Source organism: Arthrobacter livingstonensis (genome assembly GCF_003219815.1).
GTDB lineage: Bacteria > Actinomycetota > Actinomycetes > Actinomycetales > Micrococcaceae > Specibacter > Specibacter livingstonensis.
In genome coordinates, this window is the sequence record NZ_QJVD01000009.1 from 1 (window position 1) to 57,671 (window position 57,671).

46 protein-coding genes (1 of these 46 running past the window's edge) are annotated in these 57,671 nt (G+C 66.2%); 11 read left to right on the forward strand and 35 right to left on the reverse strand.

The window, feature by feature from the left end; translation table 11 throughout:
• Nucleotides 1–26 precede the first annotated feature (26 nt).
• The 4 genes from CVV68_RS09745 to leuA all read right to left on the reverse strand — a co-directional run bounded on the left by CVV68_RS09745 (nucleotide 27) and on the right by leuA (nucleotide 6,308).
• Nucleotides 27–2,120, reverse strand: a complete 2,094-nt coding sequence (locus CVV68_RS09745; protein ID WP_211320783.1) for a DUF222 domain-containing protein — start codon at nucleotides 2,118–2,120, stop codon at nucleotides 27–29.
• 769 nt (nucleotides 2,121–2,889) lie between these two features.
• Nucleotides 2,890–3,705, reverse strand: coding sequence for an isoprenyl transferase (locus CVV68_RS09750; protein WP_110500825.1), 816 nt, complete (start codon nucleotides 3,703–3,705; stop codon nucleotides 2,890–2,892).
• 4 nt (nucleotides 3,706–3,709) lie between these two features.
• Nucleotides 3,710–4,462: a DNA repair protein RecO gene (gene recO, locus CVV68_RS09755; RefSeq protein ID WP_110500826.1), complete on the reverse strand. Its 753-nt coding sequence runs from the start codon at nucleotides 4,460–4,462 to the stop codon at nucleotides 3,710–3,712.
• Nucleotides 4,463–4,568: 106 nt separating this feature from the next.
• Nucleotides 4,569–6,308 carry a 2-isopropylmalate synthase gene (gene leuA, locus CVV68_RS09760; RefSeq protein WP_110500951.1) on the reverse strand — a complete coding sequence of 580 codons (1,740 nt, stop codon included), beginning with the start codon at nucleotides 6,306–6,308 and terminating at the stop codon, nucleotides 4,569–4,571.
• A 281-nt stretch (nucleotides 6,309–6,589) separates the two neighbouring features.
• Here leuA and CVV68_RS09765 point away from each other — a divergent pair, with 281 nt between their 5' ends.
• A complete protein-coding gene (locus tag CVV68_RS09765; protein ID WP_110500827.1) occupies nucleotides 6,590–8,554 on the forward strand; it encodes a M13 family metallopeptidase in 1,965 nt (654 codons plus the stop codon).
• Nucleotides 8,555–8,814: 260 nt separating this feature from the next.
• Here the strand turns inward: CVV68_RS09765 and CVV68_RS09770 are convergent, their stop codons facing one another.
• The 5 genes from CVV68_RS09770 to CVV68_RS09790 form a co-directional block, all read right to left on the reverse strand.
• Nucleotides 8,815–10,413 (reverse strand): LCP family protein, encoded by a 1,599-nt coding sequence (locus CVV68_RS09770; RefSeq protein ID WP_170133145.1) that lies wholly within the window; start codon nucleotides 10,411–10,413, stop codon nucleotides 8,815–8,817.
• A gap of 119 nt (nucleotides 10,414–10,532) precedes the next feature.
• Complete coding sequence (era, locus tag CVV68_RS09775; RefSeq protein WP_211320784.1) at nucleotides 10,533–11,498, reverse strand: GTPase Era; 966 nt, start codon at nucleotides 11,496–11,498, stop codon at nucleotides 10,533–10,535.
• The gene (locus CVV68_RS09780; protein WP_110500829.1) at nucleotides 11,491–12,852 is read right to left on the reverse strand and encodes a hemolysin family protein; all 1,362 of its coding nucleotides are present in this window, start codon (nucleotides 12,850–12,852) and stop codon (nucleotides 11,491–11,493) included. Before CVV68_RS09780 ends, era begins: the two co-directional genes overlap by 8 nt.
• Nucleotides 12,849–13,322 (reverse strand): rRNA maturation RNase YbeY, encoded by a 474-nt coding sequence (gene ybeY / locus CVV68_RS09785; protein ID WP_110500830.1) that lies wholly within the window; start codon nucleotides 13,320–13,322, stop codon nucleotides 12,849–12,851. The genes CVV68_RS09780 and ybeY overlap by 4 nt, the downstream gene beginning before the upstream one ends.
• Entirely contained in the window at nucleotides 13,319–14,467 is a 1,149-nt protein-coding gene (locus tag CVV68_RS09790; protein WP_211320785.1) for a PhoH family protein, read from the reverse strand. The genes ybeY and CVV68_RS09790 overlap by 4 nt, the downstream gene beginning before the upstream one ends.
• A 462-nt stretch (nucleotides 14,468–14,929) precedes the next feature.
• Here CVV68_RS09790 and CVV68_RS09795 point away from each other — a divergent pair, with 462 nt between their 5' ends.
• On the forward strand, nucleotides 14,930–15,823 hold the full coding sequence (locus CVV68_RS09795) for a GerMN domain-containing protein (RefSeq protein ID WP_170133146.1): 894 nt from the start codon (nucleotides 14,930–14,932) through the stop codon (nucleotides 15,821–15,823).
• Nucleotides 15,824–15,832: 9 nt separating this feature from the next.
• Here CVV68_RS09795 and CVV68_RS09800 read toward each other — a convergent pair whose 3' ends face one another.
• Genes CVV68_RS09800 through hrcA form a run of 3 tightly spaced genes read right to left on the reverse strand, consistent with a single transcriptional unit; the run spans nucleotide 15,833 to nucleotide 18,807 of the window.
• Nucleotides 15,833–16,603 carry a 16S rRNA (uracil(1498)-N(3))-methyltransferase gene (locus CVV68_RS09800; protein ID WP_110500832.1) on the reverse strand — a complete coding sequence of 257 codons (771 nt, stop codon included), beginning with the start codon at nucleotides 16,601–16,603 and terminating at the stop codon, nucleotides 15,833–15,835.
• A 6-nt stretch (nucleotides 16,604–16,609) separates the two neighbouring features.
• The gene (dnaJ, locus tag CVV68_RS09805; protein ID WP_110500833.1) at nucleotides 16,610–17,743 is read right to left on the reverse strand and encodes a molecular chaperone DnaJ; all 1,134 of its coding nucleotides are present in this window, start codon (nucleotides 17,741–17,743) and stop codon (nucleotides 16,610–16,612) included.
• 50 nt (nucleotides 17,744–17,793) lie between these two features.
• Complete coding sequence (gene hrcA, locus CVV68_RS09810; protein ID WP_110500834.1) at nucleotides 17,794–18,807, reverse strand: heat-inducible transcriptional repressor HrcA; 1,014 nt, start codon at nucleotides 18,805–18,807, stop codon at nucleotides 17,794–17,796.
• Nucleotides 18,808–19,006: 199 nt separating this feature from the next.
• Between hrcA and CVV68_RS09815 the strand changes: the two genes are divergently transcribed.
• Nucleotides 19,007–19,858, forward strand: a complete 852-nt coding sequence (locus tag CVV68_RS09815; protein WP_110500954.1) for a DUF3097 family protein — start codon at nucleotides 19,007–19,009, stop codon at nucleotides 19,856–19,858.
• 83 nt (nucleotides 19,859–19,941) lie between these two features.
• Entirely contained in the window at nucleotides 19,942–20,322 is a 381-nt protein-coding gene (locus tag CVV68_RS09820) for a DUF4870 domain-containing protein (RefSeq protein WP_245933452.1), read from the forward strand.
• Between the two features lie 33 nt (nucleotides 20,323–20,355).
• Here CVV68_RS09820 and hemW read toward each other — a convergent pair whose 3' ends face one another.
• A complete protein-coding gene (gene hemW / locus CVV68_RS09825; protein WP_110500836.1) occupies nucleotides 20,356–21,585 on the reverse strand; it encodes a radical SAM family heme chaperone HemW in 1,230 nt (409 codons plus the stop codon).
• Nucleotides 21,582–23,438 carry a translation elongation factor 4 gene (gene lepA / locus CVV68_RS09830; RefSeq protein WP_110500837.1) on the reverse strand — a complete coding sequence of 619 codons (1,857 nt, stop codon included), beginning with the start codon at nucleotides 23,436–23,438 and terminating at the stop codon, nucleotides 21,582–21,584. The genes hemW and lepA overlap by 4 nt, the downstream gene beginning before the upstream one ends.
• Nucleotides 23,439–23,635: 197 nt before the next feature.
• Between lepA and CVV68_RS09835 the strand changes: the two genes are divergently transcribed.
• Both CVV68_RS09835 and rpsT read left to right on the forward strand, forming a co-directional pair.
• Nucleotides 23,636–24,202, forward strand: coding sequence for a type II toxin-antitoxin system PemK/MazF family toxin (locus CVV68_RS09835; RefSeq protein WP_110500838.1), 567 nt, complete (start codon nucleotides 23,636–23,638; stop codon nucleotides 24,200–24,202).
• 171 nt (nucleotides 24,203–24,373) lie between these two features.
• Nucleotides 24,374–24,634 carry a 30S ribosomal protein S20 gene (gene rpsT / locus CVV68_RS09840; protein ID WP_110500839.1) on the forward strand — a complete coding sequence of 87 codons (261 nt, stop codon included), beginning with the start codon at nucleotides 24,374–24,376 and terminating at the stop codon, nucleotides 24,632–24,634.
• Nucleotides 24,635–24,738: 104 nt separating this feature from the next.
• On the opposite strand, the gene holA is transcribed toward rpsT, so the two are convergent.
• The 8 genes from holA to CVV68_RS09880 form a co-directional block, all read right to left on the reverse strand.
• A complete protein-coding gene (gene holA, locus CVV68_RS09845) occupies nucleotides 24,739–25,734 on the reverse strand; it encodes a DNA polymerase III subunit delta (protein ID WP_245933453.1) in 996 nt (331 codons plus the stop codon).
• A 70-nt stretch (nucleotides 25,735–25,804) separates the two neighbouring features.
• Nucleotides 25,805–27,574: a ComEC/Rec2 family competence protein gene (locus CVV68_RS09850; RefSeq protein WP_110500841.1), complete on the reverse strand. Its 1,770-nt coding sequence runs from the start codon at nucleotides 27,572–27,574 to the stop codon at nucleotides 25,805–25,807.
• Nucleotides 27,575–27,672: 98 nt separating this feature from the next.
• On the reverse strand, nucleotides 27,673–28,572 hold the full coding sequence (locus CVV68_RS24210; protein ID WP_245933454.1) for a ComEA family DNA-binding protein: 900 nt from the start codon (nucleotides 28,570–28,572) through the stop codon (nucleotides 27,673–27,675).
• A 60-nt stretch (nucleotides 28,573–28,632) separates the two neighbouring features.
• Nucleotides 28,633–29,616, reverse strand: coding sequence for a DegV family protein (locus CVV68_RS09860; protein ID WP_110500842.1), 984 nt, complete (start codon nucleotides 29,614–29,616; stop codon nucleotides 28,633–28,635).
• A 20-nt stretch (nucleotides 29,617–29,636) separates the two neighbouring features.
• Nucleotides 29,637–32,141, reverse strand: coding sequence for a leucine--tRNA ligase (gene leuS, locus CVV68_RS09865; RefSeq protein ID WP_438502630.1), 2,505 nt, complete (start codon nucleotides 32,139–32,141; stop codon nucleotides 29,637–29,639).
• Between the two features lie 230 nt (nucleotides 32,142–32,371).
• Nucleotides 32,372–33,886, reverse strand: coding sequence for a glycerol kinase GlpK (glpK, locus tag CVV68_RS09870; protein WP_110500844.1), 1,515 nt, complete (start codon nucleotides 33,884–33,886; stop codon nucleotides 32,372–32,374).
• A gap of 102 nt (nucleotides 33,887–33,988) precedes the next feature.
• Nucleotides 33,989–34,729 (reverse strand): MIP/aquaporin family protein, encoded by a 741-nt coding sequence (locus CVV68_RS09875; protein ID WP_110500845.1) that lies wholly within the window; start codon nucleotides 34,727–34,729, stop codon nucleotides 33,989–33,991.
• 88 nt (nucleotides 34,730–34,817) lie between these two features.
• Complete coding sequence (locus tag CVV68_RS09880; RefSeq protein ID WP_110500956.1) at nucleotides 34,818–36,653, reverse strand: glycerol-3-phosphate dehydrogenase/oxidase; 1,836 nt, start codon at nucleotides 36,651–36,653, stop codon at nucleotides 34,818–34,820.
• Nucleotides 36,654–36,820: 167 nt separating this feature from the next.
• On the opposite strand from CVV68_RS09880, the gene CVV68_RS09885 reads away from it, so the two are divergent.
• The 5 genes from CVV68_RS09885 to CVV68_RS09905 all read left to right on the forward strand — a co-directional run bounded on the left by CVV68_RS09885 (nucleotide 36,821) and on the right by CVV68_RS09905 (nucleotide 42,544).
• Nucleotides 36,821–37,783, forward strand: a complete 963-nt coding sequence (locus CVV68_RS09885; protein WP_438502628.1) for a sugar-binding transcriptional regulator — start codon at nucleotides 36,821–36,823, stop codon at nucleotides 37,781–37,783.
• Between the two features lie 63 nt (nucleotides 37,784–37,846).
• Nucleotides 37,847–38,680, forward strand: a complete 834-nt coding sequence (locus tag CVV68_RS09890) for an aldo/keto reductase (protein ID WP_110500847.1) — start codon at nucleotides 37,847–37,849, stop codon at nucleotides 38,678–38,680.
• Nucleotides 38,681–38,699: 19 nt separating this feature from the next.
• Nucleotides 38,700–39,623 (forward strand): alpha/beta fold hydrolase, encoded by a 924-nt coding sequence (locus tag CVV68_RS09895; protein WP_110500957.1) that lies wholly within the window; start codon nucleotides 38,700–38,702, stop codon nucleotides 39,621–39,623.
• Entirely contained in the window at nucleotides 39,620–40,729 is a 1,110-nt protein-coding gene (locus CVV68_RS09900) for a glycosyltransferase family 4 protein (RefSeq protein ID WP_110500848.1), read from the forward strand. Before CVV68_RS09895 ends, CVV68_RS09900 begins: the two co-directional genes overlap by 4 nt.
• A gap of 102 nt (nucleotides 40,730–40,831) precedes the next feature.
• Nucleotides 40,832–42,544, forward strand: a complete 1,713-nt coding sequence (locus tag CVV68_RS09905; protein WP_110500849.1) for an HNH endonuclease signature motif containing protein — start codon at nucleotides 40,832–40,834, stop codon at nucleotides 42,542–42,544.
• Nucleotides 42,545–42,643: 99 nt separating this feature from the next.
• Here the strand turns inward: CVV68_RS09905 and CVV68_RS09910 are convergent, their stop codons facing one another.
• From CVV68_RS09910 to CVV68_RS09970, 13 genes are all read right to left on the reverse strand, one after another.
• Entirely contained in the window at nucleotides 42,644–44,551 is a 1,908-nt protein-coding gene (locus tag CVV68_RS09910; RefSeq protein ID WP_110500850.1) for a M64 family metallopeptidase, read from the reverse strand.
• On the reverse strand, nucleotides 44,548–44,976 hold the full coding sequence (locus CVV68_RS09915; protein WP_110500851.1) for a hypothetical protein: 429 nt from the start codon (nucleotides 44,974–44,976) through the stop codon (nucleotides 44,548–44,550). Before CVV68_RS09915 ends, CVV68_RS09910 begins: the two co-directional genes overlap by 4 nt.
• A 208-nt stretch (nucleotides 44,977–45,184) precedes the next feature.
• Nucleotides 45,185–47,353, reverse strand: a complete 2,169-nt coding sequence (locus CVV68_RS09920) for a primosomal protein N' (protein WP_110500852.1) — start codon at nucleotides 47,351–47,353, stop codon at nucleotides 45,185–45,187.
• Between the two features lie 155 nt (nucleotides 47,354–47,508).
• Complete coding sequence (gene metK, locus CVV68_RS09925) at nucleotides 47,509–48,711, reverse strand: methionine adenosyltransferase (protein ID WP_110500853.1); 1,203 nt, start codon at nucleotides 48,709–48,711, stop codon at nucleotides 47,509–47,511.
• A 78-nt stretch (nucleotides 48,712–48,789) separates the two neighbouring features.
• Complete coding sequence (locus CVV68_RS09930) at nucleotides 48,790–50,238, reverse strand: bifunctional phosphopantothenoylcysteine decarboxylase/phosphopantothenate synthase (protein ID WP_110500958.1); 1,449 nt, start codon at nucleotides 50,236–50,238, stop codon at nucleotides 48,790–48,792.
• 25 nt (nucleotides 50,239–50,263) lie between these two features.
• Complete coding sequence (gene rpoZ, locus CVV68_RS09935; protein ID WP_062006696.1) at nucleotides 50,264–50,521, reverse strand: DNA-directed RNA polymerase subunit omega; 258 nt, start codon at nucleotides 50,519–50,521, stop codon at nucleotides 50,264–50,266.
• Entirely contained in the window at nucleotides 50,522–51,157 is a 636-nt protein-coding gene (gene gmk / locus CVV68_RS09940; protein WP_110500959.1) for a guanylate kinase, read from the reverse strand.
• A gap of 23 nt (nucleotides 51,158–51,180) precedes the next feature.
• Entirely contained in the window at nucleotides 51,181–51,501 is a 321-nt protein-coding gene (gene mihF / locus CVV68_RS09945; protein ID WP_110500854.1) for an integration host factor, actinobacterial type, read from the reverse strand.
• 99 nt (nucleotides 51,502–51,600) lie between these two features.
• On the reverse strand, nucleotides 51,601–52,431 hold the full coding sequence (gene pyrF, locus CVV68_RS09950; RefSeq protein ID WP_110500855.1) for an orotidine-5'-phosphate decarboxylase: 831 nt from the start codon (nucleotides 52,429–52,431) through the stop codon (nucleotides 51,601–51,603).
• Nucleotides 52,424–55,750, reverse strand: coding sequence for a carbamoyl-phosphate synthase large subunit (gene carB / locus CVV68_RS09955; protein WP_110500856.1), 3,327 nt, complete (start codon nucleotides 55,748–55,750; stop codon nucleotides 52,424–52,426). Before carB ends, pyrF begins: the two co-directional genes overlap by 8 nt.
• Complete coding sequence (carA, locus tag CVV68_RS09960; RefSeq protein ID WP_110500857.1) at nucleotides 55,750–56,949, reverse strand: glutamine-hydrolyzing carbamoyl-phosphate synthase small subunit; 1,200 nt, start codon at nucleotides 56,947–56,949, stop codon at nucleotides 55,750–55,752. Before carA ends, carB begins: the two co-directional genes overlap by 1 nt.
• A complete protein-coding gene (locus CVV68_RS09965) occupies nucleotides 56,942–57,541 on the reverse strand; it encodes a PH-like domain-containing protein (protein ID WP_245933455.1) in 600 nt (199 codons plus the stop codon). The genes carA and CVV68_RS09965 overlap by 8 nt, the downstream gene beginning before the upstream one ends.
• On the reverse strand, nucleotides 57,541–57,671 hold the end of the coding sequence (locus tag CVV68_RS09970) for a dihydroorotase (protein WP_110500858.1). 1,192 nt of this gene lie beyond the right edge of the window; the window shows 131 of its 1,323 coding nt (coding positions 1,193–1,323); its start codon lies off the right edge, out of view — the gene reads right to left on this strand; the stop codon is at nucleotides 57,541–57,543. The genes CVV68_RS09965 and CVV68_RS09970 overlap by 1 nt, the downstream gene beginning before the upstream one ends.

The following is a 57,671-nucleotide window of genomic DNA, read 5'->3' on the forward strand; positions in this document are numbered from 1 at the left end:
CCTGGCGCTTCGGGGTGTGGTGCGTTTTAGAAGGGGGCGGGTTCGTCTTGGGTGTCGAGGTAGGTGCGGCCGGTGGGGGTGGTGGTTTTGGTGGTGCCGGGGTGTTGGGGTTCCACGGTCCAGCCGGTGGTGGGGTCGTCTTTGAGGCGGTGGCAGTAGAGGGAGCGGGGGCGGAGGTTTTCGGTGCTGGTCTCGCCGTGGGGCAGGAGGGTGCCGTCGGGGGTGTAGCGGTTTTGGTGGAAGGGGATGGTGTGGTCGAGTTGGCAGTGGTCGGCGCTGCGTTCGCAGCCGATGCCGGTGCAGGTGGGTGATTTGAGTCTGACGAGGCGGGCCATGTCGGCCGGTGGGGCGTAGGCGTGGCGGCCGACGCTGAGTATGGTCTCTTTTTCGGGGTCGGTGAGGATCCTGATCCAGGACGTGGCTTCGCCGGCGAGTTCGCGGGCCTGTTCTGCCGGGATGGGCCCGTAGCCGTTCAGGTGGCCGGGTTCCTCGGAGTGGTTCATCGCTGTCAGGAACGGGATGGTGAGGTTGATCTTGGCCGGGATTCGTGGTTTGAAGCGGGGCTCGGGCACCGGCGGCGGGGATCCCCTGCCCCCGGCCCTGTCGTTGTCGGGGCCGGCGGTATCCTGGCCGGTGTCCTGTCCTCCGGTGTTGTGGCCGTTGTCTTGGTTGCTGGTGTTGGTGCCGTTGGTGTGGTTGTAGTTTTCGTGGTTGCAGGTGCAGTTTTCGCAGCTGCCGGTGGGGTGGAGGAAGGCTTGGTGGATCAGGTCGGTGTAGCAGTCGGCGAGGTAGTTCGTGTAGCTGCGTGATGGCCTGCCGGTGGGGGTCAGTGCGGTGCTGGGTTCCCCGTCGCGGGCCGCGGCGGTGGCCCAGGCCTGCAGGGACTCGAAGAGGGGCGCGGCGGTGACGGCGGGCAGGATTGCCCCGAGCAGGGCCATTCCGTCGGGCAGTGGGGTGAGCCAGACCGTGCGGTCCCGGCGGGCCCGTTCGTGGCGGATGCCCAGGGGCTCGGGGTGGTGTTTTTCGGCGAGGCGGCGGATCTTGCGGGTCAGCGCGGCCGGGTTCATCCGGGAGGCTCCGGGCAGGAACAGGGGTTCCAGGGCCGGGAGGATGTCCACGGGGATGTTTTCAATGCCGCGGTGGATGGCCCTGATCCGCACCTCGTCCAGAAGTCCCTGCCGGTATTGGGCGGTGGTGGCGGGCAGGTGGCGGATGAGGGTTTGGGCGTCGTCGAGGCGGTGTTGGGCGGTGCCCTTGCCCACGCAGTACAGGGCCATGATCTCCCCGGCGGCCCACATCGATTCCTCCGGGTTTTTCCGGCCCTTGACGTTTTCCCCTGCCAGGGGCGGTCGGCGTGTGGCGAACGCGGCCAGTCCCTGGTTCTCCACGGCCCGGGCGAACGCGGCGAGCCGGTTCGCCGCGTGGATAAAGTCCAGCAGCTCATTATCGGCCAGCCCGGCCGGGTCCAGTCCGTCCAGGGCGTCAGCTGTTCCCGCCGGCGACCAGGGCATCGGCGCCGGGTTGCCGGGCCGGGGCGCCTTGGGCAGATCAGGCACCGCGGCCCGCACCACCGCCAACCGCGACGCCATGGCCGCGTCCCCCACCACCGGAACCACAGCAGGAACCACTGCCGGGAAACCAGCCAGCCCCGTCACCGCCCGGCCATCACCCACCGGGCCAACACCCCCAGCCACGACACTGCCAGCGCCGTTGATGCCGCCCGGGTCGGTGCCGCCCGTTGCGGTGCCGGCTGCGGGGCTGCCGTCCTCGTTCGTGCCGCCCGTTGCGGTGCCGGCCGGGTCGGTGCCGTCCGTGGTGGTGCCACCCGTTGCGATGCCGTCCTCGGTGGTGCCGGCTGCGGGGCTGCCGCCCGTTGGGCTGCCGTCCTCGGTGGTGCCGTCCTCGTTCGTGCCGCCCGTTGCGGTGCCGGCCGGGTCGGTGCCGTCCGTGGTGGTGCCACCCGTTGCGATGCCGGCTGTGGTGGTGCCGGCTGTTGGGCTGCCGGAGGTGTCGGTGCCGTGGATCTTCCAGGAGGGGATCGCCAGGGAGGAGCCGGTTAGGGCGGCCCATTCCTCCACCGTGACCAGCCGGGAGGGCCCCACCCAAGTGACCCGCTCCATGCGGGGATCATCAGCAAACGGATCAGAGGCGACCAGCGCATCCGTTTCCGCCACGGACGGGCCAGGATCCAAGGATGAGTCGCGTCGATCGAAGCGGCCCTGGCCTTCGAACGGGAGCCGGACATCGAACCGGCCACTGTCCCGGGAGGGCAGGAACTGCCCGGAAGGCAACGGGCGGGAAGAAGCGGGCCGGGGCTGAGTGTCCCCGGGCCGCTGGCCGGGGGACGGTTCCAAAGAAGGCGGTCCGGTCGGGGTGGAATCCCCCTTGCTGCCGGGCCGATCCGTCGTGCCCATAACATCATCATAGACCCATCCAGCTACAAAAGTTACATATAGTAGAAGATATTTACTAATTTCTTCTTGACCCGGAACGCCATCCGGCCGGGGCCGTGTCCCATGGCTCTGGCTTGTCCCCAGTGTGCACTCAGGCACTGACATTCCAAGGCACCCCCAACTTCCACGGCCCAAACAACCAGAGGGCACCCGAGCCAACCCCCGCCATTGTGGCTTAGCGAACGCTGGCGGAACATGGATCGGCCCATGTTCCCCGAAGCACTCGCCAGGCAGCTTGCCGCTGAACACACCCATGAAATGGGGGCCGTAGCAGGGACGGTGCAAGCCCGTAGCAGGGGCGGCGCAGGGACCGTCCAGGGATAGCCGCCATCCCCAGCCGTGACCGGGGCCACACGCCTGAGTTGTCCAGCGAAGGCATGCGCGTGATCGGCTTCTGAATCTTAATAGCACACGCGTATTAAGATCCTACGGAGTTTTAGCCGGTGGCAGCTGCGTCCACGGCGCCACCGTAGCGGCGGTTCCTCCGCGCATACTCGTCCACGGCGGCCCACAGCGTCCTGCGGTCAACGTCTGGCCATAACGTGTCCATGAAGACAAACTCGGCATAGGCGCTTTGCCACAGCAGAAAGTTGGAGAGTCTTTGCTCACCACTGGAGCGCAGGAACAAGTCCACGTCCGGCATGTCCGGAACGTAGAGGTACTTTCGGATGCTCTTCTCTGTGATCGACTTGGGGCTGAGCTTCCCGGCGGCGACGTCGGCCGCCAACGCGGAGACGGCGTCGGAAATCTCCGCCCGCCCGCCGTAATTAACACACATGGTCAACGTAATGGTGTCATTGTCCTTCGTATGCTCCTGGGCCACCTCTAGCTCCTTGATGACCGAGCCCCAGAGCCGCGGCTTCCGGCCGGCCCAGCGGATGCGGACGCCCCAGTCGTCGAGCTGGTCACGCTGGCGTCTTAATACATCCTTGTTAAAACCCATGAGGAAACGGATTTCTTCCGGGGACCGCTTCCAGTTCTCCGTGGAGAAGGCGTAAACGCTGACATGTTTGATGCCCATTTCAATGGCGCCTGCCATGACGTCCAACAGTGCCGGTTCGCCGGCCTTGTGCCCTTCAATGCGTGGCAGTCCCCGTTGGTTGGCCCAGCGGCCGTTGCCGTCCATGACGATTGCCACGTGGTGGGGAATGAGCTCCGCCGGAATGGCCGGCATGGCCTCGCCCGACGGGTGAGGCCATGGCGCCGTGACGGGCGCCTTGTTCCTGCTGCGGCTGCTGCGATTGACTGCCATGGGTCTACATACGCTCCACAAGTTTGAGGGAACGCACTGTACGTTCCAAATGCCACTGCACATAGCCGGCAACCAGGCCCGCGGCCTCGCGCCGATGAATGTTTTCCGATGCGTCCGCCGCTGCCCAGTCGGCGCTGAGCAGGCTGGCCAACAACAACATGGTCTGCGGGGCGGGGGCCGGGGACCCCGGCGGCCGGCATTCGTGGCACACGGCCCCGCCCAACGCAGCATTGAACGCGCCGTGGGGGCCGGGCGCCCCGCATCTGGCGCAGTCGCCAAAGCTGGGCGCCCAGCCGGCGATCGACACGGCACGCAGCAAATAGGAATCCAGAATCAGTCCTGGCGCATGCGCCGCCCGGCTCAGGGCAGCAAGTGCCCCGACCAGCAGCAGGTAGTGTGCGCCGGACGTTTCACCGTCGACGTCGGTGAGCCGCTCGGCGGTTTCCGCCATGGCTGCGGCCACCACATAACGGTCGTAATTGGCGGCGATGGCGTCCCCGTAGCTGCCCTTGGCCACCGCCTGGGTGACAATGTCCAAGGTCCGCCCCTTGACCAGTTGCAGGTCCGCCACCATGAAGGGTTCCAGCCGGGCCCCAAATTTGCTGCTGGTGCGCCGCACGCCACGCGCCACGGCGCGCAGCTGCCCGTGGCGGTGGGTCAACAGCGTAATGATCCTGTCCGCCTCACCCAACTTATGGGTACGCAGGACGACGGCGTCATCCCGGTAGGTGCGGGCGGCGAAGGATTGATTGGACACCCCTACATTCTTCCACTAGCTGGCGCACTTGTACGGCCCCACACACCCGTTTACGCAGATGGGTGACCCATCGGCGGACGCAGCCGCGAAGGCGCGAAGGCCCTTGCTAGGCGTGGGCGTCCCGGACGGCGCGGTTGACAGCGGAAATAACGGCCTTGAGCGACGACGTTGAGGTGTTCGCATCGATGCCGACCCCCCACAGCACGCGCTCACCCACCGCACATTCGACGAAGGCGGCGGCGCGGGCGTCGCCACCTTCGGACAGGGCGTGCTCGGAGTAGTCCAGCACCCTCACGTCCACTCCGTCTTCACCCAGAATGGCGAGCAGGGCAGCTATGGGCCCGTTGCCGGTTCCAGTACGGGTAGTGGTCACCCCGTCGATCGTCATCTTCGCCGTCAGCGACATTTCACCGTCGTCGCCCGTGGAGGTGGTGAAAGGACCGATGTGGTAGCGGCCCCACCCGTTGTCCGAGACTTCCGTGGGCAGGTATTCATCGGTGAAGATGGTCCAGAGCTCGCTGCCGCTGACCTCACCGCCAACGGTGTCCGTGCGCTTTTGGATGACACCGGAAAATTCAATCTGGGCCCGTCGCGGCAGGTCCAGGCTGTGCTCATTCTTCAGCAGGTACGCAACCCCGCCCTTCCCGGACTGCGAGTTGACGCGGATGACTGCCTCGTAGCTGCGGCCCAGGTCCTTGGGGTCGACGGGCAGGTACGGCACAGCCCAGGTGTGGTCGGAGACGGGGTTGCCGGCAGCGGCGGCATCGGTCTCCAGCGCTTCGAGCCCCTTCTTGATGGCGTCTTGGTGGGAACCGGAGAACGCGGTGAAGACCAGGTCACCGCCGTACGGGACACGTTCGCCAACGGGCAGCTGGTTGCAGTACTCGACGGTGCGGCGGACGTCGTCGATGTCGGAGAAGTCGATCATGGGGTCGATACCCTGCGTAAACATGTTCAGGCCGAGCGTGACCAGGTCAACGTTGCCGGTGCGTTCGCCGTTGCCAAACAGGCAGCCCTCAATGCGGTCGGCTCCGGCCAGGTAGCCCAACTCGGCGGCAGCCACGCCGGTACCCCGGTCGTTGTGCGGGTGCAGGGACAGGATGATGCCCTCGCGGGGGTGGAGGTTGCGGCTCATCCACTCAATCGAGTCGGCGTAAATGTTGGGGGTTGCCATTTCCACTGTTGCCGGCAGGTTGATGATGACTTGGTTGTCCTCAGATGCCTCGAAGATGTCCGCAACGGCATTGCACACACGCAGGGCGTATTCGGGCTCGGTGCCGGTGAAGGACTCCGGCGAGTATTCGTACGTGATGTGCGTGTCCGCCAGGGACTCTTCATACTTCCGGCACAGGCGGGCACCCTGCAGGGCCATGTCCAGGATGCCGTCCTCGTCCTGGTTAAAGACCACCCGGCGCTGCAGCACGGACGTGGAATTGTAAAGATGCACGATGGCCTGCTTTGCTCCGACCAGTGACTCGTAGGTCCGCTCAATCAGGTGCTCACGGGCCTGCGTCAGAACCTGGATGGTGACATCATCCGGGATGTGGCCGCCTTCGACCAGCTGGCGCACAAAGTCAAAGTCAGTCTGGGACGCGGAAGGGAACCCGACCTCGATCTCCTTGTAGCCCATCTTTACCAGCAGCTGGAACATTTTCATCTTCCGGCCCGGGCTCATGGGATCGATCAGGGCCTGGTTGCCGTCACGCAGGTCCACAGCGCACCAGCGCGGCGCCTTCGTGATGACGTTGTCCGGCCAGGTGCGGTCCGGAAGGGAGACGTTGATCTGCTCCTGGAAAGGCGTGTAACGGTGTACCGGCATTCCTGAGGGCTTTTGTGCGTTTCGCATGGAGATGACCTTAATCTTGTTCAACACGTGGGTAGCTCAGCCGGGCAACGCAAACACCGCAGCGAGGGCGGCCAATGTGCCAAGTTGATCAATTCAACGTGGTTGAGGCCTCGCCGCGGCAGCTAAGAAGGAGCAGTCCAGTGCGCACGTTTTAACCCTAGCACGGCACTAGGATGATGGTGAAAGGGCTCACTATTATGCGTGCGGGGCCCGCCACAAACCACCGGCATCGCCTGCAGCACAGCGACACGCACCAACAATTTACAAGGGGACAGATTCTTTTGACTCATTCCGGCATCAACGTAAGCAACATTGACCAGGGCATACGGCCGCAGGATGACCTGTACGCCCACGTGAACGGCCAGTGGCTGGCTGCCGAGGTCATTCCCGAAGACCGCGCGCTGAGCGGCTCCTTCACCGCACTGCGCGATGAATCCGAAGCCGCCGTCAGGGCGATCATTGAGCGCGCCGCGGCGACGGCGGCGCAGCCCGGCTCTGAAGCCGGGAGCATTGGGGCCAAGATCGGCGATCTCTACGCCGACTTCATGGACGAGGCCGCCGTGGAGGCCGCCGGCGCGTCGCCCCTGGCAGCCAAGCTCAAGGCGGTGGAAGATGCGGACTCCATCGCCGCCGTCGTCAGCTTGATGGGTGAACTGGACCGCAACGGCGGGGACGGCCTGTTCGGCGCCTATGTTAACAACGACGCCGGCAATCCCGAACGTGCACTGCTCCACCTTTTTCAGTCTGGGCTGGGCCTGCCGGATGAGTCGTACTACCGCGACGAGAAGTTTGCCGCCGTCCGCGATGCCTATGTGGCGCATGCGCACGCCATGCTGGGGCTGGCCGGGGTTGGGGACCCTGCCGGCAAGGCCACTCGCCTCATGGCCCTGGAAACCGAAATTGCCGCCACGCACTGGGACAAGGTGACGCTGCGGGATCCGCAGAAAACCTACAACCTCATGGACAAGGTTGAGGCCCTTGACATGCTGCCTGCCCTGGGACTGTGGCTGGATGCCCTCGGCATCAGCGCCGGGCACAGTGCCGAGCTGGTGGTGGCCACTCCGGACTTCTTCCACGGTCAGGCGTCCTTGCTCGTGGAGGACCGCCTCGAGGACTGGAAGGCCTGGCTGGCCATGCGCACCATCGCTAGTGCCGCACCGTATTTGTCCCAGGCCTTCGTCGATGAAAACTTTGCCTTCCATGGAACCACACTCAGCGGAACACCGTCGATCCGGGACCGTTGGAAGCGTGGGGTCTCCCTGGTCGAGGGTGCCTTGGGAGAGGCGGTGGGCCAGCTTTATGTGGCAGAACACTTCCCCGAAAGCCACAAGGCCCGCATGGAGGTGCTGGTGGCCAACCTGATCGAAGCTTACCGCCAAAGTATTGCCGGGCTGGCGTGGATGAGCCAGGAAACCATCGAGCGGGCACTGGAAAAACTCGACGCCTTCACTGCCAAGATCGGCTACCCGTCCAAGTGGCGCGACTATTCCTCACTTGATATTGTGCGCGGGGACCTGATCGGCAACATCGAGCGCAGCAACGCCTTTGAACTGGCCCGCCAGCTGGCCAAGATCGGCAGGCCGATCGACCGCGAGGAATGGCTTATGACTCCCCAGACGGTCAACGCCTACTACAACCCCACGATGAACGAGGTGGTGTTCCCGGCTGCGATCCTGCGGCCGCCGTTCTTTGACGCTGAAGCCGACGACGCCGCCAACTACGGTGGGATCGGCGCCGTGATCGGCCACGAGATCGGCCACGGCTTTGACGATCAGGGCTCGCAATTTGACGGCACCGGGGCCCTGCGCAACTGGTGGACCGACGACGACCGCGCAGCCTTTGAGGCACTGACGGCGAGGCTGGTGGACCAGTACAACGCGCTCTCCCCCACGGCTGCACCGGGTGAGTTCGTCAACGGCCGGCTCACCCTGGGTGAGAACATTGGCGACCTTGGCGGCCTGGCCATCGGCTTCAAGGCCTACCAGTTAAGCCTCGACGGCGCGCAGTCACCCCACGTTGACGGCCTCACCGGGGCGCAGCGCTTCTTCTTCTCCTGGGCTGAATGTTGGCGCATGAAGATCCGGCACGAAGAAGCCGTGCGCCGCTTGGCTGTCGATCCGCACTCCCCCGCCGAATGGCGCTGCAATGCCGTGGTGCGCAACCTTGGTGCCTTCCATGACGCCTTCGCGACCAGCGCAGACGATGGACTGTGGCTGGACCCGGCCGACCGGGTGGGCATCTGGTAGCCGCCGGACCCTGCGGCGGACCCGGCATTTTTCCGTCCGGCTTTCCGGCCCTCCGGCCGCGGGCGGCCTCCGGGCCTCCCTGACGCCGGACTACAAAAAATGCCGGCTCCGCCGCTCGGCGCCGACAGGGCGGCGAGGACGGCGTTTCCGTAGGCCGCGTGAAGGAGGCGCCAAAGGCCGCCCGCGGCCGACGCGTCGGATAGCGGCCGAGGGAATGCCGTCCCTGCCGCACCCAACGCCACCGCCGGGGCGGCAGCCGGTCAGCCGGTGTAGTAGAGCGGGTTGACCTTCAGGCAGCCGCCGCTTTGGTCGGCCGTGCTGGAGACGATGTCTTTGGGGACCGTGATCTTGCCGTACTCCGTGCCACTGGTCCAGTCCGTTCCAATGACCAGTTGCACGCCGGTCACGGAGGGGTCGGACTGCACGGCTGTGGCCGGAATGTTGAAGAGCTTGGCCACATCGCGGGCAACATCGGCCATGTCCTGCCCGTAGAGGACCTTTGTCTGGTTTTGTGCCGCCACATCGCCACCGGACCAGGAGTTCGTGAACCCGGCAGCGGCAAGGCCCTGCAGAACTTCCGTGGCACGGCCGACAACCGCCGAGGCGTTGGCCACGCTGATGGCCTGCGCGGACTTGTCATACGCTGCCGCGGTCGGCCCCGTTGTCGTGGCACCCGTCGTGGCTGCAGCGGATGACGCACCGGAAGAAGCGGTGGATGAGCCCGTCGCCGTCGTGCTTGGTTTTGCGGTGGACTTGGTCAGGGCTGTGTCATGGCGCAGGGCGGCAAAGAACTGGCCTGCCTGGGGCTCCTTGAGCTGGACCCTGTTGGGATCGGCCACATACGGCTCGTTGGGCACGGTGACAAAGGAGACATTGGCGAGATCAATTTTCGCCAGCCTCGTGGCAATGCCGACCATGGCAGGGATGCTGGCCAGGCCCTCGTCGATGGTGAGGTTCTTCGTGACCACATCCGCCAGGTTGTACAGCTTGGGCAGGTTGGTCAGGGTGCCTTCCTCCTTGACCTTGCGAACCATGGAGCCCAGAAAATACTGCTGGGCCTTGATCCGGTCAAGGTCGCTGGAATCCCCAAAGGCGTGGCGGGTGCGCAGGAAGGCCAGCGCCTGCTCCCCCTTGACCAGGCTCTTGCCGGCCGGCAGCTTCAGGAATGAGCCGTCGACGTCGTACATGGCATGGTCCACACACACCTCGACGCCCCCGAGCGCGTTGGAGAGTTCCTTGACGGCGGTGAAGTCCGCGAGCATGAAGTGGTCGATGGTCAGCCCGGTCAGTTCATTGATGGCCGCAACGGTACAGCCCGGGCCGGCGCCCAGCGCGGAGTTCAGCTGCCCCATGGACTGGCCCGGCACAATATCGCCGGTGGTTGCCGACTTGCAGTCCGGGATGGGGACCATGAGGTCGCGGGGGAAGCTGGTCACCGACACCTGGGAGTTGTCTGCGGAAATATTCATCAGCAGCATGACGTCGGAGTTGCCCGCCCCAGCGGATTCGGCGGCGGTGCCGTATTCACTGTTCTTGCCCGCCCTGGTGTCCGTGCCCAAAATCAGCACCTGCAGCGAGCCGGTGTCCTCCACCGGCGCCTTGGTCTTGCCATCCGGGAGCACCCCGGCGTTGAGCGGGGACGTGGTGACGTTTTGCTGCAGCTTCATGACCAGCACGCCTGCCGTGCCCAACACCAGGACGAGGACGCCGGAGAGGGCCACCGCGGTGATCTTCAGCCACAGCGGTGCCTTGTGCTTGGGTGTGAAGTGCCGGCCAATGGGTGACCCGTCGGGCAGGGGTTCACGATGGGAGGTGTCGGCAGCCTTTGCTGCCGCCGTTTGGGCACGGCGTCGCCCCATGGATAAACCTTTCACTGCGGACAAGAGAACTGCGTCGAGTTTACCTGGGAAGGCTGGGAACATGCGCAAAGCCGCGCACCTTGCCGCCAGATGCCCGGCGGCGAAAGCGGAGTGCGACCTCAGAAACCCAGTTTCACGAGCTGCTTGGGGTCCCGCTGCCAGTCCTTGGCCACCTTGACGTGCAGATCCAGGTAGATTTTGGTCCCAAGCAGCGCCTCGATGCCGTGGCGGGCATTGGTGCCCACTTCCCGCAACCGGGCCCCGCCCTTGCCAATGATGATTGCCTTTTGGGAGGGGCGTTCCACGTACAGGTTGACGCGGACATCGAGCAGCTCATGACCCTCGGTGCGGCCCTCACGGGGAACAATCTCCTCGACGACCACCGCCAGTGAGTGCGGCAGCTCGTCACGAACGCCTTCGAGTGCTGCCTCGCGAATCAGCTCGGCCACCATGACCGCCTCGGGTTCGTCCGTCAGTTCGCCGTCGGGATACAGTGCCGGGGACAGCGGCAGGTAGCCGGCCAGTACGCCGGCCAGGGTCTCCACCTGGAAGTCCTCCACCGCTGAGACAGGGACGACGGCGGCAAAACCGTCCTCGCCCATGACCTCCCGCCCCAGCGCCTCGGCGGCAATCAGCTGGTCGGTCACGGCCTGGCGGTCCACGGTGTCCGTCTTGGTGACAATGGCGATCACGGGCTTGTTGCCCACGTTGGCCAGCTGCTGGGCGATGTAGCGGTCGCCGGGGCCGATTTTTTCATTGGCGGGCAGGCAGAAGCCGATGGCGTCAACTTCGGAAAGGGTGTCCGCTACCAGGTCATTGAGGCGTTTCCCCAGCAGCGTGCGGGGCCGGTGCAGGCCGGGGGTGTCCACGAGCACCAGTTGGAAGTTCTCCCGGTGGACGATTCCGCGGATGGTGTGGCGGGTGGTCTGCGGCTTGGCGGAGGTGATGGCCACCTTTTGTCCGACCAACGCGTTGGTCAGGGTTGACTTTCCAGCGTTGGGCCGGCCGGCGAGAACGGCGAAGCCGGCGCGAAAGCCGTCCTTTTTGGGCGAGGGCATGGCCAGCGTCCCTTTTTTCTTAGTCATGACTGCTCCTGTGGTGTTCTTTACTCTTCGTGGCACGGCCCCGGGCACCGGGGGCGTGGTCTTTCGTCGATTCGGGGTGCTGTGGGACGCTGCCGTCCCGTGCGTCCGGGACCGCACTGGCAATGACGTGACTGACCCGGTTACGGGCCGGTTCCATGCGGTCGGCCACCAGTCGGATGCCGGATACCACCACCGTGCTCCCCGGAGAAGGGATCCTGCCCAGGTGCTTTGCCAGCAGCCCGCCCACGGTGTCCACCTCGTCATCGTCGAGTTCCTTGCCGAAAAGTTCGCCAAAGTTCTCCACTCCCATGCGGGTGCGGATGCGGAACCTGCCCTGGCCCAGGCCCTGGACGTCAGGGGACACCGAATCGTATTCGTCGGCGATCTCCCCGACAATCTCCTCGATCAGGTCCTCCAGGGTCACCAGGCCCGCGGTGCCCCCGTATTCGTCCACCACAATGGCCACATGCGTCGATTCACCCTGCAGTTCCTTCAACAGCTCGTCAACAGGTTTGGACTCCGGGACGTAGCGGACGCTGCGGGCCAAGGCCTCCACCACCGGGCGGGGATCGCCGTCGTCCAGTCGGTGCATGGTGGCCACCAGGTCCTTCAGGTACAGGATTCCCAGGATGTGGTCGGCGCTTTCGCCGATGACGGGCACCCGGGAGAATCCGGATTCGAGGAAAACATCCATGGCATCCTCCAGGGTGGAGCCCTGGTCAATGCTGCGGATGTCCGTCCGCGGCACCATGACGGCACGCACCATGGTTTCACCAAGGTCAAAGACACTTTGGATGAGCTCGGCTTCGCCGTCCTCGATCATTTCCGAGTCGCTGGCACGGTCCACGAATTCGCGGAACTCCTCCTCGGTGACGAACGCGTCGTCGTTCACGGATTCGTTGGTCACGGCGCCGCCCAGCTTGAGGAACCAGCCGGGCATCGGTCCCAGGATCCGGTACAGAAAGTCCACCACGGGGGCGCTGCGGCCCACCAATGCGGCGGAATAGATCCTGCCCAGGCGCCGGGGCGAGGTTCCGACCAGGATGAAGCTGATGCCAGCCATGACAATGGTGGCGATCAGCCCGGCCACCCACTCGTTCTCCAGCAGCAGCATGAGGAACAGCGCGACGGCGACGGCTGCGGCCATTTCGAACCAGACACGCCAAAAACGCAACGCATTCAGGTGGGCCAGGGGCGCCTGGAGGATGCGGCTCAGGGAGGTGCCGCGGCTGTGGGCGGCAACCGCCTCGGCGTCGTGGCGGGGAAAAAAGTTCAGGGCCGACTCGATGGCCGTCAACAGTGCCGCGATGGCCGTGAAAATCAACCCCAGGACCGGCAGGGCGACCAGTGTCACTGCATTGTCTCCCGCGGGGCTTCGCGGCCCAGATAGCCGGACAGCAGCTCACGCTGAAGGGCGAACATTTCTTCCTTTTCGTCCGGCTCGGCATGGTCGTAGCCCAGCAGGTGCAGCACGCCGTGCGTGGTCAGCAGCAGCAGTTCCTCTTCCATGGAATGGCCCGCTGCCACGGCCTGTTCCTGGGCCACGGCCGGGCAAAGGACGATGTCGCCGAGCAGACCTGCGGGCGTGGCCGCGTCGGCGGTGCCGGGCCGCAACTCGTCCATGGGAAAGGACAGAACGTCCGTGGGCCCGGGCTCATCCATCCATTCGATGTGGAGCTTTTCCATGTTTTCCACGTCCGCCATGATGATGGAGACTTCGGTCTCCGGATGGACGTGCATTTGGCCCAGGATGTGCCGGACCAGTTTGACCAGCTCCTCTTCACGGACTTCGACGCCGGATTCGTTGTTGATTTCAATGCTCATCGGCTGTGGTGGTCCTTGGAATTGGGGTGGGCCGCAGCCACGTGCTGGTGGTTGGGTGTGGAGCGGGTATGGGCATCGCCGGCGGCGGTCTGCGGGCTGACCAGTGTGTCATGTGCCTCGTCCCAGTCGTTGTAGGCGCTGACAATCGCGCCCACCAGCCGGTGCCGGACCACGTCGGTGGCGTCCAGGATGGAGAAGCTGATGTCATCGACGTCGAGCAGGATTTCCTCCACAACGCGCAGCCCGCTCCGGGTGCCGACGGGCAGGTCCACCTGGGTGATGTCGCCGGTGACAACTATTTTGGAACCAAAGCCAAGCCGGGTGAGGAACATCTTCATTTGTTCCGGGGTGGTGTTTTGGGCTTCGTCCAGGATGATGAAGGCGTCGTTGAGCGTCCGGCCGCGCATGTACGCCAGCGGGGCCACCTCAATGGTGCCGGCCGCCATGAGCCGGGGAATGGTTTCCGGATCCATCATGTCGTGCAGGGCGTCATAGAGCGGGCGCAGGTACGGGTCGATCTTGTCATTGAGGGTGCCGGGCAGGAACCCGAGGCGCTCCCCCGCCTCCACTGCGGGACGGGTGAGGATAATGCGGCTGACGTCCTTGCGCTGCAGTGCCTGGACCGCCTTGGCCATGGCCAGGTAGGTCTTGCCCGTGCCGGCCGGGCCGATGCCGAACACCACGGTGTTGCGGTCAATGGCATCCACATAGGATTTCTGGTTCAGTGTCTTGGGGCGGATGGTGCGTCCCCGGGAGGAAAGGATGTCTTGGGTGAGGATGTCCACCACCGATGTCTCCGGGCGGGCCTTGAGCATGGTGGCCAGCTGTTCCCAAACGGCGGCGTTCATGGTGGTGTGCCGGGCGACCATGCCCCGGGCCTCTTCCATGAGGTGCATGATGCGCGGAACCACGGCGGACGGGCCGGAAATCGAGAGCACATTGCCCCGGGCCAGGAAGGCCACCGACGGATACAGGCCCTCCACGATGCGCAGTCCCTCGTCCTCGGCCCCGAGGGTGGCCACCATCTGCTCGGTGGAGGAAAAATGGACCACTTCCGTGCGTGTGCCGTCTACGGAGTGCGGGAATTGCCGCCCCGTTCCGGATTCCGGAAGCTGTTCGTGTCGGCTGGCTGTTGTCTCTGGCATAGATGCGGCCGTCCCAGGCCTGTGATCTCTCCTTGGTGGTACCGGCTTGCACCGGTGGTTTTCCATATGTCTACTTCCACCAATCTTAGTGCACGGGCGCATCCGGATGTGGTGGCTGTGGGCTGGAGCGCATCGGGGCCGCGAAAGGTGCCGATTGATTAAGGCCCGGTCACTTTAGTGTTTCGATACGGTTTCAGTTCGGGCCAATGGGGCCCATACCCGGCAACGGGGCAGTTCTATATGCCAAGCTGTTGGAGGTTCAAAGTCTGTGGGGGCGCTTGGAACGTCGTAACGGCCGCCGTGCGGCCTGACCCACCGAGATTGAAAAGCGAGCTAAATATCCGCATGCCTGCCTATCCGCGCACCCCTCGACCGCAGGTGTGCGCGCCGGTTCGACCGATGCGGCGGGGCTCCGCCGGTTCCGGCGGGCGAGCCCGGCTTGCCTGTGCACTGGTGGCCCTTGTGCTGCTTGCTACGGGCTGCACCGCCGGCATTAAAAACCACAATGACACCGTCATGCCCACCACGGCCGGCCCGCAGCCCACCGGCCTGGTCACGAGTGCCCCGCTGGAAACGCCGACGGCCGGCCAGACCATTCCCGTCTACTGGCTGGGCCACAGCAACGATGCGGTATACCTGTACCGGGAGTTCATGCCCGCGCCGACGTCCGACGATCCCATTGTGGCGTCGCTGCGGGCCATGATGACCCGCTCCCCCAAGGACCCCGACTATTTCTCGGTGTGGAGCAAGCCGTCCCGGCTGGGCGCCTCGATTTCAGCCAAAAATGTCATTACCGTGGACGTCTCCGCCGACGCCTTTGGGCAAAAGGTCGACGCCGGAATTGCCCAACGCTCCGTGGCCCAGCTGGTCTACACGGCCACGGCGGCCGCCGCCATGGCGGGCCTGATCGATACCGGGACAACAGTGCAGGTCTCGGTGCTGGTCGATGGGCACACCGGCTACAACGCTTTTGGGCATGTCGCCCTCGATAAGCCGCAGACCCGCGATCCCGCACTGCTGGCGCCGGTGTGGATCATCGACCCGGCCAACGGTTCCACGTACCATGGGCTGCCGCTGAAGGTCACCGGACAGGGCCTCTCCCCCACGGGTTCCCTGTCATGGACACTGGCGCCCGTGAGGAACAACAAGGTCGGGGACGTCTATCTCTCCGGCACGGTCGCCATCCCCAAGGGGCCGGGCCAGTTGGGTCCGTTCACGTTCAACCTGGTCCCGCCGCTGGGAAGCTACCAGCTTTCGGTGTTCATCAGCGACCCTGCCGCACCGGGACAGCAGGTGGGACTGGACACCAAGGTAGTCACGCTGGATGGCCAGCTCGCCAGCCCGGCCCCCAAGTAGGGAAAGCTGTTACCAGCGCCCAAGTTCCTGGCTGAGAAGAACGACGGCGGCCGGTCCGGCCGTTGACGACCTCAGGACGTGCCTGCCCAACAGTGCCTTGTGTGCCCCTGCCGAGGCAAAGGCCTGCAGCTCGGCGGGGCTCATGCCGCCCTCCGGACCGACGATCATGACGATCCTTGCCGGAACGGGCAGTACGCCTGCCCCTGCGCGCCATGCACGCACCACACCGGGCAGCGTGTCCACGGCATCTTCATGAAGGACAATTGCCAGCGCTGCGCCCCGGACCAGTTCCACGAGGGCAGCGGTCCCGACCAGTTCGCCGACCGCCGGGACGCGGGAGCGGCGGGCCTGTTTGGCGGCCGAGGCCACCACATTGCGCCATTTGGCGGCACCCTTGGCCGCTTTGTCCATCTTCCAGCGGACAATGGAGCGTTCCGCCTGCCAGGGCACCACCCTGTCAACGCCAAGTTCCGTGGCGGTCTCCACGGCCAACTCGTCCCGGTCGCCCTTGGCGAGAGCCTGGACCAGCACCAGTTCAAAGGCCCCGACAGTTTCGGCGACGAGCCGGTCAACCCTGACGTCCAGGACGCCCGATGCGGCACCGGTGACGGTACACACCAGACGCAAGCCCTCGCCGTCGCACAGGTCAACGGACTCCCCCACAGTAAGCCTTTTCACGGTGACGGCATGGCGGCCCTCGGCCCCGCCAAGACTGAACGTGTCTCCTGCCGCCAGGGGGGCCAGCTGCCCCGGGTCTGCGTAAAAGACGGGGTTGCTCACGGCGCCCTAGAGGTTGCCGAGCTTGTCGCGGAGCTTGGCGAACATGCCGCCGCTGCTGACGAGCTTGCCCTCGGTGAACGTTTCCCCGCGCAGGGCGGCGAGTTGCTTGAGAAGTTCCTCCTGCGCAGCGTCCGGCTTGGTGGGCGTTTCGACGTGGACGTGCACCTTGAGGTCGCCGCGGCCGTAGCCGCGCAGGTGCGTCACCCCCAGGCTGCGCAGGTTGATGACTTCCCCGGCCTGCGTGCCGGGCTTAATGCTGATGGGCTGCTCGCCGTCGAATGTTTCAAAGGTCAGCTCGGTGCCCAGCGCTGCGGCTGTCATGGGCACGCTCAGCGTGGCGTGGAGGTCGTCGCCCTCACGCAGGAAGGCGGGGTCGTTGTTGACCTTCATCTCCACGTACAAGTCGCCAGAGGGACCGCCCGCAGGGCCCGCCTCGCCCTGGCCGGCCAGCTGGATGCGGGTGCCGGTGTTCACGCCCGCCGGGACCTTGATGGTCAGTGTGCGGCGGCTGCGGACGCGCCCTTCGCCCATGCATTCGTTGCAGGGATCCTCGATCCGGGTGCCAAAGCCCTGGCAGGAGTTGCAGGTGGCCAGCGTCATGACGTTGCCCAGGATGGAGCGCATGGGACGCTGGATCTGGCCGCTGCCGTGGCAGACGTCGCAGGTGACGGGGTGGGTGCCGGGACGGCAGCAGCTTCCTTCACAGGTGGTGCACGTGACGGCGGTGTCGATCTCTATCTTCTTATTTACGCCAAACACGGTCTCACGCAGGTCGATGCGGACGGTGATGAGCGCGTCCTGGCCGCGGCGCATGCGCGGTTCCGGTCCGCGGCCCTGGCCTCCGCCGCCGCCAAAGAACGTCTCAAAGATGTCCTGGAAGGCGAAGCCCTGGCCGTCAAAGTTCCCGGCCCCGCCGCCGCCGCTGCTGCCGTTCTCGTTGCCGGTGGTGTCGTAGACACGGCGCTTCTGCGGGTCCGAAAGGACTTCATAGGCATGCGTGACGGCCTTGAAACGGTCCTGGGAGTCCGGCGCGTCGTTGACGTCCGGATGCAGCTTCCGGGCCAGTTTGCGGTATGCCTTCTTGATCTCTTCCGCAGTTGCGTCGTGGGAGACACCCAGTGCGTCGTAGTGGTTGCTCAAAATCTTGCCCTCTTCAGTGGAACGTGTACGGGTTTTGCTTCAAAGGCCGGTTAACCGGCCAAAATTCGGGAAAGGTACCGGGCGACGGCCCGGACGCTGGACATGGTGTTGGGATAGTCCATGCGGGTGGGGCCAACCACACCCAATTTGGCGCTGAAGCCGGGACCGTAGCCGGTGGCCACCACCGACGCTTCCGAGAGGGAATCGTGCGGGTTCTCCCGGCCAATGCTTACGGCCATGCCGAGCGAATCCTGGGCCATCTGCTCCAGCAGGCGCAGCAGCACCACCTGTTCCTCCAGCGCATCCAGGACGGGACCGATGCTCAGGGGGAAATCGACGTTGGACCGGGCCAGATTCGCCGTCCCGGCCAGGACGATGCGGTCCTCCCGTGCAGCCCGGGCCAGCTGCTCCAGGCCGTGGGCCAGCTTGCGCGCAGTTTCCTGCTCCGCCGCGGGGACGCCCGCCGGAACTTGTGCCAGGGCCGCCGGCAGGTTAGCCACGGTGCACCCCGACAGGCTGGCGAGGAAGGCCTGGCGAAGGCCGGCCAGCCTGACGTCGTCGATGCCGTCGCCGACATCGATCACGGACTGCTCCACCTTGCCGGACGCCAGGATCAGCACCTCCAGCACCTGCGAGGGTCCCAGTGAGACAAACTCAATGTGCCGGACCGTGGCCTTGGCCGAGCGCGGGTACTGCACCACGGCCACCTGGTTGGTCAGCTGGGCCAGGGTGCGCACCGTGCGTTCGAGGACGTCGTCGAGGTCGCTGGAGCCATCCAGCAGAACCGCGATGGCACGCCGTTCCGCGGCCGACAACGGCTTGACGGAGGAGATTTGGTCCACGAACAGCCGGTAGCCCTTGTCCGTGGGGATCCGCCCCGAGCTGGTGTGGGGCGCCGTGATCAGCCCGTCGTCTTCCAGTGCGGCCATGTCGTTGCGGATGGTGGCGCTGGAAACACCGAGCCGGTGCCGTTCAACGAGGGCCTTGGAGCCGACGGGTTCGCGGGAATGCACATAGTCTTCGACTATGGCACGGAGAACTTCCAGCTTCCGTGGTTCACTCATGCCTGGCACCTCCTTCGTTGGCACTCCACCTATTCAAGTGCCAAGTCTAATACTTTCCGGCGGCCGGTTTTCGGCACGCCGCCCGACAGTGTCAATGGGCGCAGCTGCAGCTGGGGCACTAGCATGGGATTCTCTGCCCCTGCCGCGCGACAGCGGCACACCGACAGCAAAGGGCAACCGCACCATGCAGTCCAACAACGTGCAGTACAACAATTGGGGTCCCCAGGACCTGAGCGCGCCACAGGCGAAGACCTTGCGGCAGGTGCCGGCCACCCGCGGCCTGGTGGTCGAGGATGTCCAAACCGGCTGGGTGGGCGCCGTGGTCAGGATCGAAAAGTCCGGCGGGATGCACATCATGGAACTGGCCGACCGGCGCGAGAAGGTACGTGCCTTTCCCTTGGGCTTTGGCTTCCTCATCGATGGCGAACCGGTTGAAGTGGTGGCCCCGGTTGCCGTGGCCGCGCCGCAAAAGGCAGCCAAGACAGCCTCCGGGTCTGTGAAGGTGACCGGAGTGCGCGCCCAGGTGGCCAAGGCCAGCCGCATCTGGGTGGAGGGCAAGCACGACGCCGAATTGGTGGAAAAGGTGTGGGGCGACGACCTGCGGCTGGAGGGGATCGTCGTCGAACCACTCCGCGGGATTGACGATCTCACCGCCGCCGTGCGGGATTTTGCCCCGGGACCGAACCGTCGGTTGGGGGTCCTGGTGGACCACCTGGTGCCCCATTCGAAGGAATCGCGGATTGTGGCGGATCTCATGAAATCGCCCGCAGCCACAAACAACGTGCTGGTGGTGGGGCACCCGTATGTGGATGTGTGGCAGGCAATCAAGCCCGCCACGCTGGGCATCCCGGCCTGGCCTGTGATTCCGCGCACCATGGAGTGGAAAATGGGCATCCTGCAGGCGTTTGGGTGGCCGCACAGCACCGCCGGGGACGTCGGCCTGGGCTGGCAGCGCCTGCTTTCACGCGTCAACAGCTACTCCGACCTGGAGCCGTCGCTGCTGGGGCGCGTCGAGGAGGTCATTGACTTCCTCACTGCACCCGTATCCTAGTAGTAGCTGCCGGCGCAATGCCGACAGTTCAGTGCAGAGCAGTGATCATTTTGTTGAGAGGCACGTTACAAGTGAGCAATCCGGTGAACAATTTTACCAACCCGGCAAAGCCCCCACTCAGCCCGGCAGAAGACAAGCAGTGGGCGTTCCTGGCCCATTGCGGCGGCATTTTGGGCTGCATCCCGTCAGCGCTCATTTACAAGTTCATGGCGGCTCGCGGCCCGTTCACGGCACAGGAATCCCGGGAGGCGCTCAACTTCACGCTGCCGCCCACCATCGCGGCCGTCGCACTGAACATCATCGCCTTGATTCTCAACCTCATCGACCCGGGCGCCGGCACCCCCCTGTCCATGCTCGCCCTGCTTCTCTGGGTTGGCCTGACCGTCTGGTCCGTCATCGCGGCCATCCAGGTTAACAAGGGCAACCCGTACCGCTACGCGTGGAACCTGCGCCGCATCAAATAGCCGCGTCCGGGCGGCCGACCGGCAGCGCAGTCGTCAGTCCAGCAGGGCCCTTGTCACGGCATCGCCGAGAAGGCGGCCCTTAAGCGTCAGCACGAGAGTGCCGTGGAAAGCTTTCACCGGATCAACCAGCTCGCCCGCGATGAGTCCGGCCACGGCCTTGCGGGCCGCGGGACGCAGGGTGTTGATCGCGAGTCCTTCGTTCAATCGCGAGGTGAGCATGATGCGCTCCAGCTCGCGGGTGTCCGAATCGAGGGTCTCCCGGCCCGCGGCGGGTGATTCGCCGCGTTCCAGACGGCCCGCGTAGGCCGACGGGTGCTTGACGTTCCACCAGCGCACCCCGCCCATGTGGGAGTGCGCGCCGGGGCCGATCCCCCACCAGTCATCTCCCCGCCAGTAGGCCAGGTTGTGCTGGCAGGCATCCGCCGGGGTGCGCGACCAGTTGCTGACCTCGTACCAGGAGAGGCCCGCCTCCTGGAAAAGCGCGTCGGCAAGCTCGTACTTCTCGGCGTGGTCGTCGTCGTCAATGCCGGGGACCTGTCCGCGGCGGATCTGGGCTGCAAGCTTCGTGCCCTCCTCCACGATCAGCGAGTACGCCGAGATGTGGTCCGGCTCGTAGCTCAGCGCGGTGCGCACCGACGTTTCCCAGTCGGCAATGGATTCCCCCGGCGTGCCATAGATCAAGTCCACGCTGACGTTCAGGCCCATTTCGCGCGCCCAGGCCACGGCCTGCGGCACCCTTTCGGGTTTGTGGGTGCGGTCCAGCACCTTCAAAACATGCGGCACGGCGGACTGCATGCCAAAGGATACGCGGGTGAAGCCGCCGTCGCGCAGTTCCGCCAGGGAATCCCTGGTGACGGAGTCCGGGTTGGCCTCGGTGGTCACCTCGGCGCCGTCCTCCAGCCCCCACTGTTCGACGGCGGCGCCCAGAATGGCGGTCAGGTCACCGGCAGGCAGCAGCGTGGGCGTGCCGCCGCCAAAAAAGACGGTGCTCAGCTTGCGCTCCGGCAGGCCCGAAGCCGCCATGGCCCGCGCGGCAAACTCGACTTCGCAAACCGCCGTGGCGGCGTAGGCGTCCTGGGACGCTCCCCCGCCCAGTTCCGTGGCCGTATACGTGTTGAAATCGCAGTAGCCGCAGCGCACGGCACAAAACGGGATGTGCGTGTACAGGCTGAACTTGCGCTCCGCGGCCCCGACGGCAGCCTGCGCGGGCAGTATGCCATCGGCCGGGGCCGGGTCGCCAAGGGGCAAAGCACTGGGTGTCACTTTTTAGACTTGTCCTTTGAGGATTCGTCGGTGGTCAGGGCGGCGATGAACGCTTCCTGGGGGACCTCCACGCGGCCCACCATCTTCATGCGCTTCTTGCCTTCCTTCTGCTTTTCCAGCAGCTTGCGCTTACGGGAAATGTCGCCGCCGTAGCACTTGGCCAGGACGTCCTTGCGGATGGCGCGGATGCTTTCGCGGGCGATGATCCGGGCTCCGATGGCCGCCTGGATCGGCACCTCGAACTGCTGGCGGGGAATGAGCTCACGGAGCTTGCCGGTCATCATGACACCGTAGGCGTAGGCCTTGTCACGGTGCGTGATGGCACTGAAGGCGTCCACCTGTTCGCCCTGCAGCAGGATGTCGACCTTGACAAGGTCGGCGACCTGTTCGCCGTCGGCCTTCCAGTCCAGGGAGCCGTAGCCGCGCGTCTTGGACTTCAGGATGTCAAAGAAGTCGAACACGATCTCGGCCAGGGGCAGGCGGTAGCGGATCTCGACACGGTCCTCGGAGAGGTAGTCCATGCCGCCGAGGATGCCGCGGCGGCTCTGGCACAGCTCCATGATGGCGCCAACAAATTCGCTGGGCGCCAAAACGGTGGCGGACACCATCGGCTCGCGAACCTCGGCGATCTTGCCCGACGGGTATTCGCTGGGGTTCGTGACGTGGACGACCTTCTTGTCCTCCAGCGTGACCTCGTACTCCACGTTGGGGGCCGTGGAAATCAGGTCAAGGTTGTGTTCGCGCTCCAGGCGTTCACGCGTGATTTCCAGGTGCAGCAGTCCCAGGAAGCCCACGCGGAAGCCAAAGCCCAGGGCGGCGGAGGTCTCCGGCTCGTAGATGAGCGCGGCGTCGTTGAGCATGAGTTTTTCCAACGCGTCACGCAACACGGGATAGTCGGCGCCGTCCATGGGGTACAGGCCGGAGAACACCATCGGCTTGGCGTCCTGGTAGCCGCCCAGGGATTCCGTGGCTGGCTTGTGGAAGGTGGTGACGGTGTCTCCCACCTTGGACTGGCGCACATCCTTCACGCCGGTGATCAGGTAGCCCACCTCGCCCACGCCCAGGCCCTTGGACGGCGTCGGCTCGGGGGAGCTGACACCGATTTCGAGCAGTTCGTGGGTGGCCCGGGTGGACATCATCTGGATCTTTTCCCGGGGGCCCAGGCTGCCGTCAATCACGCGGACGTAGGTGACCACGCCGCGGTAGGTGTCATATACGGAGTCAAAGATCATGGCGCGGGCAGGGGCGTTGGGATCGCCCACGGGCGGGGGCAGCTCACGGACAATCAGGTCCAACAGCTCTTCCACACCCATGCCGGTCTTGCCGGAAACCCGGAGGACGTCCTCGGGCTTGCCGCCGATCAGGTTGGCCAGCTCGAGCGCATACTTTTCCGGCTGCGCGGCCGGCAGGTCGATCTTGTTCAGCACCGGAATGATGGTGAGGTTGTTTTCCATGGCCAGGTACAGATTGGCCAGTGTCTGGGCCTCGATACCCTGGGCTGCGTCAACGAGCAGGATGGCGCCTTCGCAGGCGGCCAGCGACCGGGACACTTCATAGGTGAAGTCGACGTGGCCGGGGGTGTCAATCATGTTCAGGCAGTACGCCGTTCCGTCGACCTCCCATGGGATGCGCACGGCCTGGGACTTGATGGTGATGCCGCGCTCCCGCTCAATGTCCATGCGGTCAAGGTATTGCGCCTTCATGTCACGCTGCTTGACCACTCCGGTGAGCTGGAGCATCCGATCGGCCAGGGTTGATTTCCCATGGTCAATGTGGGCGATGATGCAAAAGTTCCTGATGATCGCCGGATCGGTCGCGGCGGGCACCGGGGCAGTGCGGGCCATGGGTGACACTGGGGTTCCTTACTGTTGCATGGGCGCAGGGATGCCGGCGGTGGCGCCGGACCGTGCAGGGGTTGTGGCCGCGCGGCAGGCGCCGGACACTCATTGGGTTCAAGTCTCCCACGTTTGGGGGGACGGTAGAGAACCGGCAGGGCCGAAACGCCGGCCCGCCTCAACGCCCCTGCGCGCCATTCGCTATTGTATGGACCATGGCATCAACCACCGACCGCATCCTTGGCCTCCTGCGCAGCCTTGCCGGGTCATTCCTCAAGCCCGGCAGCACGAAGGCGCCACCCCGGCCGAGACCCGGCACACCGGGACGGACACGCCCGGCGGGAGGTCCGGCGTCGGCCGTCACCGCGCAGGGCCTTGCCTTCCCCTACCCCGGTGACTTCCACGGGACCTCCCGCGCCCTCTACGCACCCAAGCCCGACGGCGCACCGGACCCCGGCGAGATTGTCTGGACCTGGGTGCCGTTCGAGGAGGACTACAGCCAGGGCAAGGACCGGCCGGTGCTGGTGGTGGGCCGCGCCGGCAAGCACCTGCTGGCGCTCATGCTCACCAGCAAGGACCACTCAGGTGACCGTCGTGGCGACGACGACTACGTTGATTTGGGCAACGGTCCCTGGGACCGGCAGGGTCGCCCCAGCGAAGCCAAATTGGACCGCATCCTCCAAGTCAATGAAGCGGACATCCGCAGGGAAGGCGCCGTGCTGGACGCGAAGCGGTTCGGCCAGGTCGCGGACGGACTGCGGGCCAGGCACGGCTGGTCGTAAACCCTCCCACCCATGGTCTGATAAGATCGTCCCTGTGTGTGTCCGTGCAGGTCGGCGGTCACAACAGCCTGGCCAGACGTTCACCGTAATTCGAGCATCCCCACGCCGCTGTCAACGGTCAGGCTACGCCCTCTACGACCGTATTTTCGTATCAAAAGAGAGTTATACAACGTGGCTAATATCAAGTCCCAGAAGAAGCGCATCCTCACCAACGAGAAGGCGCGCCAGCGCAACCTCTCGGTCAGGTCCGAGCTGAAGACTGCGATCCGTGCAGTAAACACGGCCGTATCCAAGGCTGACAAGGATGCAGCTACGGTTGCCTTGGTGAACGCAGGCCGCAAGCTGGACAAGGCTGTCAGCAAGGGCGTTATCCACGCCAACAACGCTGCCAACCGCAAGTCGGCCATCTCCAAGAAGGTTAACGCCCTCTAGGCCAAGCCGATCCGCTTCGCAACTCACAAAGAAGGCCCCCGCCGTTTGGCGGGGGCCTTCTTTGCTGCCGGTCAGGATTCGCGGCTGCGCCCGGCGACTGGCGTCTAATGCCGGGCGCTGGTGGCGATGAGCGTGACGGCACGTTCGACGGCGTAAATCGGATCGCGGGCCGCACCCTTGACCTGGGCGTCGGCCTGGGCCAGCGCCTGGATGGCTGCCGCGAGGCCGCCGGCGCTCCAGTGTCCTGCGTCGCGGCGGGCCGAATCCACCTGCCAAGGTGCCATGCCCAGCTCGCGAGCCAGCTGCGCGGAGCTCCCTCGGGCCGAATGGACCTTGGCCACCTGGCGGACCTTCATGGCCAGGGCTGCCACCAGCGGCACGGGGTCGACGCCGGTGGCCAGGGCATGGCGCAGGCTGGACAGTGCGACCGGGGCATTTCCGGCCAGGGCGGCATCGGCAACACGGAACGCCGTGGCCTCGACGCGTCCGCCGTAGTACTTGTCCACGGCATCGCTGTCCACCATGCCCGTGGTGTCGGCAATGAGCTGCTGGCAGGCAGCGGCCAGTTCGGAAAGGTTCGCCCCCACTGCGGCCACCAGGGCGCGCACGGCCTGGGCGTCAATGCGCCGCTTCGCGAGCTGGAACTCGGAGGTGACGAATGCGGCCTTTTCCTGGTCCTTTTTCAGGGCCAGGCAGTCAACCCGGGGCATGCCGGCGGCCTTGAGCGCGTCAAGCAGCTTCTTGCCCCGGGTGCCGCCGCTGTGCGCCAGGGTGAGTGTGACATCCGGCGCCGGATCCGCCAGGTACGCCAACGCGTCGGCGAGGAAGTCGTCGCTCATGGAGGACAGGCCGGAGACTTCAATAAGCTTGGGTTCGCTGAACAGCGAGGGGCTGGCAACCATGCCCAGCCTGCCGGCCGTATACGCGGTGGCATCCAGTGTGGTGACTTCGAGTTCCGGGTTCCCGGCCCGCAGTTTCCTGCGCAGCCCGTCCAGTGCCCGGCTGGCAATGAAGTCCTCGGGTCCAAAGATCAGCACCACCGGGGCGAGCGGCACGTCCCTCCAGTCGGCACCGGCGGCAGCCCTCGCAGCGGGGCTCAAGGAGCTGTTCCGATCAATGGTGTGTTCACTGCATCAACTGTGCCACCTTGGCCCCTGATTCCCAAGCCGTTCACGACCCCAACACCGCCGCGGTCCAGAGGGCTGTGCCCAGGGCCGCGCACACCGTGAGGCTGCCGAAACCAACCAGGAACCGGCACCGCCGCGACAGCCGGCGGCGCAGCACCAGCACTGCCGTGGCAAGCCGTTGGCGCTCGACCAGTGCCACCAACGCGCCAAGGACGGCAGCGTTCATCAGTGACATCAGCACCAGGCCCTTCGCGCCTTCGGGCCAGGGCAGGCTCGAGGCCGGCAGGGCGGACATCCGCCGGGCAACTCCCGCCACCCACCACGCACCCGTTCCGGCTGCCCCGGCACACAGCACCGCCAGGCCCGGCAGCACAGGAGAGGCCACCATGCCGAGCGTTCCCACGGTGGTCACCAAGGCCACCACCGGTGCGGCCGCCATGTTTGCCGGCACGGTGTACAGGGCCAGCCGCGGCTGCAACAACACGATCACGGGTGCGCAGAACAACTGGGCCGCCAGCGGGATGGCCACGGCCTGTGCCAGCCATGCCGGCATCCACACTCCCAGCCACCGCGCGCAACGCCGCCCCACCAGGTGCAGCCCCAAGGTCGCCAGCACCGAAAGGATGAACGCGTAGTCCAGCGCCAGCCACGGATCGGCGGCCAGCAGAACCACAATGCTGGCGGACAACAGTGCGCCCACGCGCTTTGGCCGGCCACTGAGCATGGCCAGGCATCCAATCCCGCCCATGACGGCCGCCCGCAGGACGCTCGGGTCGGGGCCGACCACGGCCACAAATCCGGCCAGTCCAAGCACCGCCGCCGCGGTTGCCGCGGCCCGGGGTGCGTGCAGGGAGCGCAGCCCCAGCATGAGGGCCGCCAGCACCAGCGTGCAGTTGGCACCGCTGACGGCTGTCAAATGCGTCAGGCCAACCGCCTTCATCGATTCTTCCAGGCCTGGCGGGCTGGCACTTCGATCCCCCATGACCATTCCGGGCAGCAGGCCGGCAACATCCGGCGAGCCCCTGGCCCAGACACGCTGCGCCGCAGCCAGCCAGCCGCTCCTAAACGCGATGGCGGGGCTGGCAGTGCCAGGGCGTACATCAAGGGGCGCCATGGCCGGCCGCAGGATTCCTGCGGTGGGCTCCGCCAGCCCGCCCGGTGCCACCTTCCCGGCCGTGGAGACCGTTGATCCTGCGGGCACTCGCGCCCACTCCATGCCGGCCACCACCCGTACCGGCAGCCGGCCGCTGAGGCGCCGCCCATGCACCGCCGCCTGCTGGACGACGGCACCGAACGCCACCTGCTGTGGGCCCTGACCCAGACTGAGCGGGCGCGGACTCTCCGTGACGCTGAGCGTGACGGTGAGGACCGTTCCTTCCGATACCGCCGCGGCAAGCGGGGAGGTGGCCCGCTCGTGCTGGCGCAGGGCGACGGCGAGCAGCACCGTGCCCAGGCACAGCGCGGCCACGGCCGTCGTGGCAGCCGCGCCGGACACGAGCCTGGCCCCGGTGCGTCCGCGGTCCCGGGCCTGACGGTCCCGGGCGCGACGGTCCAGGGCTGGACGGTGTTGGGCGTGTTCCACCCATGCCGCCGCAGCCGCGGCGCCGCACAGCGCCAGGCAGGCGGCCGCCCCCACGGCAGCGAACTGCCACGGCTGTGCAATGGCAACGGCAGCCCCGGACCAGGAGACCGCGACCGCCGGAAGCAGGCGCAGGTCCGTTCGGGGCAGCCTGCCTGAATCCACCGGGCGGCCGGCATGCGTGGCCAGAGCGTAGATTCTGGCACGCGTGGCGACGGGAAACGACCCCTCCATGAAGGGTGTCCTGTGGTCCCGTGCCGGACGGGGACCTTTTCCGTGGCTCCCGTCCACTGCGGCCCTGGCGTAACGCGACCACCGCGCCTCCGGGCGCGTCACTGGACCGTCACCAGCGGGCGGATGTTCGCCAGCATCTTGGCGCCGATGCCGGACACGGCATCCAATTCATCGACCGACGTGAACGGCCCGTGGTCGCTGCGCCAGGCGACGATCCGCCCGGCCAGCACGGGGCCCACCCCCGGCAGGGCATCCAGCTGCTCGGCGGTGGCGGTGTTGAGATTGACCAGGGCACCCTGCGAGCCGGGCTGCGGCAGCCCGGAGCCGCCTGCACCGGGCACGCCACCGCCTGCGCCACCGGCCCCTGAACCGGAACCCCCTGAACCGGCCGTACCCGCCGCAAGCTGAGCCTGTGTCGGTACCATGATTTGCGTTCCGTCGGCGGCCAGGGCGGCCAAGTTCAGCGCATCAAGCACGGCCGCGGGCAGCGCACCGCCCGCTGACTCAACAGCCTGCAGGATCCGGCTCCCGGCCGGCAGCGTGTAGACACCCGGGTGCTTGACCGCGCCGGCCACATGAACTGTCACCGGGCCCTCCCCGGCGGCACCGGTCCCGGCGGCACCGGGAGCCGGTGCCGCAGTCTGCGGACCCGCGGCGCCCGAACCCGCAGTGCCCTGGACGCCAGCACCCGGACCCGCGCTCGGACCTCCACCCGGATCGCCATTGCCGGGTGGCCCTGCATTTGTCCCGGCGGCACCCCCGAGGGGCGGAACGGCAACCTTGGCCGGTTCCTGGGAAGTAAGCTGTCCGGCTGCTTCGGAGACGCCTGCCTGTTCCAGCCACAGGACCCCCGCGGACGCCGTCGCCATGGCCAGGACCACGACCAGTGCGCGCAGGGACGTGGTCCACCGCGGCCCCTTGCCCGCGGCGGGGCCCCGTCCCCTACGGGGCAGGCCCGCATCCGGCGTCCATGCCGTGTCGTGGCGATCACCTTTCATGTCACCACGGTAGGCACAGCAGGTGCTGGTTGCCGGGGACAAAAGTGAAGTTGTGGATGCCTAGCCGGCCGTGCCGTCCTGTGGAGGGCGCAAGGAGTCTGAAACAACCACCACGAGAACGCCGAGGCCCGCATGGGCGGCCAGGACGGCCGGCAGCCGTGTCAGTCCGGCGGCAGCCAGTCCGGGACAGTCCGCCTGCAGGGATTCCCCCAAGGTGAGTGCCTGCCCGGCGTTGCCAAAGTGGTGCACGCTGACGCGGGCGCCGCCGGGCCGGCGGAGGGCGACGTCATCGGCGGCGAGCCTTTCCAGCCGGGCGATGGCCCTGGCGGCGGTGCGCACCTTTTCCAAAGGGACGACTGCACCGTCGCGGATGCCGAGCAGGGGCTTGATGTCCAGCACCGTGCCCACCCACGACGACGCGAGGCTGATCCGCCCGCCACGGCGCAGCTGCTCCAGGCTGGGAACGTAAAAGAAGACGCTCGAACCCGCGGCCGCGTTCCGGGCTGCCTCCAGGACATCCTCAAGCTGCGCCCCGGCAATGGCAGCGTCCACGGCCGCCTGAACCCCAACACCTTGGGCCATGCCCACCGTGGCCGAGTCCAGGACATGCACCGGGATGCCGGCCCGTGCGGCGGCCAGGACCGCCGAGTCCAGGGTCCCGGAAAGCTTGGCGGAGATGTGGAAGGACACCACGGCATCAAATCCGGCCTCCGCCGCGGCCCGGTAGGCGCGTTCAAACTGCCCCGGCGACGGCCTGGATGTACGCACCTGCGTGCCCGAGGCCAGGGCGAGGGACATCTGGGACTCCAGTCCGGCGTCGTCGTCGGAAAAGACGTCCCCGCCGATGATGACCGGCATGGGCACGACCGTCAGGCGGCCCCCTGCCACATGCGCCCTGATCCACTCCGGCGGCAGGGCGGCGGCGGAATCGGTCACGACCGCTATCCGCGTCGAGGACGGGCCGGGCTCCCCGGTCGCGGGGTGCTTTGGGCGTAGCCTGGCCGCCTGGTGCCGCAGCCAGTCGCGCGTTCCCAGCTTTTCCATGCCCCTCCCCCGGTGCCTGCCTACGCCGGAACGATATTGACCAGCTTGGGTGCCCGGACAATCACCGTCCGGATGTCGGCGCCGTCGAGTGCCTTTTGCACGGCTGCCGAGGCCAGGGCGAGTTCGCGCAGCTCGTCCTCGGTGATGTCCGGGGACACCTCCAGGCGGTCGCGGACCTTGCCCTTGACCTGGACCACGGCAGTGATGCTTTGCTGCACCAGCAAGGACTCGTCGACGTCGGGGAAGCCGGCGTTGGCCACCGATGCCGGGTGGCCCAGCGCATTCCACATGTCCTCGGCCGTGTAGGGGGCAAAGAGGCTCAGCAGGACGGCGACGGCCTCGGCGGCCTCGCGCACGGCCGGGTCGCCGGCGCCGGCGCCGGAGTCGATGACCTTGCGGGTGGCATTGACCAGCCCCATCAGCTTTGCCACGACCACATTGAACTTGTGGTCCTCCAGCAGGGCCTTCGCCTCGTGAATGGAGCGGTGGGTCACTGAGCGCAGCGCGGAATCGCCTGTCGACGGGTCAGTGCCCGCGGCGCTGTCCACGTCGCGGCCCAGGCGCCAGGCGCGGGCCAGGAACTTTGCCGAGCCCGACGGCGAAACATCCGCCCAGTCGACCTCGTCCTCCGGCGGGCCGGCAAAGACCATCGTGAGGCGGATCGCGTCAACCCCGTAACGGTCCAGCTGCTGGCCCAGGTCCACGCCGTTGCCCAGCGACTTGCTCATGGCCTTGCCGCCGTTGAGCACCTGGCCCTGGTTCAGCAGGCGGCTGAAGGGCTCGGTGGCCTCCAGCATGCCCATGTCGTGGATGACCTTGGTGAAAAAGCGCGCGTAGAGCAGGTGCAGGATGGCGTGCTCGACGCCGCCCACGTACTGTCCCACGGGCATCCAGTCGTTGACCTTGGCCGGGTCGAACGGGCCGTCGGTGTACTGCGGGGAGACAAAGCGCAGGAAGTACCAGGACGAATCGACAAATGTGTCCATCGTGTCGGTGTCGCGCCTGGCCGCGCCGCCGCACCGCGGGCAGCTCACATTGACCCAGTCGCGGGCGGCGGCGAGCGGGGAGGTGCCCTTCGGGGACAGGTCCTCGCCGCGCAGGTTGTCCGGCAGCCGCACGGGCAGCTGATCGTCGGGGACCGGCACTTCGCCGCAGTCGGCGCAGTGGATGATGGGGATGGGCGCGCCCCAGAAGCGCTGGCGGGACAGCAGCCAGTCGCGCAGGCGGAAGTTCACGAACTTCTTGCCGGTGCCCAACTTTTCCAGGACTTCGATCGCGGCGGGGATGCCGTCCGCCTTGGACAGGCCGTTCAGCTCGCCGGAGTTGATCAGTGTACCGTCTCCGGTGGTGGCAATGCCGGACACGGCCGGGTCTTCCTCGCCCGTGTCCAGGACGGCGCGCACGGGCAGTCCGAACGCCTTGGCAAAATCCAGGTCGCGCTGGTCGTGGGCGGGGACTGCCATGATGGCGCCGGTGCCGTAGTCCGCCAGCACATAGTCGGCGGCCCAGACCGGCAGCCTCTCACCCGTGAGCGGGTTGATGGCGAAGCGCCCGGTGAAAACGCCGGTTTTGGTGCGCTCGGTCGACTGGCGCTCGATGTCGCTCAGGGCCTTGACCCGTTCGCGGTAATCGCTGAGTGCCTCGGCGTGCTCGCCGGTGACCAGTTCCAGGGCCAGCGGGGCGTCGGCGGCCACCACGAAGAACGTGGCGCCGAACAGGGTGTCGGGACGGGTGGTGAACACCGTCAGCTCCTGCTGCGGCTTTTGCGTCCCCGCCTCTTCGATGACGAAAGTGACGTGGGCGCCCTCGGAGCGGCCGATCCAGTTCCTCTGCATGGCCAGCACGCGGTCGGGCCAGTTGCCCTGCAGAGCGTCCATGTCGTCCAGCAGGCGGTCGGCGTAGTCGGTGATCTTGAAGTACCACTGGTTCAGTGACTTCTTGGTCACGATGGTGCCGCAGCGTTCGCAGGCACCGTTGACAACCTGCTCGTTGGCGAGCACCGTCTGGTCCTTGGGGCACCAGTTGACCGGGGAATCCTTGCGGTAGGCCAGGCCGCGCTCGTGGAAGCGCTTGAACAGCCACTGCGTCCACCGGTAGTACTCGGGGTCGGAGGTCTGCAGGCGGCGGGACCAGTCCACCGAGATGGCGTAGCGCTTGAAAGACGCCGCCTGCGTGTCAATATTGGCATACGTCCACTCACTGGGATGGGCGTTGCGCTTGATGGCGGCGTTTTCCGCCGGCAGGCCGAAGGAGTCCCAGCCGATCGGGTGCAGCACGTCATAGCCTAGCTGGCGCCAGTAGCGGGCGACGACGTCGCCCATCGCAAAGGCCTCCGCGTGCCCCATGTGAAGGTCCCCGGAGGGGTACGGGAACATGTCCAGGACGTAGCGGCGTTCCTTCGAGCCGTCGTCAAGCGGGGTAAAGACCTTCAATTCCTCCCAGACGGCCGGCCATTTGGCCTCCATCGCGGCGAAACTGTAGACGCCCTCTTCGCTGTTTTCCTCAGTCTGGGACTGCACGCTCACGTACCCTGCCTTTTCAATCATCAATGGCTTCCTGCACTGTCCTGCCGTGTACACACAAAAGCCCCTCGACTCAGCAAGGGGCGGCCGCAAAAGTATTTGCGGCTAGGTAAGGAGGAGCTTTGTATTCACCGTCCTACTTTAGCGCACATGGAGAACGACGGCGGGAGCCCGCCTTTCAGGGGAAAGGTGGTCTCCCGCCGACTTGCCTCACGCGATGCGGTGGCGTGCTGTTACTTCACGTCGTCGTCGACCCAGTCCATGGACTTGGTGACGGCCTTCTTCCACAGGCGCATCTGGCGGTCGCGCTCGGCGGGATCCATCTTTGGCACCCAGCGCTTGTCCTCGGACCAGTTGGTGGCCAGTTCGTCCGTGTCCTTCCAGAAACCGACAGCCAGCCCGGCCGCGTAGGCCGCGCCAAGGGCAGTCGTCTCGGTGACCTTCGGGCGGATGACCGGAATGCCCAGAATGTCGGCCTGGAACTGCATGAGCGCGTCGTTGGCGACCATGCCGCCGTCAACCCTCAGATCCTCCATGTCCACGCCCGAATCCGCGTTGGCGGCGTCGAGCACCTCGCGGGTCTGGAACGCTGTTGCCTCCAGTGCCGCGCGGGCAATGTGGCCCTTGTTGACGAAACGGGTCAGCCCCACGATCGCCCCGCGGGCATCGGAGCGCCAGTAGGGTGCGAACAGGCCCGAGAACGCCGGCACGATGTACACCCCGCCGTTGTCCTCAACCGTCTTCGCCAGCTCCTCGACCTCTGGCGCAGACTTGATCATCCCCAAGTTGTCGCGCAGCCACTGGATCAGCGAGCCCGTCACGGCGATCGACCCCTCCAGGGCGTAGACCGGCTTCGCGTCGCCGAGCTTGTAGCAGACAGTGGTCAGCAGACCGTTCTTGGAGTGCACGATCTCCTCTCCCGTGTTGACGATCAGGAAGTTTCCGGTGCCATAGGTGTTTTTGGCCCCGCCCTTCTCGAACGCAGCCTGGCCGAACGTCGCCGCCTGCTGGTCGCCCAGGATGCCGGCAACCGGCGTCTCGCGCAGCAGCTGGCTCCCGTGCACCGTGCCATAGACCTCCGAGGAGGACTTGATCTCGGGCATCATGGACTTCGGCACGCCGAAGATCGAGAGGATCTCCTCATCCCAGGAGAGCGACTCCAGGTCCATGAAGAGGGTCCGGGAGGCGTTGGTGACGTCGGTGATGTGCACGCCGCCGTCGGTGCCGCCGGTGAGGTTCCAGACCACCCAGCTGTCGGTGTTGCCGAAGAGCAGGTCCCCGGCCTCCGCCTTGGCGCGGGCTCCTTCAACGTTGTCCAGGATCCACTTGATCTTGGTGCCGGAGAAGTAGGTGGCCAGCGGCAGGCCCACCTTTTGCTTGAAGCGCTCGACGCCGCCGTCGGCGGCGAGCTCGTCAACGATGGCCTGGGTGCGGGTGTCCTGCCAGACAATGGCATTGTAGACCGGGACGCCGGTGTTCTTGTCCCAGACGACGGCGGTTTCGCGCTGGTTGGTGATGCCGACACCGACGATGTCATGCCGGGTCAGGTTGGCCTTGGACAGCGCCGTGCCGATGACCTCGCGGGTGTTGTTCCAGATCTCCATGGCGTCGTGCTCGACCCAGCCGGCCTTCGGGAAGATCTGCTCGTGCTCAAGCTGGCCGGCTGAGACGATGTTGCCGTCGTGGTCAAAGACGATGGCACGACTGCTGGTGGTTCCCTGGTCAATGGCAATTACGTACTGAGACATCATTGTTTCCTTTGTTTGTGCAGCCTGCAAAAGTTGCTGCGACTCATTACCACTTCTCTGTCTACTACTTGGTCTACTTCATTGCCCACATAACAACAAGGCCTACTTCACGACAAGTGGCAGCCACTGCGCCATGAGTCCACCCAGTGCGCCGCCAACCAAGGGACCGACAATGGGTACCCAGGAGTAGCTCCAGTCGCTGGAACCCTTGCCCTTGATGGGCAGGAGTGCGTGCGCGATGCGCGGGCCCAGGTCGCGGGCGGGGTTGATGGCGTAACCCGTAGGTCCACCGAGGGACGCGCCGATGGCGACCACCAGCAGTGCAACGGGCAGCGGGCCCAGGCCGGCCACACCGCCGCCGAAGTGCAGGATCACAAACACCAAGACAAAGGTGCCGATGACTTCGGTGACAACATTCCAGCCGTAGTTGCGCTTGGCCGGTCCGGTGGAGAACACGCCGAGCTTGGTGGCGGCGTCGGGCTCGTCATCGAAGTGCTGCTTGTAGGCCAGCCAGCACACCACGGCACCGATGAAGGCACCAAGCATTTCAGCGCCAAAGTACGTCAGGGTCGAGCCGAAGGTGATCGGCACGTTGGGTGCGTAGTCGGTGGCACCGCTGGAGAGTATGCCCACGGTCACGGCGGGGTTCAGGTGCGCACCCGACTTGGCGGCAACGAACACACCGGACATCACTGCCAGGCCCCAACCCCAGTTGACCATGAGGAAACCGCCGGCATTGCCCTTGGTTCCCTTCAACGCAACGTTGGCCACGACACCGCAACCCAGCAGGGTGAGCATCATGGTTCCCATCACTTCAGACAGGAACACAATTCCAAGAGACATCTTTGACTCCTTCTTCTATCCATATTTTGTTATTCAGGCACTCCCCCAATGGGGTGCCCGTTTCTTGTGCCGTGTCCCGGGAGGGCGCTTAGGCGATCAAGCTTTGCACCTGGACACCGTGAAAACGGGCCAGGACGTCTTGGGCGTGAATGATTTCCTCATGCGCCCTGTCCTGGGACCAGCCGAGGGGCCGGGCCAGGGCTGAGGCAGTCTCGGCCAACAGTTCGCCGGTGACCAGGCCGCGGAAGGCCAGGGAGGTCCGGCGGATGAGAATGTCAACCAGATGGCCGATTTGCTCGTGTTCAACCATGAACTCAACCTCACGGCGGCTCAACTCGTGGGTTGATTCAAAGGCTTCGTCTTCGCCGGCGGCCAGGTAGGCCAGCACCTCCCCCGCCCGGGTGCCGTAACGGGTCAACAGGACGCCGGCCCGCGCTGCATTGACGGTGCCGCTGACGTGGCCGGCAATCCAGGCCTCGACGCCGGCCGCGTTCTCGGGGAAGCCGGCACCGCCACCGATGGAGAGCTTCGCCGTCGAGGTTTTACGTTCCGCGCCCAGTGCGGCCAGGACGTCGTTGGCAAGGTGTTCCGAGAGCGCCCGGAACGTCGTCCACTTGCCGCCCACCAGGCTCAGCACGGGGACCGTGGCGCCGGCGATGGCGCGGTCCGTCCGCTCGATCCGGTAGTCGCGGGAGACGAACCCTGGGGCCGTCTCGTCGTGGCGGGGCAGCGGGCGCACACCGGAGAAGGTGTAGACAATCTCATTGCGGGTGACGGCGACCTCGGGGAAAACGTGGCCGATCAACTCGATGAAGTAGTCAATCTCCTCCTCTGTGCACACGGCGTCCTGGGACATGTCCGCATCGATGTCGGTGGTGCCCACCAGCACGCGGTCACCCATCGGGTAGATCAGCACAATGCGGCCGTCGGTGTGTTCAAAGAAGATTTCCCGGCCGGCGCACGCCGCCAGCAGTTCCGGATGGTCCAGCACAATGTGGGAGCCCTTCGTGCCGCCCATGAACAGGGTTTCGGCGCCCATGGCCGTATTGGTGGCATCGACCCAGGCGCCGGTGGTGTTGACGATGACGTCGGCCGTGAAGGTGAACGTCTCCCCGGTGAGCTGGTCGGTAAGTTCCACCCCGTTATCCGAGACGGCGGTGGCGGCCAGGTAGTTGGTGGCCCGTGCGCGGCTCGTTCCGTCGGCGGCTGTGCCCTGGCCTTCTGTGCCCTGGCCTACTGTGCCCTGGCCTTCTGTGCCCTGGCCTTCCAGGCCGGCCTTTTCGCCGTCCTGGAGCACGTCAAGGGTCAGTCGCTCCGGGTTGTGCACGGACGCATCGTAGTAGGTGGCGGCGTATTTGATGCCCGGATTCAAGGCGGGCAGTTCGGCCAGTGCCTTGGCCCGGCCCTTGAACTCATGGCGGGGGACGGTGCCGCCGTCCCTGGAGAAGGAATCGTACAAGGTCAGGCCGGCCTTGATCAGGAATGCCCCACGCTCCTGCGGCTTGCCCTGCTTGTGCGTGAGGAAACGCATGGGCGCGGCCAGGATGCCGGAGAACGTGCTGAAAATGGGAATGGTGGTCTGCAGCGGCTTGACGTAGTGCGGGGCAATCTTGAGCAGCCTGTTGCGCTCCACGACAGATTCACGCACCAGCCGGAACTCGCCGTTTTCCAGGTAGCGGATGCCACCGTGAATCATGTGCGAGGAGGCACCGGAAGCGCCCTGGCAGTAGTCGCCGCGCTCCACGAGCGCCACGTCGATGCCCTGCAGGGCCAGGTCACGGAATGTTCCGACGCCGTTGATCCCGCCGCCAATGACAAGGACCTGGGCACGGGGCCGGTGGCGCAGTGCCTGTACTTGCGGGCGGAGGACTGCCCCGCTGTCGTTGGCGGTTGCGTTCTTGCCGGCATTGCCGAGGGTACCCACGTTGGCCTCATTCACGTTGTGTTGCGTTGCGCACCGGGCGCTTGGTTCCACTATTGTTTGAATAAGTGAAATATATAGTCAACTCCTTTGCACAAACGTGCAGAAAGGCCGTTCGTGCCATGCCAAGCAGGCGAACAAAGCAGTCCGACGCCCTCCGGGCTGCACAAATGTACTATTTGCAGGACCAAACCATGGATGCCATTGCCAGGGAGCTGCGAACGTCCCGCTCCACGGTGTCCAGGCTCATTTCCACCGCACGCGAAAGCGGGCTGGTGCAGATCCAAATCAAGACACCGGCGGACCGGGCCCCGGAGCTGGAGCGGGCCATCCGCAACCGCTACCAGGTCGAGGTCCATGTGGTTCCGGTGGCTGACACGCTCGACGAGGTGGAAGCCCTGGACCGGGTCAGCATGCAGGCCGCCCGCACCATCACGCCCCTGGTGGACTCCAACGCCGTCATCGGGGTGGCCTGGGGCTCCACCCTCAGCGCGGTCAGCCGGCACCTGACGCGCAAGACCACGCACGGCACCACCATTGTCCAGCTCAACGGCGCAGGAAACACTCAAACCACCGGCATCACCTATGCCTCTGAAATCGTCCGGCGCTTCGGCAACGCCTATGGGGCCAAGGTGGAGCAGTTTCCGGTGCCGGCCTTCTTTGACCACGCCGAGACCAAGCGCATGATGTGGGAGGAACGCAGCGTCCGGCGCATCCTGGACCTGCAGGAACGGATGACGATTGCCATCTTCGGGGTGGGCTCCATGGACGCCGACATCCCCAGCCACGTGTATTCGGGCGGGTACCTGGACTCCACGGACCTGGACGCGCTCGAAGCCAGTGGCGTTGCCGGCGACGTTGCGACCGTCTTCTTCCGCAACGACGGAACCGACGCCGGGATCGTGCTCAACGACCGCTCCAGCGGACCCAGCCTGGAAAGCCTGCGCAAGGTCAAGCGTCGAATATGTGTGGTCTCCGGGGCCAAAAAAATCAAGGGGCTCCGGGGAGCGCTCGCCGCAGGGCTGGCCACCGACCTGATTCTGGACGAAAGCACCGCCAGGGAACTCGTGGAGGCGGAAAGCCACTCCAGCGACCCGATCTTCGGCTTCCTGAGCAGCCTGGACGGGCTCTAAGTGTTGGGGGCGCCCAGCCGCGCCGCACCCACCGGGGCCGGAGGGGTGGGTAGAGTCGTAGACATGCATTTGGCACCCAAAACCACACTCAACAACGGCGTCCGCATCGACACCGTTGGCTACGGGGTCTACAAGGTCCCCTCCGTGGACTGCGCCGCGCTGGTCTCCACCGCGATCGACTCAGGCTACCGGACCATCGACACCGCCGCCCTTTATGACAATGAGGAGGGCGTCGGGCAGGCCGTCAACGCCGCCGTCGCCGCCGGGACGCCGAGGGAGGAACTGTTTGTCACGTCAAAAGTGTGGAATGACCGCCACGGCTACGACTCCACCCTGGCCGCCTTTGACGAATCCATGGACCGGCTGAACCTCGACTACCTTGACCTGTTTCTCATCCACTGGCCCTGCCCGGAGCAGAAGCTGTTCATCCCCACGTACAAGGCGCTGGAAACGCTTTACCACGCCGGCCGCGTGCGGGCCATCGGCGTGAGCAACTTTGAGCCTGACCACCTGCACCGCCTGCTGGAGGCCACCGAGGTGGTGCCGGCGGTCAACCAGGTGGAGCTCCACCCATGGCTGCAACAGCACGAACTCCGGGAACTGCACGCTGAACTTGGCATCGCCACCCAGGCGTGGAGCCCACTGGCCCGCGGCCAGCTTCTGGCCGACCCCGCGCTCGCGGCCATTGCCACGGCCCACGGCAGGTCCGTGGCGCAGGTGGTGCTCCGGTGGCACGTGCAGCGCGGCCACCTGGTGATACCCAAGGCCAGCAGCCAGGCACGCATCGCGGCAAACCTGCAGCTCTTTGATTTTGCACTCAGTGACACCGACATGGCCGTAATCGCGGCCATGGACAGCGGGCGCCGCTCCGGTTCCGATCCCAACACCGTGAACTAGCGGGCCAGTGAGGGACAACGTGAAGCAAGGTACGACGCCGAAAACCGCACCCATCGCTGTTGACCTGTCCGACCGGGCCGGGGAACACACGGTTGAGGTAGCAGGCACCACCGTGCATTATTGGGACTACGCCCCCGTTGCCTGGACGCCTTCCACCCGCACCATCGTCATGGTGCACGGCTTCCGTGGCGACCACCACGGTCTGGAGCGCGTGGTTGAGCTGCTGCCGGAGCACCGGGTCATCATGCCCGACCTGCCCGGCTTTGGGCTCTCCCCCGCCTTTGACCACACCGAACACACCGTGGCCGGTTACGGCAGCTTCCTGGCCGGCTTCCTGGATACCCTGGCGCTGGGCACCGGCACCGTGCTGCTCGGGCACTCCTTTGGCTCCATTGTGGCCAGCCACTTTGCGGCGTCCAACCCCGGGCGGGTGCAGCCCTTGATCCTGGTCAACCCCATCGCGGCGCCCGCCCTGGAGGGCCCCAAGGGCGTCATGACCAAGCTGGCCATATTTTATTACTGGACATCCGCCAAACTCCCGGCAGTCCTGGGAAACGCACTGTTGCGCAGCAGGCTTATTGTCCGCGTCATGAGTGTGACCATGGCCAAGACCCGTGACAAGGCGCTGCTGACGTTCATTCACGGCCAGCACCACGCCTACTTCAGCGGCTTCGCGAACCGGGACATGCTGCTTGAGTCGTTTCAGGCCTCGGTGAGCGGCACCGTGCGCCAAGTCGCGGAGCAACTCACCCTGCCTGTGCTCCTGATTGCCGGTGCCGAGGACGAGATTGCCACACTGCCCCACCAGCACAAGCTCATGGAGCTGCTGCCACAGGGTGAGCTGGTGGTGATCAGCGACGTCGGCCACCTGATCCACTACGAAACCCCGCAGCCGGCCGCGACGGCCATTATCAACTTCCTGGAAAGGCATCCCGCCCCGTGACTGCCAGCAGCACTCCCGGCCCCCCTCCCCGTGGCCGCAGGCCAAAGATCACCATTGATGCCCGGTTCACCCGGCTGGACCACCACGATGGCATCAGCCGTTACGGCGCAAGCCTCATTGCCGCCGTCGCACCTTATGCCGACGTCACGATGCTCATCCATGACGAACGCCAGCTTGCGCTGCTGCCTGCGCTGCCGTGGGTCAAGATCAATTCGCCGCTGTCCCCGCTGGAGCTGTTTGTCGCCCGGCACGTGAACAGGCTGGGCGCCGACCTGGTGTTTTGCCCCATGCAGACCATGGGCAGCTGGGGGCGGAAGTATCCGCTGGTTCTCACACTCCACGACCTGATCTACTACGAGCACCCTGCCCCGCCCGGCTTCCTGCCGGCACCGGTGCGCGTGCTGTGGCGGCTGTACCACAAGGCCTACTGGCCGCAGCGGGTGCTGCTGAACCGGGCCGACGTGGTAGCCACGATCAGCGCGACCACGCTGGGCCTGATGAACAAGTTCTCCCTGACGCGCAAGCCCATCCGCATTGTGGGCAACGCACCCCAGGGCGGCCGGAAGCCCCGCGACCCAGCCGTGGCGCCGGAAAAGTCGCTCACCTACATGGGCTCCTTCATGCCGTACAAGAACGTGGAGACGCTCATTGCCGGGATGGCCCAGCTGCCGGACTTTACGTTGAACCTGCTAAGCCGGGTCACCCCGGAACGCCGTGCGGAGCTTGAGTCGCTCATTCCCGACGGCGCCAAGGTGGTCTTCCACAACGGGGTCACCGACGCCGAATATGACGAACTGCTGCTGCGCACCACCGCCCTGGTCACCCTCTCCAAGGCCGAGGGCTACGGATTGCCGCTGGTGGAGGCCATGGCACTGGGTACGCCCGTGGTGGTGGCCGAAACCGACATCTTCCGGGAAGTGGGCGGCACTGCCGCGCACTATGTTCCCGCGGACTCCCCCACCGCCTTTGCCGCGGCCGTGCACGCCCTGGACGACCACGATATCTGGGCAGCCAGTTCGACGGCGTCTGTTGCCCAGGCGGGCACCTTCAGCTGGGACGCCTCCGCCCGGGAGCTGCTGGCCATCGTGGAGGAACTGCGGGGCTGAATTGGTGCACTCGTCCCTCCACAGGCATACCTGTACGGGTAGTTGTCCATGGTTTGTCATTAAGGGGTTCACAGCTACTAATCCAGGTGATGAACTGGACTCATGAACGATTTCCAGCCCGGCACACCCCGTCACGAAGGCCTCCAGCCTGCGCCGGCTTCGTGGTCGCCGGCCCCTGGAATTGTCGCACCCTACCCCGTCGTACAGGAACCCGAACGGGAGGGAGCACCCGACAGTGCCGCGGCACGCAGTCGGACCGCGGCGCCCATCCGGTCGCCATCGAAACTGCCGGATCCCCGCGCCCTCGCCCGGCAGCTGGCCACGACTCCCCATGAAACCATCGCTGTCGCGGACCTCGAAATCAACTCGGTGGAGGCGCTGGCCGAAGCGGAGTACCTGTGTGCCGTTTCCGACCTCCGCAGCCTGGCCGCCATCGAGTCCGGGCTTGCGGCCCTCAAGGCCCAAACAGTCGAGAGGCTCGACGCCGCGTCCATCGGGCTCGGGATTGTGGCCGAATTGGACCCGTGGCAGCAGGAGATTCTCGCGATTTCCACCACCGCCGAGCTGTGCGCCGCATTAACCCTCCCCCAGCGGTCAGGCGGGGAATTGAAGTCCCAAAGCATTGTCCTGGTGCGGCACCACCCAAACATCCTGGCGGCACTCTCCGGCGGGTCAATATCGTGGCGCAACGCCGTGGCAGCCCTGGACGAGTTGGATACGTTGGAGACGCTGCGGACCGCGAAGGGAGAGCATCTCGTTTCCGTGGATGAGCTTCGGGACCTTGAACGCCAACTGCTGGATCTGGCGCCCGGAATGACGGGCCCAAAGTTCAACGTCCAGGCCCGCCGGCTGAGGGAACGTGCCCACCCCGAGAGCATCCAGCACCGCCATGTCAAGGCGGTCGATGACCGCAAGCTTGCACTGCAGCCGGGCAGGGATGGCATGTCTTGGCTGTCCATGTTCCTGCCGGCCGACACCGCGCAGGGAATTTGGAACCAGGCAACCCGCACGGCCCGCACCCTGCAGGGACCCAACGAACGCCGCACCCTGACACAGCTGCGTGTCGACGCGCTGGCAGAGTGGCTCCTGGAAACCGGTACACTGCCGCCGGCCGTTAACGGCCACGACGATACCGGGGATACAGGCTTCGAAGATGCCGGACGTGGGGAGGGCAACCAGCAGGAGGGCCGACCGCGACCCCGGGCCCAGGTCCTGGTCACCGTTCCGCTTCTGAGCCTGCTTGGTCACTCGAATGAACCGGCGGAGCTGGAGGGCTACGGACCCATTCCACCGGCCATGGCCCGCAAGCTTGCCGCCGAGTGCCCCACGCTGTATCGGATCATGGTCGATCCTTACACGAATGAATATTTGTCCATGGACCCTACGCGGTACAGGATCACTGGCGCCGAGCGGACCATGCTGCGCGCACGTGACGGCAACTGCGTGTTCCCCTGCTGCAACACCGTCACCGATGACACGGAACTTGACCACATACTCGCCTGGGAAGACGGTGGGTCCTCCCTGCCGGAAAATCTCGGCAACGAGTGCGGCGTTCACCACCGGCTCAAGCATTTCAAGGACGGCAAGGCGAAGTACGGAAGCCGGAAACCGCCCCGCAATGCAGCCGCGCAGGCCAAGTCCTCCTCCATCATGAAGGGGTGGACCCCTGTCGCCACGAGGAATCCAGGCGGGAAGCCGGGCTGGATCTCTCCCGCCGGCTGGCACTACCCTCCGGAAGCAACGGCCAGCACTCCACCACAAATCCCGGCCTGGATCATGATCGAGGCCATCGAAGAACTGCGGGGAGAACTGTGAGCAACGATGGATGCCATCCCGCTCCCGCTGTCCCTCGCAGCCGGGCCCGGATTAGGTCATGTAGCTGGGCCTGCTTCCGGTCATGCAGGCGGGCCCGCCTCAGGTGATGCCCAGCTGGAACCAGCCCGCCCAGCCGCCACTGCCATCCCACCAGGTGCTGTAGACAATGCCATCGGACCCCACGGCAAATACGTCGATGTGCTCGGTCACCCGGGAAATGGCCACAACCTGGCTGCCGGCCTTGGCAATGCCGCCGGAGACGTTGAACCAGCCGGCCCAGCCGGTGGTGTCATCCCACCACGTGCTGTAAATCCGGTTGTCGGTCCCCACCGTGAACAGGTCAAGGTGGTTGGAGTAGCGGGCGATGGCCGTGACGGGCGAGCCAGGCGACGCCACTCCCCCGGAAACCTGGAACCAGCCGGCCCAGCCGGAGCGGGCATCCCACCAGGTGGACATGACGGCGCCGTTGGATGCGGTCGTGAACAAGTCCAGGTGATCCGGATAGCGCGCAACAACGTTGACGGTCGCGTCCGGCCGGGCCGCAAGCGTGTCAAGGGGGAACCAGCCTGCCCAGCCGGAGCGGTCGTCCCACCAGCAGGACCAGAATCGGTGGTCCGTGCCCACCGTGAACAGGTCCAGGTGGAACGGGTACCGGGCAATGGCTGTCACCGTGGCCCCGGCGCCAGCCACGCCGCCGGAAACCTGGAACCAGTCCGCCCAGCCGGTGCGGGCATCCCACCAGATGGACATGATGGCTCCGTTGGCGGCCGTAGTGAACACGTCCAGGTGGTCCGAATAGCGGGCCACCACGCTGACGGTTGAACCGGGGCGGGCGGCAAGCGTGCCCAGGGGGAACCAGCCGGACCAGCCGCCATTGACGTCCCACCACGCGCTGTACACGCGGTTGTCGGTGCCAACGGTAAACACGTCAAGGTGCCCTGAATAGCGCGCCACGGCCGTCACCGGTGAGCCCGTCCCGCCGCCGGAGGCAACGCCGCCGGACAGCTGGAACCAGCCGGCCCAGCCGCTGTTGGCGTCCCACCAGTCGGACATGGTGCGCCCGTCGGAGCCCTCGGCAAACACGTCCAGGTGTTCTGGGTACCGGGCCACGACGCTCAGCGGCGTCCGGTCCCTCGCCACGAGCGTGCCCAGGGGGTCGATCCGGTTCCAGATCACCTGGCGGCACACACGGCAAAACGGGACACCGAGTTCGCGCATCTTACAGTCGTACTCCGGCCGGTAGGCACCGCAATGGTAGTAGTCGGCTCCTTCAAACAGCCCCACGGTCCCCGTCGGCACCGGGCTGGGCCGGGAGTCCACGGTGCTGCAATCAGGGTTGGCCATGGTGGGCACGGTGGTGGACGTGTTCACGGCCCACCTCCACTTAAGCGTTGCCCGCACGGCATTCGTTGTGACGTTGGGCTGGCCCGGTTCCCCGGCGGGGTGGTGGTCGTGGCCGGTTTCATTGCCTCCGGCGTAGTAGGGATATTCGTCAGCCAGGCCGTAGGCAGTGTGGCCGAGCTCGTGGATGGCAATTTCAGTGGCGCCGCCGGCCAGCGAATACGTGCCAACGGATCCGCCGCTGCCACCATAAACGCTGGAATTGACCACCACCAGGGCCACGGTGAAGCCCGGCACCTGTCCCGCCGCAACCGTCAGCGCAGTCGAGTCATTGCACTCCAGCAGGCGGCGGATGCCGTTGTTCCCAAAGGAGGAGTCAAAGTACGTATTCGGGCTGGCCCCCGTCCCTCCCGTTGCCACGGGGTCGTCGGCACCGGAGCCGGTGGACGCCACATTGATCCGGAAGACATTAATGGCCGGAGCCAGCCGGTCATACGGTGGCGTGCCAAAGAAGGCCGTGAGGAAGTCGCTGCAGGCAGTGTCAAAGACGCCTTGTTCAGCCGCCTGGAATCCGTCGCCCATCATGGCGATGTTGAACGCCCTGTTGTGCGGGGCGGATCCAGAGATCTGCGTAGTCCCGATGATGTGGCCGTCGGCGGTAGTCATGGCTGCTGCCCCCCGGCCGGGGCATCGAGGGCGAACGTCGCCAGATCGGTGGCCCAGGGCTCCTCATGGGCCGGGGTCGGCACACCGCCGGGTCGCGGGGCTGCCGCGGGCCTCCCCACACGCACGACGGCGACATGGCTGGCGGACAGCGGCGCCGGCGCGACCACAGTGAACGCGCCCCGCACCTCCGCCTTGTCCACCCGGGTGATCGGGTCCCCGGCATGTTCTGGAAAAACCTCCGCGCTGGCAGCCATCCCCGAACGGACGGGCACGCGGCTCAACGTGCCGCCGTCAGGGCCGCGGACCTCCACGTAATCACCTGGCCGCAGGTCCGGGTGGAGGTCAAATCCGCTGACCGCCACGTCGACCGGCTGCTGCAGGATGAGCGAAATATTGCCGCTCTCGTATTCGAAAACAAACCGCATTGACCGCACTGGAACCGGTCCGGATGTCGTGTCCATGGTGTCCTCCCGATGGCGGTTCCCTGCCGCCGAATACGACCAGTAGGCACCGGCAGGACGGATTTGTCAACGCCGGGTTTTGCCCGGACACTGCACGCCCGGACACTGCACCGTCCCGACGCTCACGGCACTGCCAGGCGCGTCACAGGAAGCATCCAGATCTCGGCCGGCGTTAGATGACGTCGACGCCGTCGCAGCGCACCTGCACCGGGGAGCCGATGCGGCGGGCGGCGTTGGCTGCCTTAAGAGACCGCATGGCACCGGTGACCGCGGCGGCCATGGAATAAGGGAAAAAGAGCAGGGTGCGGTAGTCGGGGGCGTCGTCCGGATCTGAGCCGGGACCGGACGCATACGATCCGGCCAGGGGTGCCGGGCCGATGATGCGCACGGATTCGGCAAGTTTCAAGGCGGCGGTGAAGGCCGCGACGTCAGCCTCCGCCCCAGTCAGCGAGGCCACCCGGACAGCCGGAGGAAGGCCAAGTTCGTGGCGCAGCCCGAATTCACGTTCCGCATAGCCGGCGGGGTCCCAACGGACCAGGGCCTGCACCTCCACGGAGTCGTCCGCCGTGACCACCACCACCCCGCCCTCCTTTGCCGGGCGGACGAGGGCTGCCGCGTTCATCCAGCGGCGCAGCGTGTCCTCGCCTGAGCGCAGTGACTCGCGCCGCAGCAGGGAGTCCCCGTCCAGCAGCAGGGCGGCCGCGTAGCCGCGCGGCGCCACAGGTTCGGCACCCACCGTGGCCACCACAATGGCCGGCCGGTCCGGGACCACGGCCTTGACGTGGTCCCCTGCCGAGGAAATCACGGTAACGGACGGGAACGCCCGGCCCAGTTCCTCGGCCGTCCGCGATGCCCCGACCGCCAGCGCCCGCAGCGATCTGTTCCCGCAGCTGGGACAGCTGAACTGCGTCTCTGCACGACCGCACCACCGGCACGTGACCAGCACCTCGGCGGAGCCGTCGGCACGGGCCTGCATGAGCGGGCCCGCGCAGTCGGTGCACCGGGCCACTTCGCGGCACCGCTGGCAGGCCAGCGCCGGTGCGTATCCGGTGCGCGCCACCTGGACCAGGACCGGCCCGGACGGCAGTGCCGCCCGGGCACTCTCCCAAGCCCGGTGCGGAAGCCGCGCCAATGACGCCAGCGGGTCTCGTTCCTGCTCATAGCTGTCTGCCGTGCTGATCACCCGAGCCGTGGCTGTGCGTGCCACGGGCCGCCCGGCCGCGAGGGACTGCGCCCACCCGGTGGCCACAAGCCGCTGCGATTCAATGCTGCGGCTGTGCCCGGCCATGAGGACTGCCGTGTCCTCCACCTCGGAACGCAGCAAAAGCACGTCCCGGCTGTGCTGGTAAGGCGCGCGCCGTTCAATGTGGAGCTCGTCGCCGTCGTCCCAACAGCACACCAGGCCCAGGTCATGCACGGGGGCGTAGGCGGCCGACCGGGTGCCGATCACTATCTTCACCTCGCCACGCAGGACGCGCAGGAAGTTGTCGTAGCGCAATGTGGGCCCGTCGTCGGCGGTCAACTTCACGAAGCTCCCCGCGGGCAGGACGTCGGAAAAGGCGTGGTCCAACAGGTCAAGGTCGCGCAGGTCCGGCACCACCACGATGGCCCCGCGGCCGGAAAGCCGGCAATTCGCCACCGCCTGGGCAAGCTGGTGGTGCCAGGACCACGGCCCATACCCGGACAGTGATTGAAGCACGCCCTTGGGCGAGGCGCCCATGGCCAGTTGCGTGAGGAACTCCTCGGCGTGGGTGTAGCCGGTGAACAGCGAATGGCCCGGATGGGCGGGCGGAACGGGGTCCAGCACAACATGCCCCCCGGGAACCTCGGCGCCCGTGTCGGAACTGGCGGCAGCGGCCTGGTGTGCCATGACCTTTTGCAGGTAGCCCTTGTCCAGGCTTGCGACGCGTGGCGGCACGGCAACGCGCAGCACGTCGGCCACGGTGCCGCTGTACCGGGCTGCCACCCTGTGGGCCAGTTGAAGGACCTGCGGCGCCAGCACCGGCACGGCCGAATACACACGGCCCAGCGGTACAAGCCGTTCGCTCGCCGACTCCGCAACACGCGCCACCAAAAAGCCGTTGAGGTCCTGTCCTGAAAACTTGACCCGCACCCGCACGCCGGGCTGCGCGTCCGCGTCAAGTGCCTTGGGCACAGAGTAGTCAAAGATCCTGTCGAGGTGGGGCAGCGGGGAATCGATCGCCACTTGCGCCACGGGCAGCAAGGGCGCAAGTTCCACTCCGCTGTGGGGGTCCGCCTTGCGTTCGCGGCCCACGAAGCCGCTCAGCAGGGACAGTTGGACGCCACCCTGATCAGGGGATGGTTCCGGGTGCTGTTCCATGGCGGCCTCCTTCCCTGCGGTGCGGCCCTAATGGCGGTGCGGTCCCGGGGCAAGTCCAGGTCCAAGTGCGTGCCGTTTGCCGGCCCTTTAACCAGCTAAGCACAGGCCACCGACATGCGGGCGGTTCCTGTGCATGGCTGTGGACAACAAGGCGCCTATGCGTTGAAGAATGCCTTGAGTGCGTCCACCCGATCGAGGTTTTCCCAGGTGAAATCCGGGTCGTCGCGGCCAAAGTGGCCGTGCGCGGCCGTCTTGGCGTAGATGGGCCGCTTGAGGTCCAGCTCGCGGATGATGGGGCTGGGCCGCAGGTCAAAGACGGCCTCGATGGCCTGTTCAATGCGGCGGGGGTCGACCGTCTCAGTGCCGAAAGTCTCCACGTAGATTCCCACGGGGCGGGCAACGCCGATGGCATAGCCCACCTGGACCTCGGCGCGGGAGGCGAGCCCTGCGGCCACCACGTTCTTGGCCACCCACCGCATCGCATAGGCTGCCGAACGGTCCACCTTTGACGGGTCCTTGCCGGAGAACGCGCCGCCGCCGTGGCGGGCCATGCCGCCGTAGGTGTCCACGATGATCTTGCGGCCGGTCAGGCCGGCATCGCCCACGGGGCCGCCCACCACAAAGGGTCCGGCCGGGTTCAGGTGCGTCTTCACGCCGGAGATATCCAGTCCGGAGGCATCCATGACGGGCGAAATGACATATTCCGCCAGGTCTGCCCGCAGACGGTCCAGGCTGGTGCCCTCCGCGTGCTGGCTGGAGATGACGACGGTGTCCACGGAGACGGGCACGTCGCCGTCGTAGCCGATGGTGACCTGGGTCTTGCCGTCGGGGCGCAGGTAGTCCAGCAGTCCGGACTTGCGCACGACCGTCAGGCGCTCGGACAGGCGGTGTGCCAGGTAGATCGGCGTGGGCATGTAGGAGGCGGTCTCGTTGCTGGCGTAGCCGAACATGATGCCCTGGTCGCCGGCGCCCTGCGAGTCGTCGTCGTCGACGGCCGTGCCTTCGCGCACCTCGAGGGAGTTGAACACGCCGTCAAAGATGTCCTGCGACTGCTGGCCGATGGACACCGACACGCCGCAGCGGGCGCCATCGAAGCCGTTGGCGGAGGAGTCGTAGCCAATGTCCAGGATGGTGTTGCGGACAATCTGCGGGATTTCCACGTAGGCATCGGTAGTCACCTCGCCGGCGACGTGGACCAGGCCTGTGGTGGCCATGGTTTCCACGGCCACGCGGGAGTCGGGGTCCTCGGCCAGCAGCGCGTCAAGGATGGCGTCGCTGATCTGGTCGCAGATCTTGTCCGGGTGCCCGGCCGTCACTGATTCGGAGGTAAAAAGGCGCAAGGGGTTCACTGTTGTCACTGTTCCACTCTACTTCGTTCTGGATCGCGCTCCATTGGCTGGAGGGATGGATGGTCACAAGGCTCAACAGTCACGCGCTCAGCTTGTGCCAAGCCGTTCCGCAATGACCCGCACGACGGCGTCTGCCACCTGGCGCTTGGACCCGGCGGCCTGCACGGGGCTGGCCCCGTCGAGGGCCAGGATCTCCACCTGGTTTCCGTCCTGGCCGAACACCTTCTCGGCACCCGACTCCCCCGGTCCAACCTCGTTGACCACCAGCAGGTCGCAGCCCTTGCGCACCAGCTTGGCCTGGGCGTAGCTGTGGGCGTCATGGTCGGCGTCGCCCGTCTCGGCGGCAAAGCCGACAATGAGCTGCGATTGGTTCTGGGCGGCGCGGTGTGCGACGACCTCGACCAGGATGTCCGGGTTGCGGACCAGCTTGATGACGGGGTCCGCGACGTTGTCGCGCTTCTTGATCTTGCCCGTGGAGATGGTGGAGGGGCGGAAGTCGGCGACGGCCGCGGCCATGATGACAACGTCGGCGCCGGCGGCGGCGGACAAGGTGGCCGCCCGCAGTTCAAGGGCCGTGTCCACGCTGTGCAGTTTGGCGTTCAGCGGCGGCGCAATGTCCATGTGGGCGTGGATGAAGATGACTTCCGCGCCGGCGGCCATGGCGGATTCTGCCAGGGCAACACCCTGCTTGCCGGAGGACTTGTTGCCCAGGAACCTGACCGGGTCCAACGGTTCCCGCGTGCCGCCGGCCGTGACGACCACGCGTTTGCCCTGCAGGGGCCGTGCCCCGCCAAAGGGGTCGCCGTCCAGTGGGTCGCTGCCCAGCGAGTCGCTGCCCAGGGGACCGCCGCCCGAGCCATTGCGGGGACCGCTTGAGGCCGCGCCGGGCCCTGTGGGGGCGTCCGCGGTGGCGGCCGATGCAGTGGGGCCATCCGCAGTGGCGGAGGATGCGGCGGCCGGGGACCCGGCGTCGTGCGTGGCGGGAAGGGTGTTGGGAACCGTGCTGCCGGCGCCGTCGACCAGGGCCATGGCCGCGGCGAAGATCTCCGTGGGTTCGGGCAGGCGCCCGGGCCCGGTGTCGGGGCCGGTGAGCCTCCCTGTGGCGGGGTCCAGCACATGGACGCCGCGGGAGCGCAGTGTGGCCACATTGGCCACCGTGGCGGCGTGCGCCCACATTTCGGTGTGCATGGCCGGGGCGAACAGGACGGGGCCACGGGCCATAAGCAATGTGGTGGTCAGGAGGTCGCCGGCAAGGCCGGCAGCCGCCTTGGCCAGGACGTCCGCGGTGGCGGGGGCCACCACGATGAGGTCGGCCTCGTGACCGATCCGCACGTGGTTGACCGATTCCACGGCGTCAAAGACGTTGTTGGTGGCGGGCCGGCCGCTGAGGGCCTCCCAGGTGGCAATTCCCACAAATTTCGTGGAGGCCTCCGTAGGGATGACCGTGACCTTGTGGCCGGCCTCGGTGAAGAGGCGCAGCAGCAAGGCGGACTTGTAGGCGGCGATGCCGCCGCCCACCCCCAGAACAATGTTCAGCACGGCCAAGGAACGCAATCCGACCTTAGGCGGTTTCGATCGGCGTGGAAACCAGCAGGCCCTCGTCGATTTCACGGAAGGCGATGGAGAGCGACTTCTCGTTCAGCTTGGTGTCCACCAGCGGACCGACGTACTCGAACAGGCCCTCGTGGAGCTGTGCGTAGTAGGCGTTGATCTGGCGGGCGCGCTTGGCACCAAAGATGACCAGTCCGTACTTCGAATCGGCGGCTTCAAGCAGCGAGTCGATGGACGGGTTGATGATGCCTTCGGGTTGTGTAGTCAATTACTTCTCCAAGTTTTCAAAGGGGGTGGCACCGGGCTGGTCCACGTGGTTGGGCGTTAGCCCCATCAAGGTGACAAGCTCGGCTGCGGCACGGCTGACATCATCGTTGACGATGGTGTAGTCAAACTCCGGTTGGGCAGCAAGTTCCAGTTTAGCGGTTTCCAGCCGCCGGTGCTGCTCCTGCGCCGATTCGGTCCCGCGGCCCACCAGGCGGCGGACCAATTCGTGCCAGCTCGGCGGGGAAAGGAACACAAAATCTGCCTCCGGCATGGCGGCCTTGACCTGGCGGGCGCCCTGTAAGTCAATTTCCAGCAACACCGATCGGCCGGCCGCGACGGCCGCCTCAACGGTGCTGCGCAGCGTCCCGTACCGGTTTTGGCCATGGACCACGGCCCATTCAAGCAGGTCGCCGTGGCTGATGAGCCCGTCGAACTCTTCCGGGGACTTGAAAAAGTAGTGCACGCCCTCGACCTCGCCGGGGCGCGCCTGGCGGGTGGTGGCTGAAACGGACAGCCACACCTGCGGGTAGTTGTCCCGGATGAAGGTTGAAACGGTGCCCTTGCCCACGGCGGTGGGGCCGGCCAGCACCGTGACGCCGCTGCGTGGTTTGCCGCGTACCGTGTATTCGCCCGGCACCGCGACGCCGGCGTCGGAACCGCTCACAGTTCCTGGCCCAGATAGTCCACAAGCATGCGGCGCTGGTGAATGCCCAGTCCCCGCACCCGGCGGGTTGGGGCTATCCCCAGCTCGCTCATAATCACTGTTGCACGTACCTTTCCAATGCCCGGGAGGGCTTCCAACAAGTCTGTCACCTTGAGCCTGCCCAGGGCCGGTTCGCCCGATGCGGCGTTGATCACGGCCGCCACCGTCACGGAGCCCGATTTCAGCCCGTGCTTGATGTCCGAGCGGATGGTGCGGGCCACCGCCGCCTTCTTCAGTGCTGCTGCTCGTTCCTGGTCTGACAGTGGCGGCAAACTCACAAAAGGCTCCTAGCAATGGCAGCGGTGCGGACAGGTCCACTGAAACAGGGTGTGAGATGAACCTATCCGCACCGGGGCGCCAAAATCAATCCACAGCCGCTACAGTCCCTGCAGCGTCTCCGCGGTTGCCTGGCGCAGAGCGGCCACGTCCGGGCCGGCCCGCAGGATGCCTCGGCTGGAGGTGGCCAGGACGGCAGGATAGGCCGCGCCGAACGTTGTGCGGATGTCCGCGGGCGTGGCGCCCTGGGCGCCGAGCCCGGGAGCCAGGATGGGCCCGTGCACGGCGGCCAGGTCAAGGCCCAGCTCCGCCAGCGCCGTGCCGACCGTGGCGCCGACCACCAGTCCCACCGAGCCGAGGGCCGCGTCTGCATAGCGCTGGTTTTCGGCGGCGGCCGCCAGGGCGATGCGCCGGGCCACGGAATCGGCGCCGCCCACGTGTTGGACGGAGGCGCCCTCGGGGTTGGACGTCAGGGCCAGGACAAAGACACCGCGGCCGGTGTCCGCCGCCGCGTCCAGCGCCGGGCGCAGGGATTCAAAGCCCAGGTAGGGGCTGAGCGTCACCGAATCGGCCGCCAGGGCCGAACCGTCCCGCAGCCAGGCGTCCGCATAACCGGCCATGGTGGAACCAATGTCCCCGCGCTTGGCATCGGCAATGGTCAGCACGCCGGCCCGGGCGGCCGCGCCGAGGAGTTCCTCAAGCGCGGCGATCCCGGCGGAGCCGTGGCGTTCATAGAGCGCCACCTGCGGTTTGATGGCCGCGGCCAGCGGGCCGACGGCTTCCAACACGGTCTGTGAGAAGGTCCGCAGTCCCGCGGCCGAATCGTCCAGCCCCCATGCGGCCAGCAGCCCGGGGTGCGGGTCAATGCCGACACACAAGGGGCCCCTGGCGAGCATCGCGGCCGCCAGGCGGGCCCCGAACGGGCTAGGCATTTTGCCCTGCCTGGCTGTTCTGTGCCGCTTGCCCGGCCGTTAGCACCTTCGCGTGCTCCTGCAGGCTTGTCACGTCCCATTCGTAGCTGCGCAGCGCCTCCATGGCCTGGACGGCCACGTTGAACTCGGCCACCGTGGTGATGCAGGGCTTGCCGATGGACACGGCGGCGGCACGGATCTCGTAGCCGTCGCCGCGGGCCTGGCCGCCGGAAGGGGTGTTGAAGATCATGTCGATCTCGCCGTTATTGATCAGGTCGACGATGGTGCCCTCGCCGTCGGTGGAGCTGCCTTCGGCAATCTTGCGGACCGTGGTGGCGTGGATGCCGTTGCGGCGGAGCACATCGGCGGTGCCGCCCGTGGAGACAATCTCGTAACCCAGGTCCGAAAGGCGCTTGACGGCCATGATGATCGAGCGCTTGTCCCGGTTCGCCACCGAGACAAACACCTTGCCGGAGACGGGCAGGGCGCCGTTGGCGGCGGCCTGGCTCTTGGCGAAAGCCGTGTCAAAGTGCTTGTCGATCCCCATGACCTCGCCGGTGGAGCGCATTTCCGGGCCCAGCAGGGAATCCACCACGTGACCCTCAGGGGTGCGGAAGCGGTTGAACGGCATAACGGCTTCCTTCACGGCCACCGGGGCGCTGTCCGGCAGCGTGCCGCCGTCGCCCTTTTCCGGCAGGATGTGGTGGACGCTGCGCAGGTGGGCGATGGACACGCCCACGCCGATCAGTGCCGCGGCCTTGGCCATCTGGACACCGGTGGCCTTGGAGACAAACGGCACGGTGCGCGAGGCACGCGGGTTCGCTTCCAGCACGTAGAGGATGTCCGCGGCCAGCGCGAACTGGATGTTGATCAAACCACGCACGCCCACGCCCTCGGCGATGGCGCGGGTGGCCGCCCGGACACGTTCCTGGACATCCTTGCCCAGCGTGATGGGGGGCAGCACGCAGGCGGAGTCACCGGAGTGGATGCCGGCTTCTTCGATGTGCTCCATGATGCCGCCGAGGTACATGTCCGTGCCGTCGAACAACGCGTCAACGTCGATCTCGATGGCGTCTTCAAGGAAGCGGTCGATCAGGACCGGGTGCGCCTCGGTGATTTCGGTGGCGTTCTTGATGTAGCGGGAGAGGTTAGCCTCATCGTAGACAATCTCCATGCCGCGGCCACCCAAAACGTAGGACGGACGGACCAGCACGGGGTAGCCGATCTCGTCGGCGATCTTCTTGGCGTCGTTGAAGGACACGGCCGTGCCGTTCTTGGGCGCTATCAGACCGGCTGCGTCCAGGACGCGCGAGAACATGCCGCGGTGCTCGGCCAGGTCGATGGCTTCCGGGGAGGTGCCAAGGATCGGGACACCGGCGTCGGCCAGTTCCTGGGCCAGCTTCAGCGGGGTCTGCCCGCCCAACTGGACGAAGACGCCCATGACGCCGCCGGTGCGCTCCTCGGCCGCGATGACCTCCAGCACGTCCTCAAGCGTCAGCGGCTCAAAGTACAGGCGGGTGGAGACGTCGTAGTCGGTGGAGACGGTTTCCGGGTTGCAGTTGACCATGACGGTCTCGTAGCCGGCCTTGCGCAGCGCCATCGAGGCGTGCACGCAGGAGTAGTCGAACTCGATGCCCTGGCCGATGCGGTTGGGGCCGGAGCCCAGGATGATGACGGACGGCTTGGCGTGCAGGCCAATCTCGTCCTCCTCGTCGTAGGAGGAGTAGTGGTACGGGGTGTAGGCGTTGAATTCAGCCGCGCACGTGTCAACCGTCTTGTAGACCGGGCGGATGTTAAGCGCCTGGCGGACGCCGCGTACCACTGCCTCGGAGTTGTGCGTCAGGGACCCGATCTGGGCGTCGGAGAAGCCGTGGCGCTTGGCCAGCTTGAGCATTTCCGGCGTCAGGGCGGTGGACGCACGGATCGTTGCCGAAACCTCGTTCAGCAGCACCAGCTGGTCCAGGTACCAGGGATCGATCCCCGTCGCGGCGTACAGCTCCTCGATGGTGCCCCCGCCGAGCAGGGCGCGCTGGACCTGGGCGAGACGGTCCGTGGTGGGACGCTTGGCGGCCTCGATCAGATCCGGGACGTCCAGGGCGTTGACGGAGGAGAAGTCCAGGCTGGCGCCCTTTTGCTCCAACGACCGCAAGGCCTTTTGCAGGGCCTCGGTGAAGTTACGGCCAATGGCCATGGCTTCGCCAACACTCTTCATGGTGGTGGTCAGCGTGGGGTCCGCTGCCGGGAACTTCTCAAACGCAAAGCGGGGCACCTTGACAACAACGTAGTCCAGGGCCGGTTCAAAGGACGCCGGGGTCTTCTGGGTGATGTCGTTCGGGATCTCGTCCAGCGTGTAGCCCAGGGAGAGCTTCGTGGCGATCTTGGCGATGGCGAAGCCGGTGGCCTTCGAGGCCAGTGCCGAGGAGCGGGAGACACGAGGGTTCATCTCAATGACGACGACGCGGCCCGTGTCAGGCTCGATCGCGAACTGGATGTTGCAACCACCGGTGTCGACACCCACTTCCCGGATGACGGCGATGGAGATGTCACGCAGGTTCTGGTATTCCCGGTCGGTCAGGGTCATGGCCGGGGCCACCGTGATGGAATCGCCGGTGTGAACGCCCACCGGGTCAAAGTTTTCGATGGAGCACACAACAACGACGTTGTCGTTCTTGTCCCGCATCATCTCCAGCTCGTATTCCTTCCAGCCCAGGATGCTCTCTTCGAGCAACACTTCGGTCGTGGGGCTGTACTGCAGGCCCTGGCCCACGATGCGTTCCAGGTCCTTTGGGCTGTAGGCCAGTCCGGAGCCCAGCCCGCCCATGGTGAAGGAGGGGCGCACGACCATGGGGTAGCCCAGGTCCCCGGCCGCGACAAACGCCTCGTCCATGGTGTGGATGATGTGGCTGCGGGCCGATTCGGCGCCACAGCGCGCCACGACGCCCTTGAACTTCTCGCGGTCCTCGCCAAGCTCGATGGCTGCGATGTTGGCGCCGATCAGCTCCACGTTGTACTTGGCCAGCACGCCGTTCTTGTCCAAGGCGATGGCCGTGTTCAGGGCGGTCTGTCCACCCAGGGTGGGCAGGAGGGCGTCGGGGCGCTCCTTGGCGATGATCTTCTCAACGACTTCGGGGGTGATTGGTTCCACGTAGGTGGCGTCGGCAAACTCCGGGTCCGTCATGATGGTCGCCGGGTTGGAGTTGACGAGGATGACCCGCAGGCCCTCCTCCTTCAACACGCGCAGCGCCTGGGTGCCGGAGTAGTCAAACTCGGCGGCCTGGCCGATGACGATCGGGCCCGAACCAATGACCAGGACTGACTTAAGGTCTTCTCTCTTGGGCATTACTTGTTTTCCTCGGTCTCGGTCTGGGCAGCCTTGGTGCTGGCCATCAGGTCAATGAAGCGGTCGAAGAGATAGGCGGAGTCATGCGGGCCCGCCGCGGCTTCGGGGTGGTACTGGACGGAAAAGGCGGGGATGTCCAGGCAGGACAGGCCCTCGACGACGTCGTCGTTAAGGGAGATGTGGCTGACCTCGACGCGGCCAAAACGCTCCTCGGGAGCGGTGACCGGACCATCCTTGGGCGCATCGACGGCAAAGCCGTGGTTTTGGCTGGTGACCTCCACCTTCCCGGTCGCCCGGTCCATGACGGGCTGGTTGATGCCGCGGTGGCCGTAGCGCAGCTTGTACGTGCCGAAGCCGAGCGCGCGGCCCAGGATCTGGTTGCCGAAGCAGATGCCAAAGAACGGTGTGCCGGAGTCAAGGACCGCGCGCAGCATGGCGACCTGGGTGTCGGCGGTGGCGGGGTCGCCGGGGCCGTTGGAGAGGAACACGCCGTCGGGGTTCACGGCGGCAATGTCCTCGAACGTCGACGAGGCAGGCAGCACGTGAACGCGCACTCCCCGCTCGGCGAAACGCTGCGGCGTCATGGCCTTGATGCCGAGGTCGACCGCGGCGATGCTGAACTTCGGCTCGCCCTCCCAGCCGTGGTCGGCAGGTTCGACGGCGTAGGCCTCCTGCACGCTGACCTCCTCGGCGAGCTGTGCCCCCTCCATGGACGGCTGGGCCAGGACCGCGGCGAGGAGTTCGGACTCGGGGCGGACGGCGTCGGCGCCGGAGAAGATGCCGGCCTTCATGGCACCGCGCTCACGCAGGTGGCGGGTGATGGCGCGGGTGTCAACGCCCTGGATGCCCACAATCCCCTGGGTGGAAAGTTCGTTGTCGAGCGTCCCTTCGGAACGCCAGTTGGACGGACGGCGGGCGGCGTCGCGCACCACGTAGCCGGCGGCCCAGATCCTGGTGGATTCGTTGTCGGCGTCGTTCACGCCGGTGTTGCCTATGTGCGGCGCCGTCTGGACGATCAGCTGCCGGGCGTAGGAGGGGTCGGTCAGCGTCTCCTGGTAGCCGGTCATGCCGGTGGTGAACACCGCCTCGCCAAGCGCCGTCCCCTGGGCCCCGTAGCTGGCGCCGTGGAAGGCCCGGCCGTCTTCCAGGAGCAGCAGTGCCGCCGTTGTGGCCTGTGCAGGCATGCTTGCTTCACTCATTCTCATCGTTCTTTCTGCTTATGTCTGCGTCAGGTAGTTCTGTCTGTGCCGTTTCCGTGTGGGGCGCCGTATCCGCCTCTGCCGTTTCCGGGGACGGTGCCCCGGCGGGGACCAGCGCCTGAAGGGCCTGGAGCAGCGGCTTCTTGGCCGTGGCCTCGGTGGTCCTGAATCCGGTGTCCACGAGCCTCTCCCCCAGCCGCCAGGTGATGACCACCAGGCCGTCCCTTTCCACAAACTTGCCGGCCATTCCGGCCTGGGTGGTGATCTCCTCCAGCGCAGCCGTGGCGATGAAGATGTCCGGTGCCCCCCTGCGGAGGAGCAGCACGCCGGCATCGCGGACTTCCAATGTGGCATTCGTGCGGATGCCCAGCCCGTGGACGGCGATCCGGTCCAGCCAGTCGCCCGCCGACGTGGTGGTGACGTACTGTCCGCCCACGCTCAAGGCGGAGGGACCGACGTCGTTCGGGACCCCCGGCAGCTCCGCCACGTCCGCCTGCCGCCTGAGCCTGTTCCGCCAGCCCCACCACATCAGGGCGAAGATGGCCAGCAGGATCAGGAACGTGATGATGACCGGTACGGTGCGCGCGCCCATTAGATGGCTCCGTGGACGTAGGGGCTGTTCAGCTTGCCGCCCAGCACCGTGGGGTGGCCGTGGAAGAACGTGGCCACCACCCGACCGGGCAGCTCCATGCCGGCAAACGGGGAGTTGCGGCCCTTGGTGG

Bases quoted from the DNA above. Each gene is read 5' to 3' on its own strand.
- era (WP_211320784.1), bottom strand. From the start codon at position 11,498: ATGACTAAGAAAAAAGGGACGCTGGCCATGCCCTCGCCCAAAAAGGAC.
- CVV68_RS09745 (WP_211320783.1), bottom strand. From the start codon at position 2,120: ATGGAGCGGGTCACTTGGGTGGGGCCCTCCCGGCTGGTCACGGTGGAG.
- hrcA (WP_110500834.1), bottom strand. From the start codon at position 18,807: ATGAGTGAACCACGGAAGCTGGAAGTTCTCCGTGCCATAGTCGAAGAC.
- CVV68_RS09920 (WP_110500852.1), bottom strand. From the start codon at position 47,353: ATGGAACAGCACCCGGAACCATCCCCTGATCAGGGTGGCGTCCAACTG.
- glpK (WP_110500844.1), bottom strand. From the start codon at position 33,886: ATGTCTCAGTACGTAATTGCCATTGACCAGGGAACCACCAGCAGTCGT.
- pyrF (WP_110500855.1), bottom strand. From the start codon at position 52,431: ATGCCTAGCCCGTTCGGGGCCCGCCTGGCGGCCGCGATGCTCGCCAGG.
- CVV68_RS24210 (WP_245933454.1), bottom strand. From the start codon at position 28,572: ATGAAAGGTGATCGCCACGACACGGCATGGACGCCGGATGCGGGCCTG.
- CVV68_RS09850 (WP_110500841.1), bottom strand. From the start codon at position 27,574: ATGGAGGGGTCGTTTCCCGTCGCCACGCGTGCCAGAATCTACGCTCTG.
- CVV68_RS09905 (WP_110500849.1), top strand. From the start codon at position 40,832: ATGAACGATTTCCAGCCCGGCACACCCCGTCACGAAGGCCTCCAGCCT.
- ybeY (WP_110500830.1), bottom strand. From the start codon at position 13,322: ATGAGCATTGAAATCAACAACGAATCCGGCGTCGAAGTCCGTGAAGAG.
- CVV68_RS09770 (WP_170133145.1), bottom strand. From the start codon at position 10,413: ATGGGGCGACGCCGTGCCCAAACGGCGGCAGCAAAGGCTGCCGACACC.
- carB (WP_110500856.1), bottom strand. From the start codon at position 55,750: ATGCCCAAGAGAGAAGACCTTAAGTCAGTCCTGGTCATTGGTTCGGGC.
- CVV68_RS09965 (WP_245933455.1), bottom strand. From the start codon at position 57,541: ATGGGCGCGCGCACCGTACCGGTCATCATCACGTTCCTGATCCTGCTG.
- CVV68_RS09875 (WP_110500845.1), bottom strand. From the start codon at position 34,729: ATGTCTCTTGGAATTGTGTTCCTGTCTGAAGTGATGGGAACCATGATG.
- CVV68_RS09915 (WP_110500851.1), bottom strand. From the start codon at position 44,976: ATGCGGTTTGTTTTCGAATACGAGAGCGGCAATATTTCGCTCATCCTG.
- CVV68_RS09910 (WP_110500850.1), bottom strand. From the start codon at position 44,551: ATGACTACCGCCGACGGCCACATCATCGGGACTACGCAGATCTCTGGA.
- CVV68_RS09835 (WP_110500838.1), top strand. From the start codon at position 23,636: ATGGCATCAACCACCGACCGCATCCTTGGCCTCCTGCGCAGCCTTGCC.
- CVV68_RS09750 (WP_110500825.1), bottom strand. From the start codon at position 3,705: ATGGCAGTCAATCGCAGCAGCCGCAGCAGGAACAAGGCGCCCGTCACG.
- leuA (WP_110500951.1), bottom strand. From the start codon at position 6,308: ATGCGAAACGCACAAAAGCCCTCAGGAATGCCGGTACACCGTTACACG.
- CVV68_RS09860 (WP_110500842.1), bottom strand. From the start codon at position 29,616: ATGGAAAAGCTGGGAACGCGCGACTGGCTGCGGCACCAGGCGGCCAGG.
- CVV68_RS09790 (WP_211320785.1), bottom strand. From the start codon at position 14,467: ATGCCAGAGACAACAGCCAGCCGACACGAACAGCTTCCGGAATCCGGA.
- carA (WP_110500857.1), bottom strand. From the start codon at position 56,949: ATGAGTGAAGCAAGCATGCCTGCACAGGCCACAACGGCGGCACTGCTG.
- CVV68_RS09885 (WP_438502628.1), top strand. From the start codon at position 36,821: ATGTACTATTTGCAGGACCAAACCATGGATGCCATTGCCAGGGAGCTG.
- CVV68_RS09890 (WP_110500847.1), top strand. From the start codon at position 37,847: ATGCATTTGGCACCCAAAACCACACTCAACAACGGCGTCCGCATCGAC.